Raw genomic sequence first — 57671 nt, 5'->3', positions numbered from 1 at the left:
GATCTCGCGCAAGACCACTGCGGAACTGGGTCTCACCAGCTCGCAGGCTTCGGCCTGGGATGCGATCTATGCGACCGCGCAGAACGACGACAACATGACGAGCAGCCTGCTCGACGTGGAGGATCAGGCGACGCTGCGCAAGCAGGTGGCCTCGATGCTGCCGGATCATGCAGGCGGTATCTTCGATGCTGTGACTCAGGGCACGCGCCTCGTCTCGCGCCCTGTGGGCGAAGACACCAACCGCTTCAGCATCAGCGATGTCGGCGGCTGGCTGCAGCCGGTCTACTGGCGTGACAGCAAGAGCGCGACGGGCACGGCCAGCTACAAGGACAGCGGCTGGGGTATCACTCTCGGGCTCGAGAAGAAGACCAAGCTGGGCTACTTCGGCGTGTCCTATGCTTACCTGAGCAGCACGGTGAAGGACAACGGTGGGTCGCAGAAGCTCGATCTCGGCCAGAACGACTTCGGTGCCTTCTGGCGCTACGACAAGGGCCCGCTGCTGGCTTACGCGCGGATCGGCGCCTCGAAGGTCTCGGTCGATTCGACACGTACCTACACCGGCACGATCGACGGCACGGACTTCACGGAAAGCGCGGACGGCAAGTGGGGCGGCTGGCTCTACTCCGGCCTGCTTGGCGCAACCTATCGCGCCAAGGTTTCGACCCGCTTCAGCCTGAAGCCCAAGGTCGAACTGGAGCAGTTCTACCTCAAGGAGCGTGGTTACACCGAAACCGGCGATTACGACGCGCTCAACCTGACCGTCGATGGCCGCACCAGCAAGTCGACCACCGCGACCACCACGGTCACGGCGTCCTACTCGCTGGGCAAGATCTCCGAAGACTGGCGTCCGTTGACATTCGAATTCGAAGGTGGTCGCCGTTCGGTGCTCTCGGGCTCGCTGGGTGACACCACGGCGAACTTCGAGGATGGCGATCCGTTCACGATCCAGGCCGACAGCCTGAAGGGCGCCTGGATCGGCGAGGCGCGCATGCTGGCCGGTGGCTACGACTTCACCTGGCAGCTGGCGCTCCGTACCGAACAGGGTTCGGACTATTCGGACTACTCGCTGCGCGCGGGTCTTTCGATCGCCTTCTGATCATAACGGTCCGCCCTCCGAGGGCAGATCTGCGGAACGGAAAAAAGAAGGGGCTCTCCGGCACAGCGGAGGGCCCCTTTTTGGCGTCTGCAGCCTTCAGATGTCAGGCCTTCTCGGCAATCGGCTGAAGCATGGTCAGTTTGCGTTCCCATGTCAGCGCGTGGCCGATCATCGTGTCGAGATCGGCATGACGGGGTACCCATGTCAAAGTCTTCAGAATACGGGAGTTGTCGGAAATCAGGCATCCCGGATCGCCTGCCCGGCGGCCTTCCAGGCGGCGATCGATCTTCGTATTGGTCGCGCGATCGACCGCATCGAGGACTTCGAGCACGGAGAAGCCTCGTCCGTAGCCGCAGTTCAGGGTCAGCGAGCGCGTCGGCTGCGCGATCAGGGCTTCGAGAGCCAGGACATGCGCGGCGGCGAGGTCTGAGACATGGATATAGTCGCGCACTCCGGTGCCGTCTGGCGTATCGAAATCGGTCCCGAACACGCCGACGTGCTCTCGCTTGCCGAGGGCGGCTTCGACGGCGACCTTGATCAGGTGGGTGGCTCCGGCGGTCGACTGGCCTGCGCGTCCCTGCGGGTCCGCTCCGGCGACGTTGAAATAGCGCAGCGCGCCGTAATTGAAGGGAGCAGCACGGGACACATCGCCGAGCATGATCTCGGTCATCAGCTTCGACATGCCATAAGGGTTGATCGGAAGTTGCGGGGTGTCTTCGGTGACGGCGGCGACCGATGGCGTTCCATAAGTGGCGGCCGTCGAACTGAAGATGAAGTGGGGGACCGATGCCGCAACGCATGCAGCGATTAGGGTGCGGCTCCGGGCCGTGTTGTTGTGGTAGTATTTCAGCGGATCGGACACCGATTCCGGGACAACCACGGATCCTGCGAAGTGCATCACCGCACCAACACGCTGTTCGGCAAATATCCGCGCCAGCAACGCAGTGTCCTCGATGTCTCCCTCATAGAACGGGACGTCGTGCGGCACAGCGAAGCGGAAGCCCGTTACCAGATTGTCGATCACGCATACCGGCCAACCGGCATCCTGCAGCGCGAGCACGGTATGGCTGCCGATATAGCCCGCGCCGCCGGTCACGAGTACGGTAGGTTTGCTGGTCATCATATGTCCTCGTCCATCGCCCGAGCCCGATAGTTCAGGGATATGGGCTGGCCTGCCTCGCCTCAAGCCTGTAGCGCGAACAGGTTAGATTTTCGTAAGCCCGCCTTCATGAATGATCGCTAAAGGCAGGCGCAAGCGGCCTCTGTTTCAGGGGGCCACAGGAATAAGGTGCCAAGGTGACGACAGTTTCCGATCTCTCTTTGAAAGGCAGGATTCTGGTGACAGGCGCTGCCGGGTTCATCGGCGCCGCTGTCTCCGAGGCGCTTGTCGCGCGGGGACAGGCTGTCATCGGCATCGACAATCTCAACGAATACTATCCGGTTGCGCTCAAGCATGCGCGTCTGGAGCGGCTGGAAGAGCAGGCGGGGAACGCGTTCTGCTTCCGGCATATCGACTTCTCCGACATGGCAGCCTTGAACGCGGGGCTGGAGGGCGAGGACTTTACGTCGGTCATCCACCTGGGGGCGCAAGCAGGCGTGCGCTATTCGCTCGAAAATCCGCAGGCCTATGTGGCTTCCAATCTGGCGGGCCACGTCAACATGCTCGAACTCGCAAGGGCGCGGCAGGTCGGGCACATGGTCTATGCCAGCTCCAGTTCGGTCTATGGCGGCAATGTGAAGCAGCCCTTCGCGGTGGAGGATCGCACAGATCACCCCGTATCGCTCTATGCCGCGACCAAGCGCGCCGACGAGCTGATGAGCGAGACTTATGCCCATCTGTTCCGCATCCCGTTGACGGGGCTACGTTTCTTCACGGTCTATGGGCCTTGGGGGCGTCCTGACATGGCGCTCTGGAAGTTCACCGAGCGGATGCTCGCCGGGCGCCCGATCGAGGTCTACAATCATGGGCGGATGCACAGGGACTTCACCTATATCGACGATATTGTCGCCGGAGTCCTTGCCTGCCTCGACCGCCCGCCGCTCGATGACGGTGCGGTGAAACCGGGGGGTCTTCGAAACCGCATGCGGTCTACAACATCGGCAACAATCGCCCGGAAGAACTGCTTCGCGTGATTTCCGTGCTGGAAGAGGCCTGCGGGGTTAAGGCGAACATGCAGATGCTGCCGATGCAGCCCGGCGATGTTCCTGCGACCTATGCCGATATCGACGCGCTTGTGCGGGACACCGGCTATTCGCCGCGGACCTCTGTCGAGGTTGGAATTCCGCGCTTCGTCGATTGGTATCGCGCCTATCATGGGCGCGACTGATAGCGGCACTGCACGCATTTTGCCTTCCACGCCCGCCGGGTGTAGGGGGCGCATGAAACCTGAAATCAAGGTGTTTGCATGAAGATTGCCATGGTGGGGTCGGGCTATGTCGGCCTCGTATCCGGAGCCTGTTTCGCCGACTTCGGTCATGATGTCGTCTGTATCGACAAGGACCAGTCTAAGATCGATCGCCTGCACGACGGGGTGATGCCGATCTACGAGCCGGGGCTTGCCGCGCTGGTCGGCAGCAACGTGCAGGCAGGCCGTCTTTCGTTCACCACCGATCTTGCCGAGGGCATTCGCGGCGCCGATGCGATCTTCATCGCGGTCGGCACGCCTTCGCGCCGCGGTGACGGGCATGCCGACCTGTCGTTCGTCTACGCGGTTGCGCGCGAGGTGGGCGAGGCGCTTGAAGGCGATGCGGTCGTGGTCACGAAGTCGACCGTGCCGGTCGGCACCGGCGACGAGGTCGAGCGGATCCTGCGCGACAGCGGCACCCCGCACCGCGTGGCGGTCGTCTCCAATCCCGAATTTCTGCGTGAAGGCGCCGCGATCGGCGATTTCAAGCGTCCCGACCGCATCGTCCTCGGCGTCGAGGACGATTTCGGGCGCGAGGTGATGCACGAAGTCTATCGTCCGCTGTTCCTCAACGAATCGCCGATCCTGTTTGTCTCGCGCCGTTCCGCCGAACTCATCAAGTACGCTGCGAACGCCTTTCTCGCGACCAAGATCACCTTCATCAACGAGATGGCGGACTTGTGCGAGAAGGTCGGCGGCAATGTCCAGGACGTGGCGCGCGGGATCGGCCTCGATGGCCGTATAGGCTCGAAATTCCTGCACGCGGGGCCGGGCTATGGCGGCTCGTGCTTCCCCAAGGACACGCTGGCCCTGCTCAAGACCGCCGAGGACTATGACAGTCCGGTGCGCATCGTTGAGGCGGTGGTGAAGGTCAACGAAAGCCGCAAGCGGGCGATGGGTCGCAAGGTTATCGAGGCGCTCGGCGGGCCAGAGGCGGCGCGCGGCAAGCGCGTGGCGCTGCTGGGGCTGACGTTCAAGCCCAACACCGATGATATGCGCGATTCGCCTGCCATCGCGGTAGCGCAGACGCTTGAGGATGCCGGTGTCGCCGTTGCGGCCTACGACCCCGAGGGTATGGAGCAGGCGCGGCCGCTGATGCCGGGCGTGGAGATGCACAAGGGCACCTACGAGGCGATCGAAGGGGCCGATGCGGTGGTGATCGCCACCGAGTGGGATGCGTTCCGCGCGCTCGACTTCCAGCGCGTGCGTCAACTCGCCAAGGCGCCGGTGCTGGTGGACTTGCGCAACATCTACAAGCCCGACGCGGTTCGTGCGCTGGGCTTCAGCTATTCGTCGGTCGGGCGCGAATAACCGATCTGCGCTGCCGGCAGTGTCCCGTCCGCATAGCGTGACAGCGGGCACTGTACGGCAGGCAGCGCTGCGCGCATCCGGGCGATGCGGTCCTTGACCGACCCATGCGTTGGGTCAGAGAAGATCCAGCCGAACGGACGCTCGCGAAAGCGCACCCAGAACTGCAGCCCGCGCCCCACATCGTAACCGGCGCACTTGGCCAGCGCCATTCCCAGGAGATCGGCTTGCTCTTCCTGCTGGCGGATCGCCGTGACGTTATGCAGGTCGCGATGGTGGTCGATCACGTGTCCGTATTCGTGTCCCAGCAGGAGGGCGAGTTCATCGTCGTTGTGCATCCCGGCAATGGTATCGGTCCCGATGGCGACATTGCGGGCATCGCTCTGCAGGTCGAGGCCTCCCGTTGTTTCGACAATGGCCTTGCCTGCGCAGACCCGCTGTGCCGTGACTTTCAGGTCTCGTGTCCCGGTGCCGCGAATGACGGAGATTGAAATCGTATGCCCTTCAGGAACCTTGGAAAACTGATCAAGTAATGCGTCGGATAACAGAGCTGGATCGGGGGTATTCGCCTTGATCTTGGCGATGGGAACGCCATCAATGGCTGCGATGTTATCGCCGATCTGTATGCCGGCGCGTGCAGCCGGACTATCGGGCGCAACGGATACCACTTGTGGCATCTCGCCCATATGGACAGTTGCGTATAGTTGTTTCCAGAGCTTGCTCTGGTAAGCCTCGCGGTTATCTGTTGATATACCTATATCTGTGGAAGTACGTGTGCATAATCCAGCGGCCTGATTTTTGAGTTTCCAGCTTATAATGTTAACTCTGTTCATGTATTCATGAATTAGTATCGTCCATGGTTGTTGTTCTGTGTTGTTGGCGTGAGCGCCATTTTCGGTTGATGCACTGATTAATATCAGTGTAATGATAAATTTTATGGACGATGATTTCACTTTGGAACCGTCGCATTATTTGTTGCGTTGCGTTGTGCGGTGCAGTATATATATTGCTCCGGAATACGTCCAGCATTGGGTACTAATGGAGGCGCCCCATGAAATTTGGTAAGATTCTCACCTCGGTTGCTGCAGTGGGCCTGGTTGCCGCTCCGGCGATCGCACAGGCCGGCACCAAGGCTTCGTCGGCCATGCCGGTTCGTGCCTCGGCTTCGGTCAAGGGCAGCCACAAGGCAAGCGGCGGCACGTTCGTGCTTGCTGGCCTTGGTGTCGCTGCGGCGGCTGGCGGTATCTATGCCGCCACCAAGAGCCACCACGACAACAAGTCGGACGGCGCACAGTAAGGCTCCTTAGCCTTCTGTTTGCCGGCCGATAACGGTTGGAATAGCCTCGGTTGCTTTGAGTGGCCGAGGCTATTTTTTTGCGCATGGCACGTGCAGTACAGTCGGCCGCATCGCCGCAAAGCGAGTAACGGGCCTTTCGCTCCCCGAAATTGTTGCGGCTGTGGAGTGCAAACTTCTCGCCTAGCTGTTAGGCGTTTTCCATTAAGGCTCGCGCGACGGGCTTTTGCTGATGAGGTGCCTTGTGCCGTCCAATCCCATTCCCGTTCCGGGGCCCGGCACGGTTCCGCTGCAGCCGAGGCACCGCGCCGATATCGGTCCGCGTGGAAGGCCTGGCGGTACGGTGCAGGCAGCGGTCGCGCAGCCACAACTGACCTATCTGGCAATTACGATTGCCGTTTCGCTGCTTCCGCCGCAATTCGCCCTCAATCTGGGGGCGGTCTTGCCGCTGTACCGCTTCTTCCTGCTGGCTGCGATCCCCTGGCTGGCCTTCGATCTCGTAAAGGGGCGTGCCCCGGTGCGAAATATCGACCTGCTGATCCTGGCCCTGTGTGGCTGGATTTTCGTGTCGGTCGCCGTTGTCCAGGGGCTCGATCATGCGGTGAACTCGGGCGGATCCATGGCAGTGGACATCGGCGTCGCCTACTGTCTGGCAGCGTGGAATATCCGCAGCTTCCGAGATGTGCGGCGTTTGCTGGTGATGATCGCCATTCCGTATTTTCTCGCGACGGTGTTCATGCCGCTGGAATCGGTTACGCGGCATTACATTGTGCAGCCGTTGGCGGTTAAGGTCGCCGGCAATGCGCAAATGAATATCGATACGTATGACTCCCCAGACAGGCTCATGCGCTTCGGACTTCTGCGTGCAATGGGGCCGTGGGCTCACCCGATTCTGGCCGGTCTGATCCTCAGCAGCCTGCTGCCTTTCGCCTGGCGCGGGTCCGTGCGCGGATGGCCTCGTACGATGCTGATGGTGAGTGGCCTGTTCTCGCTCTTTTCGATCAGTTCTTCGGCATTCTTCGCGTTGTTCGTTCAGACTGTTCTGCTGATATACGACCGGCTTGTCCGCAAGGTGCCGCAGTTGAGCTGGTCCAAGTTTTTCTGGGCCGCGATCATTTTTGCGATCGCCGCCGAAGTGGGGACCAAGCGCGGGCTCTGGGGTATGCTGCAGATGGCGGCGCTCAACGGCGGAAGCGCCTACTATCGCACCCTCATCTGGCGGTACGGCTCTGCCAGCGTCGTCGACCACCCCTGGTTCGGCGTTGCCTGGGGGCCTTGGCAGCACGAGTCGTGGATGACCGATTCCATCGACAACTATTGGTTGAACGTTGCGGTGCAGTTCGGTTTTCCTGCCGTCGTTTTCGCTCTGGCCGTGCCGGTGGTCACGATCGTCTCGCTGATCCGGTCTGCCCGCAGCGAGCGGGGGCAGGATCGCGATCTGGTCGTGGCTGCGGCAATCAGCCTGGCGGTGCTGGTGTTCGGGCTCGTCAGCGTGTCCGTCTGGCTGAACGCACAGGTCTGGCTCTCCGTGCTTATGGGGGTGTGCGCTGCAATTGCCCGTATTGCCAAGGGACGCCGCCCCGTACGTCGGCCTGTACTTGGCAATCGATAGATCGTCCGCGCCGCGTGCGCAGGACATTCCAGTATCAGCCGTTCAAAGAGGGGAATCACATTGAAAATTGTCATTTTCGGGATCGGGTATGTCGGGCTGACGTCAGCGGCCTGTCTGATCAACGATGGGCACGATGTGACCGGTATCGATATCAGCGCCAGCAAGGTCGCTCAGGTCAATGCGGGTAAAAGCCCGATCTTCGAACCCGGCCTTGAAGAGCTGCTGGCAAAGGGGGTCGCCGAAGGTCGTCTGCGGGCGAGCCAGGAGGTTGGCGATCACTTGCGCGATGCGGATATTGCCATCGTATGCGTCGGTACGCCCAGCGCGGTCGATGGCTCCCACAACATGGGTTTCATCGCCGAAGTCTCCCGGCAGATCGCGGTCGCAGTCGCGCCGCTGGACCGGGCAGGAAATCCGCTTACGGTCATGTATCGTTCGACGATGCGCCCCGGTTCTATCGACCGGCTGATCGCGCCGATCTTCCGCAACTTCCTCGGCGGCGATGAAGGTGTTGTGGAACTGGTCTACAATCCCGAGTTTCTTCGGGAATCGACCGCTATCAAGGATTACTACGCACCCCCAAGATCGTGGTGGGAACCCGCGACGGGACGCTGAGCGCGAATGTAGCGCGCCTCTATGCCGGTATCGATGCGCCAACGTTCGTCGTGGGGTATCGGGAAGCCGAAATCACCAAGTTCGTCGACAACACCTTCCATGCGTTGAAAGTGGCCTTCGCCAACGAACTGGGCCGCATCTGCGATGCCGAAGGCGTAAGTGCAGCGCAGGTCCATGAAATCTTCGTGGCGGATACGAAGCTCAACATTTCGCCGTACTATCTGCGTCCGGGCGGCGCTTTTGGTGGCTCCTGCCTGCCCAAGGATGTGCGCGCGCTCACGTACCTTTCGAACGAGGCCGGGGCGCAGACCTTCGTGGTCGATGCGATCATGCGGTCCAACGAAGCGCACAAGCTGTTCATTTTCGAACGGTCGATCAATGGGCTGGCACCGGGCGCGAAGGTGCTGCTCAACGGTCTGGCCTTCAAGAAGAACAGCGATGACCTGCGGGAAAGCCCGAATGTCGATCTGGCTCGACGCCTTCTGAACGCGGGTTACGATCTGAAGATCTGGGACCCCCAGATCAAGCCGGACGCGTTGACCGGGCAAAATCTGGGTTACAGCTTCGCGCATCTGCCGGAGATGGACAGCGTTATGGTGTGGGACAAGGCGGAACTGGCGTCTGCCGGGTTCGCAAGAGTCATCGATGCCCGCGGCAATGCCGCAGATCTGGGTCTGGACGATGTCGATACCCTCAAGGTTCACGACTTCCATTGAGCAGGCAGCACCGGTGCGCGCGGAATATTCGTCCGAGGCGTGCCGGTGCTGGAACGGCACGATCGTGACCGTGCAGGCACGGTAATGGCCGTCAGCGGATGATGACGGCAGGCTGGGGAGTTTCTGCGAGGATGCAGGGCATTTCATGAAAAAGCATCTGCAGAACTTCTCTTACATGTTCTTCGTGCAGGTTGCGAATTATGCGTTTCCGCTTGTCACGATCCCGCTTGTTTCGCGCATATTCGGGCCGTCCAACATTGGCCTGATCAACTACGTTGCAGCGATAGTCAACTATTTTGCTTTGGCGGTGAACTATAGCTTCAATTATACCGGTGTGCGCCGCCTGGCGCGGGGAGACACCGATGCCGAGAAGGTTTTCTCGGCCATCTTCATGTCGCAGGTTTACATCTTTTCGCTGTGCCTCGTGATCTTCGCGGCGATGACCTGGATGTTCGACGATCTCCGGAACAACATGGGGCTGGCCTGGGCAACCTTCCTGACCTGTCTGGCCATGCTGTTCAATCAGGTCTGGTTCCTGCAGGCAAAAGGCGATTTCAGGACGATTGCCCTGATTTCCTTTGCGGCCAAGGCTGCCACCTTCGCGCTGATCCTGATGGTCATCAGGTCGCCGAAAGATGTCGTTACCTATGTCCTGATCCTCAATGGGGCAGCCGTCGTCTCCGGGCTGTTCGGCCTGATCGTCGTCTTGCGCAAATACCGGATAAGATTGGCGATCCCTCCCGTTTCCGAGTGTCTGAAGATGATCGGTGAGGACAAGATCCTGTTTTTCTCCGCTGTCTCGACAAGCCTGTACACTTCGGGAGGGATCGTGCTTCTGGGCGCTTTTGCCGGTGTTCAGGAGATCGGCTATTACTCCTCGGCGCAAAAACTGATCGACGTCATCCGCACTGTGGCGCTCAATCCGTTCTTCCAGATCCTGTTTCCAATCCTCTCGGCCAGCGTGAGTCGGGATCGCGAGGGCGCTTTGAAGGTCATCAGGCTGTATATGCCGGTTTTCGTTCTTTTCAGCATCGGTCTGCTGATCGGCATGCTGCTATTTGGAAAACTGATGATTTCGGTCATTTTCGGTCAGGCGTTTCTCCCTGCGTTGCCGATCTTCCTGGTCCTGTCTTTCGGCTTGATCGCGGTCTTCTACGGCTTGCTGGTCGGCGGGCAGGTCATGCTCAATCTGGGGTACGACAGGGCCTTCCTGAATATCCAGATCGTGGTGTCGGTCGCGAGCCTGATCGTGAATTATTTCGTGCTGCCACGCGGCGGCGGCATGACCACGGCTATCGTGTGGTCCACTGCGGAAATCGTGATGTCGCTCTCGCAGGTTATCTTCCTTAAACGGGCAGGTGTCACGCTGTTCGAGCGGGATGCATTCCGCCTTGCGTCCCTGCGCAGGTTGCCCGGTCTGCTGCTGCGCAAAGGGGAGAGCCATGCTTAGGCGGTTTGCCAAACTGGCCGATGCGCTGGCGATCTTTGCCGAAAAGGAGGGGACGCTACCCGTCCCGCAATGGCTGGAGATCAATCCGGGCTGCGCGATGCCGGAAGAAGGTTATGTCGTCCCCAAGACCATCTGGATGTACTGGGACAGCCCGGAAATTCCCGAACTTGTCGACGTGTGCCGACGGCGGGTTCAGGAACTCTGCCCCGATTATCGTCTGCATTTTCTGAACGCGCAGACTCTGGGAGACTATATCACGCTGCCAGAGGTGCGCGCGGATCTTCCCAAGGCGAACTACGCCGACCTCGTCAGGTTCGCGCTGCTGGCACAATATGGAGGATTCTGGCTCGATGCCAGCGTACTGCTGCTCACGGATCTGGACTGGATCGTCTCGCGGATGCGGGGGCAGGAGGCGTTTCTGTTCTATTCCGATGAATGTACGCAGGATCTGTCGCGTCCGATCTCCGAAAACTGGATGATTGCGGCACCTCGACACAGCCCGTTCATGCAGGAGTGGCTGGAGGAGTATTCCCGCTGCCTAGCATCGGAGGATCCCAAGCGCTACTACAGCACTCTTGATAACTACGAATACCACGTACAGAATCTGACAAAGCCGGAATATTTGCTGCCGTATGTGTCGGCCATCGTTGTGCTGAACAGGCGTAGATGCAATATTCTGTACGTGTCGTCGGCGTCGTCCGGTCACTACTTCAATTACAAGTACCGCTGGAACGACCTCAAGATCGCGCTGCGCCTTCTGGTCAGGCGCCGGCTCGATACCGATTCCCTGCGGCTCATAAAATTCAATTCCACTGTCAGAAAGGCCAGCGAGTGGCTGATCGCCAAGCGCCTGTTTCGTCGGAACAGTGAGGTCGGACAGCACCTGCGCCGCTGAACCTGCCCGGTGCAGCAGGCAGGTCCGACAGGCCGCCCGGATATGCGCACCGGGGCTATCGGTCTGATTGGGCCTGTTTGCGAATGGACCGATAGCCTCCTGCGGATGCAGGAGGCGTATTCAACAAAGCTCAGTCCAGGTTCGGACGGAGCCAGCGTTCGGCGGTCTTCAGGTCCATCCCGCGCCGCGCGGCGTAGTCTTCCAGCTGGTCGCGGCCGATGCGGGCGACGCCGAAGTACTGGCTGTCCGGGTGGCCGAAGTAGAAGCCCGAGACCGCCGAGGTCGGCAGCATCGCCTGGCTTTCGGTCAGGGTGATCCCGGCGTTGTCCTGCGCCTTCAGCAGATCGAACAGGATCGGCTTGAGCGAGTGGTCCGGGCAGGCCGGATAGCCGGGGGCAGGGCGAATGCCGCGATATTCCTCGCGGATCAGCGCCTCGTTGGTGAACTGCTCGTCAGGCGCATAGCCCCACAGCCTGGTGCGGACGTGCTGGTGCAGCTTTTCGGCGAAGGCTTCGGCGAAGCGGTCGGCCAGTGCTTTCAGCAGAATGTCCGAATAGTCGTCGTGCGCGGCCTTGAAGCGTTCGATATGCGCATCGATGCCGTGGATGCCCACCGCGAAACCGCCGAGCCAGTCGTTGCCTGCCGGATCGACGAAGTCGGTAAGGCAGAAGTTGGCGCGGCCGCGTGATTTCTTGAACTGCTGGCGCAGGAACGGCAGGCGGGTTCCGTCGCCCAGCACCACGTCGTCGCCCTCGGCATGTGCGGGCCAGAAGGCGCAGACGCCCTTGGCGGTCAGCCACTTTTCGGCAACGATCTTGTCCAGCATCGCCAGCGCATCGGCATGGAGGCTGCGCGCGCTTTCGCCCACCACCTCGTCATCGAGGATCGCGGGGTAAGTGCCCGCCAGTTCCCACGAGCGGAAGAACGGCGTCCAGTCGAAGGTCTCGATCAGGTCGGTGAGGCTCCAGTCCTCGAAGACGTGGAGACCGGGCTGGAGCGGGGCCGCAGGCTTGAGCGCGAAGTCCGCCGGAAAGCGGTTGGCGCGGGCATCGGCGATGGGGAGCAACTCGCTCTGGCCCTTGCCCTCGCGCGCGATGCGAACCTTCTCGTATTCGTCGGCCACGCCTGCCTTGAAGCCTTCGGCCTGCGTGTCGGACAGCAGCTGCGAGGCGACGCCCACCGCGCGGCTGGCGTCGAGAACGTGGACCACCGGGCCTTCATAGGTCGGATCGATGCGCAGTGCGGTGTGGACCTTCGAAGTCGTGGCGCCGCCGATCAGCAGGGGAATGCTCATCCCGGCGCGCTGCATTTCCTCGCCCACCGTCACCATTTCGTCGAGCGAAGGGGTGATGAGGCCCGACAGGCCGATGATGTCAGCATCGTGCTCGACCGCCGATTCGAGGATTTTGCTCCACGGCACCATGACGCCAAGGTCGATCACCTCGTAGCCGTTGCACTGGAGCACGACGCCGACGATGTTCTTCCCGATATCGTGCACGTCGCCCTTCACGGTCGCCATGATGATCCGGCCCTTGGCTTTGGTGCCTGCGTCCTTTTCCGCCTCGATGAAGGGAATCAGGTGGGCGACGGCCTTCTTCATGACGCGGGCGGACTTCACCACCTGCGGCAGGAACATCTTGCCCGAGCCGAACAGGTCACCCACCACGTTCATGCCGCCCATCAGCGGGCCTTCGATCACCTCGATTGGGCGACCGCCGGCAGCAGCGATGGCGGCGCGGGCCTCCTCGGTATCCTCGACCACATAGGCGTCGATGCCCTTGACCAGCGCGTGCTCGATGCGCTTGGTCACGTCCCAGCCGCGCCATTCCTCGGCGGCCTTCTCGGCGACGGTATCCTTGCCCTTGTAGCTTTCGGCCAGCTCGATCAGGCGCTCGGTGGAGGTCTTGCCGTCCTCGCCCACGCCGGGGCGGCGCATCATGATGACGTCTTCGCACGCCTCGCGCAGGGCCGGGTCGATCTGGTCGTAGACGTCGAGCTGGCCCGCGTTGACGATCGACATGTCGAGCCCGGCAGGGATCGCGTGGTACAGGAACACCGAGTGCATCGCCCGGCGCACCGTCTCGTTGCCGCGGAAGCTGAACGAGAGGTTGGAAAGCCCGCCCGAGAAGTGGACGTGCGGGCAACGCGCCTTGATCTCCACCACGGCCTCGATGAAGTCCAGCCCGTAGCGGTCATGCTCCTCGATGCCGGTGGCGACCGCGAAGACGTTGGGATCGAAGATGATGTCCTCGGGCGGGAAGCCGATGCCGACGAGCAGCTTGTAGGCGCGCTCGCAGATCTCGATCTTGCGCTCCTTGGTGTCGGCCTGCCCGGTCTCGTCGAAGGCCATGACGACCACGGCGGCGCCGTAGTCCATGCAAAGGCGCGCATGGTGCAGGAAGGCTTCCTCGCCTTCCTTCATCGAGATCGAGTTGACGATCGGCTTGCCCGACACGCACTTGAGGCCCGCCTCGATGACCTCCCACTTCGAGCTGTCGACCATCACCGGCACCCGCGCGATGTCGGGCTCGGCGGCGAGCAGCTTGAGGTAGGTGGTCATCGCCACAACGGCGTCGAGCAGGCCTTCGTCCATGTTGACGTCGATCACCTGCGCGCCGTTCTCGACCTGCTGGCGGGCGACCTCGATGGCGGCGGGATAGTCGCCTGCCATGACCAGCTTCTTGAACTTGGCCGAGCCGGTGACGTTGGTGCGCTCGCCGATATTGACGAAACGGGCGCCGGAAGAGGAAGGAGTGGTCATGGTCGGTCCAGAATAAGAAGGTTCAGACTGTGGGAGCAGTCAGAAGGTCGCGGGCAGTGAGGTCGCAGGCGAGCACATAGTCGTCATGTTCGACGCTGCCCACAAGGAAACGGCGCGAGCCGATCGTTTCGAAGCCCTGACGGGCATAGAATGCCAGCGCCCGGACGTTCTTCGCGTTCACGCCCAGCAGCAGGCGGCGATGGCCTTGCGCGCCTGCGAGCGCGGCAGCCATCAGCGCCTTGCCAAGGCCGGAGCCCTGCATGCGCGTGAGCGTGTAGATGCGCTTGAGCTCGATGTCGCCGTCCTGCGCATGGTCGATTTCGGGCGGGCAGAGCAGCGCATAGCCGAGCGGGCACCCGGTCTCGGTATCCTCGCCCAGCCAGATGCGACCGCCCTTGGCCAGATAGCCGCGATAGGCCGCCGCGCTGTGCCCGTCGCGGCAGAACGCCAGCATGTCGGCGCGCTGGAGCAGCCCGGCGTAAGTCTCCAGAATGGCCGCGCTGCCCACCAGCGCGACCGCTTCCAGATCCTCTTCACCAGCCTCTCGCACCTGCCAGCCGTTGATATCGAACATCGCGAAAGGCTCGATCAGGCGGGCATGATGAAGGGTTCGAGCCCCGCCAGACGCGTCACCGGTTCAAGGCGCGGCAGCTGGCGCGAGGGAAGCCCCGCCACCTTCTGCGCGATCGCGCCGATGTGCGCAGGCGTCGAGCCGCAGCAGCCGCCCAGCACGTTGACCTGGCCTGCGACCGCCCATTCGCCGACGAAGCCTGCCGTCGTCTCGGGCATCTCATCATAGGCGCCCAGTTCGTTGGGGAGCCCGGCGTTGGGGTAGATCATGATCGCGCAGTCGGCGATTTCGGACAGCGTCTTCACATGCGGGCGCAGCTGGGTGGCGCCGAACGAGCAGTTTAGTCCGATCGTCAGCGGGCGGGCATGGCGCACGGCGTGCCAGAACGCCTCGACCGTGTGGCCCGAGAGGTTGCGGCCCGAAAGGTCGGTCAGCGTCATCGACAGCATGATCGGCACTTCGCGGCCCAGTTCCTGCTCCAGATGGCGCACCGCCATGATCCCGGCCTTGGCGTTGAGCGTGTCGAACACCGTCTCGATCAGGATGAAGTCGGCGCCGCCCTCAACGAGGGCTGCGGCCTGTTCCTTGTAGACATCGACCAGGAAGTCCCAGTCGATTTCGCGATAGCCCGGATCGTTGACGTCGGGGCTGAGCGAGAGCGTCTTGTTGGTCGGCCCGATGGCGCCGGCCACGAAGCGGGGGCGGCCATCTTTCGCCTGGAACTCGTCCGCCAGCTTGCGCGCGAGCTTCGCCGATTCGACGTTGATCTCGCGCACCAGATGCTCGGCGCCATAGTCGGCCTGGCTGATGCGGTTGGCCGAGAAGGTGTTGGTCTCGGCAATGTCCGCGCCTGCCTCGAAGTAGGCGCGGTGGATCGCTTCGGGCACTTCGGGCTTGGTCAGCGCGAGGATGTCGTTGTTGCCCTTCTGCTCGTGGCTGAGGCCAAGGTTGCCCGCATAGTCGGCTTCCAAGAGCTTCCAGTTCTGGATCTCGGTGCCGAAGGCGCCATCGGTGATGAGGATGCGCTTGGCAGCCTCGGCGAGGAAGGTTTCACGCGCGCTCATGCCGCATTCTCCGTCAGGGTCTCTTGGGGGCGCACGCCCAGCAGCTGGCAGATCGCATAGGCCTGCTCGGCGCGGTTGAGCGTATAGAAGTGATAGTCGCGCACGCCGCCTTCGTAGAGGCGCTTGCACAGGTCGGCGGCGGCGACGGCGGCGACCAGCGCGCGCGGGCCGGGGCGTTCGTCGAGCCCGTGGAACATCGTCTCCAGCCAGGCCGGAATCTCGGTGTTGCCCGACATGCGGCGGATCGCGGCGAAGTTCGTTACCGGCATGATGCCCGGCAGGATCGGCGCGTCGATGCCTGCCGCCAGCACCTTGTCGAGGAAGCGGAAGTAGGCGTCGGTCGAATAGAAGAACTGCGTGATCGCCCGGCTCGCCCCGGCATCGAGCTTGCGCTTCAGATTGTCGAGATCGCTCTGGGCGCTCACCGCCTCGGGGTGAACTTCGGGATAGGCGGCGACCGAAATGTCGAAGTCATGGCGACGGCGCAGCCCCGCCACGAGGTCGGCAGCGCCGGTGTAGCCTTCCGGGTGCGGCACGAAGCGGCCACCGTCCGACGGCGGCGGATCGCCGCGCAGGGCAACGATATGGCGCACGCCCGCGTCCCAGTACTGGTCGGCGATCTCGTCGATCTCGGCCTTGCTGGCGCCCACGCAGGTGAGGTGCGCGGCGGCGGGGATGCCGGTCTCGCTGGCGATGCGGGCTACCGTCGCATGCGTGCGCTCACGCGTGGTGCCGCCTGCGCCGTATGTTACCGAGACGAAGCTGGGCGCCAGCGGGGCAAGCTGGCCGATGGCGTCCCACAGCTGTTCTTCCATCTTCGCCGTCTTGGGCGGGAAGAATTCGAACGAGACGGAAACGTCACCGGGCAGATCCGCAAACAGCGGTCCTGCGGGCAGCGGCGCGGTGGCATTCATCGGGGTATGACCTTCCTGTTGTCGTCGGCGTCGGCACTGTGTTCAGGTGCAGGCGCATCGGGGAGCCGCGTGGCGGTCCAGATCTTCACGGTAAGCGGATCGCCGGGCAGGGCGACCGGGAGTTCGGGCGCAAACCCGGCGGTTTCGAGCAGATCGCGCATCTGATCGTCGGTAAAGCCGAGGCGTGCGTGGGCATGGGTTTCGCGCAGATCCTCGCGCTCGTGCGCGGCCAGATCGACCACGGCGATGCGCCCGTCTGCGCGCAGCACGCGCGCGGCCTCGCCCAGCACGGTGGCGGGCTGCTGCGCGAAGTGAAGCACCTGATGGAACGTGACCGTATCGAACGAGGCGGCGGCAAACGGCAGGTCGGTGAAATCGCCCTGCACCAGTTCTAGCTTGTCGGAGGGCAGTTCCTGCAAGCGCGCGCGGGCGAGGCGCAGCATGTCCGGGCTCTTGTCGAGCCCGGTCACGCGGCGTGCGCGTGGCGCCAGCAATTGCGCGATGCGACCCGTGCCGGTGCCGACATCGAGCAGGGCGCCGAGTGCGCCTTCTTCATTCTTTACGCTGTTCTTGGCCGAGCCTGCGGGAGTGAGCGCGGCGCACAAGGCCTGCTCGACCGGCTCATCCGCACCATGAAGTGCGCGCAAAGTGTCCCATTCCGAAGCGTGCCTTGCAAAATACGCTTCTGCGCTTGCTTCTCTTGCACTTCGAATCGCCGCGAGTTGACGGCGATCTTCGGCGCAGCGGGTTGAAAAGCCGCTGTCCTCAACCTCTGCCGCCGCCAGTAGCCGGGCGGTTGCCGGGCCGAGACTGCCGGTGTCGCGATTATGCTCGCGGCTCTCGTGAATCGCGCTGCGCAGGAACACCCAGCTGCCCTCGCGGCGGCGCTCGGCAAGGCCCGCATCGCAGAGAATCCGGATGTGGCGCGATACGCGCGGCTGGCTCTGATCGAGCACCAGCGCCAGCTCTCCAACCGCCAGCTCCATATGCGCCAGCAGGCGCATGATGCGCAGGCGGGTGGGTTCCGCCAGAGCGCGAAGAAGGGGGTCGATGTGCATGGCTTGCATATAAAGATATCTTTATATGTGCGCAAGTCCTAGGCGGCAGGCGGTTTTGCCCCCCCATCATTCCCATTTGCGTTGCACCATCGTCTCGTCTAAAGACTTGCACCGCAGGCTTGCCTGTAAGCGTTGGCCTATGCGCCAAACAATGCAAGGGGATTCGCATGAAGAAGATTGCTCTGGCCGCGTTCGCGTCGGCTGCCGTTCTTTCGCTCGCTGCTTGCGGTTCGGAAGCTCCGACCGACGCATCGACCGAGTCGGTTGAGACCGCACCGGAAGAAATGATGACCGGTGACGCCACCGACGCACCGACCGAGGCTGCGACCGAGGCGATGTAATCCGCAAAGGGGGCCGTCCCTCGCTCACAAGGCGAAGCGGCCCCCATTGCTACACCGGAAATTATCGAACCTTTTCGATCGCTTCCGGCCTGTTTCGGCAGGAAAAAGCCCTCCCCTGACGGGAGGGTTTTTTATTTGCATGGGGCATTTTCGGCGGGCATCACTTGCGCCATGGCCGATACCCTCAAGATCACTCTTGCACAGTTGAACCAGTCGGTCGGCGATATCGCCGGTAACGCTGAGTCGGTGCTGGAGGCGAGGGCGAAATCGCCCGATTCGGACCTTGTGGTCTTTCCCGAACTTCACCTGATCGGCTATCCGCCTGAGGATCTGATCCTCAAGCCATCGCTGATCGAACGCGCGGCGGCTCAGCTCCAGACGCTGGCCGAAGCCACAGCGCAGCCCGGCCCGGCCTTGCTGGTGGGCTCCGCCTTCGTGCTCGATGGTGCGTTGCACAACGGCGTGGCCTTGCTGGACCAGGGGCGCGTTTCCGCTGTCCGGCTGAAGCACGAACTGCCCAATTACGGCACCTTCGACGAGATGCGGCTGTTCCAGCCCGGCCCTCTGCCCGAGCCGGTGATCTTGCGCGGCACGATGCTGGGCGTGCCGATCTGTGAGGATATCTGGCGCCCCGAAGTGTGCCGCCATCTGGCCGACTTCGGCGCCGAGATGCTCGTGTGCATCAATGGCAGCCCTTACGAGATCAACAAGGACGCGCTGCGAATCGAAGGCGTGGCCAAGCGCCGCGCGGTCGATACCAACCTGCCGCTGGCCTATCTCAACCGGGTGGGCGGGCAGGACGAACTGGTGTTCGATGGGGCCAGCTTCGTGGTGAACGGCGATGGCGCGCTGGCGGTGCAGATGGCCGATTGGCGCGAACAGGTGGTGCAGACCAACTGGACCCGCACCGCGCAAGGCTGGCGTTGCGATCGCGGCACGATCGAGACCCTGGCCACGCACCCTGAGGATATCTACTGCGCGATGGTCGTCTCGCTGCGCGATTATGTGGAGCGCAATGGCTTCCCCGGCGTCGTCCTTGGCCTGTCCGGCGGGATCGATTCGGCAACCTGCGCGGCAATTGCCGTCGATGCACTGGGGCCGGACCGGGTCTGGGGCGTGATGATGCCTTCGCGCTTCACCAGCACCGAAAGCCTTGAGGATGCCGCCGAATGCGCCCGGCGCCTCGGCATCCGCTATACCGTGCTGCCGATTGGCGACGGAGTGGACGGGTTCGACGCGATGCTTGGCACCGTGTTCGACGGTCTTGCCCGCAACGAGGCCGAGGAAAACCTGCAATCGCGTATTCGCGGCACGGCGCTGATGGCGCTGTCCAACAAGTTCGGACCGATGGTGTTGACCACCGGCAACAAGAGCGAGATGAGCGTCGGTTTCGCAACGATCTATGGCGACATGGCGGGCGGCTATAACCCGCTGAAAGATGCCTACAAGATGACCGTCCGCTCGATCGCGCAGTGGCGCTGCGGGCAGGTGCCGCGCGTTCAGGCCGAGGGCGTGCGGCAAGTGGGTGAGGGTGGCCCGATCCCCGAGCGGATCTTCACCAAGCCACCCAGCGCCGAACTGCGTGCCGACCAGCGCGATTCGGATACGCTGCCACCCTACGAAGTGCTCGACCCGATCCTCCTCGGCCTTGTCGAGCACGACAAGAGCGTCGAGCAGCTGGTGGGCGAGGGTTTCGAGCGCGATCTCGTCCAGCAGGTCGAGCGCCTGCTGCACCGCGCCGAATTCAAGCGCCGACAGGCCGCGCCGGGCGTGAAGCTGACCGCCCGCAATTTCGGCCGCGACCGGCGCTACCCGATCACGCACGCCTTTCGCAGCGGCTAGGGGGCACATCACGGAGTGCCTCGACAGCGACACGCTTCGCGATCATGCTGGCGCCATCGAGGCAGGAGGCGGGCGTATGGGGGATATGGTGATCGTGGCCTATCGGCCAAAACCCGGATGCGACGAGGCATTGCTCGCGCTGACCCGCGATCATGTGCCCGAATTGCAGCGCCTTGGTCTTGCCACCGGGCGGAGGGCTCTGGCGATGCGCTCGAAGGAGGGCGTGATCGTCGAGGTGTTCGAATGGAAGCACGGTGCGATCGAGGTGGCGCACACCCATCCCGATGTTCTGGCGATGTGGGAGCGCTATGCGGCCGTCTGCGACTATGTGCCGCTTGGAGAGCTGCCCGAAGCGCAGGACCTGTTCGCGCAGTTCGAACCCATCGACCTGACCTGATCCGACGTTCCCGATCCCGACGCTGGCCGGACGGCTGCCCGGCAATCCTTTGTTACAAACCTGCATTTCGTCGCACGTCCTGCACTGCACGCACGCGTTTCGCGCCGCAGCAAAACTTTGTAACGCAATACACATGGCACAGACAGATCGTTGCACCAGATAGTGTGAGAAGGGCGTCGTTGTGCGGCGCACCATGAAACACCGTTCGGAGATTCTGACATGCGACAGTTTGACGAACTCAAGCAACGCAACGCCACCGAAAGCCTGCGCTCGACGCTGCTGCTGCTGCTGTTCGGGCTTGGCACGCTGGGCTTCCTGGTTGCCGCCGACCACCCGCAGTGGTTCTCGATCCGCCCCGCCAGCGGCAGCTCGTTCGCGATGTCGCAGGCGGTTGCCAGCGAGGCCCGCGAAGCGCCATGATGCCTGCCATATTATCTAAAATCCCCGGAGGCGCCCCCTCGTGATCGTGACTGCCCATCCCCGCGTGGGAACATTCCTGAAGCAGATCGCCGCGCCGCTTGGTCTGCTGTTCGTCTGGGACGTGCTGGTCACGGTGACGTACTTTACCGTGCCGTTCACCGCGCCGGACCTGCCGCTGACCCTGTTCGGTACGGCGGTGGCGCTGGTGCTCGGTTTCCGCAGCAACTCCGCCTACAACCGCTGGTGGGAAGGGCGCGGGCTGTGGGGGCTGATGATCAACGCCAGCCGCAACCTGTTGCGCGGCGTCATCAACTTCATGCCCGATCCCGAAGCTGCCGAGATGAAGCGCCGCATCGCCAAGACGCAGGTGGCCTACGTCAATGCGCTGCGCTGCCAGTTGCGGCGCCTCAAGCCCGATGACGAAGTGCGCGCGCGCCTGCCCGAGGCCGACGCCGATGCCGCGCTCGCCAAGACCAACGTCGCCAACGCCCTGCTCAACGAGATCGGCCGCGAGATCGACGAGGCGCGGCGCATGGGCTGGATCGACACCATCCAGCAGAACCGCCTCGAATCGGTGCTGATCGACATCGCCAACTCGCAGGGCGGGATGGAGCGGCTCAAGAACACGCCGCTGCCCAACCAGTATCGCTTCTTCCCGACCTTCTTCACCCACCTGTTCTGCGTGCTGCTGCCGTTCGGTCTGGTCGAGACGCTGGGCTACGCCACGCCGCTCGGCTCGACGGTGGCGGGGGTGATGTTCCTCGCCGTGCTCAAGATCGGCGACGATCTGGTCGATCCCTTCGCCAACACGATCCACGACCTGCCGCTCAATTCGATGTGCCGCACGATCGAGATCGACGCGCTCCAGTCCGTGGGGCTCGAAGCGCCCAAGCCGATCACGCCCGACAAGGAAGGCGTGCTCTGGTGAAGAGGCGGCATCTGGAAATTCGCTGAGGCGAATTTCTACGGCACCGGCCCCTTTTTGCTTTTGGCGCCGGTGCCGCTCCGCAAATGCCCGAAAGGGCATTTGCACCAATGCAACTCTCCCCGTTTGACGCATGACCCGGCGCGCCGTAATCGCGCCGGGTATGACCGTCACCCGTTTCGCTCCCTCACCCACAGGCCGCCTCCATGTCGGCAATATCCGCACGGCGCTGCACAACTGGCTGCTGGCGAAGCGTGAGGGGGGCAAGTTCCTCCTGCGTATCGACGATACCGATGCCGAGCGCAGCCGCGAGGAGCACGTCGAGGCGATCCGCGCCGACCTCACATGGCTGGGCCTGCACTGGGACGGCGAGGCGCGCCAGTCGGAACGCTTCGCGCTCTACGAGGCGGCGTTCGAGCGCCTGAAGGCGGCGGGGCGCGTATATCCCTGCTGGGAAACGCCGCAGGAGCTGGACTTGCGCCGCAAGGTGCTGCTGGGGCGCGGGCTGCCGCCGATCTACGACCGCGCCGCGCTCAAACTCTCCGAGGACGACAGGGCCGCGCGTATCGCGGCAGGGGATATGCCGCACTGGCGTTTCCTGCTCGATCATGGCGCGCCCATCGGCTGGACCGACGGCATTCGCGGCGAGCAGCACTTCGATTCCGCGCAGATGAGCGACCCGGTGGTGCGCCGCGCGGATGGCTCGTGGCTCTACATGCTGCCCTCGGTGATCGACGACATCGACATGGGCGTCACCGCGATCCTGCGCGGCGAGGACCACGTTTCGAACACCGCCGTGCAGGCGCAGATGTTCACCGCGCTCGGCGCGCCGCTTCCGGCCTTCGCGCACGAGGCGCTGCTGGTGGGGAGCGAGGGCAAGCTGTCCAAGCGCCTCGGTTCGCTGGGCGTTGCGGAACTGCGCGAGGCGGGCACCGAGCCGCAGGCGCTGATCGCGCTGTTGGCAAGGCTGGGGACTTCCGATCCGGTCGAGGCCGGGCTGTCGGTGGAGGAACTGGCCGCCGCCTTCGACCTGTCGCACTTCGGCCGCGCGCCTGCGCGCTTCGACGAGGCGGAACTCGCGCGCGTCAACGCAGCCGTTGTTCACGCGCTGCCCTTCGCCGCCGTGGCAGGCCGCCTGCCCGAGGAGATGGACGAGGGCGCCTGGGAAGTGGTGCGCCCGAACCTTGCGACCGTCGCCGAAGCGCACGACTGGTGGCGCGTGGTGATCGGCCCGGTCGAGGCGCCCGTGCTCGCGGAAGAGGACCGCGCCTTCGTGGCACAGGCCGCAGAGGTGCTCGATGGCCTCGCATGGTCCGACGCGATCTGGAAAAGCCTGACCGAGGCGCTGAAAGCCGCGAGTGGCCGCAAGGGCAAGGCGCTGTTCCTCCCCTTGCGTCAGGTGCTCACCGGCATGGACCACGGCCCCGACATGAACGCCCTCCTCCCCCTGATCGGCCGCGACGCCGCACTGGACCGCCTGCGCGGGTGAGGGGGGGCTGGTTCCGAATCCCGCTCAGCCTGAGTCTGAGCCTGTCGAAGGCCACGCGCTGGGGTGTGTTCGGGGTAGTGAAAGGTGCCGTTAGCGTGTGACCCGTCCCAGCCGCTCGTTTTTGACCCTGACGAGCCTTCGATAGATTTTGGGGCAGTCCATATCGTTTTTTATCGTGGCTTGGCCATACTCGTTCGCGGTAAAAATTAACTACAAGGTCGGGGATAGCTTGCCGGCAAGCTGTTGATTAGTTTCCTTCTCATGCTCATATTTAGGGAGGGTTTTGTTTTCCTGTCGGGGGCTTGGCTAATGAGTGTGTATAATTTCATCAGTCAGGACGAGATTGATGATCTCGATGAAGATCCCCGGAATGCATTTATGCAGTTTTGCTCAAAAGTGTTGCAAACGCTAGATGGTAAAAGCGAGAAAATCGACACGAATAGTGAGGACGAATGGCGGGTTCTGAACGAGCTTCGCTTTTCCTGCATGAATATTATTTTGGCTGCAGCGACCCGCTTCGATATCGTTCAGTTCCAAGCTCTTGAGTTGCCCGCTCGGCATAATTTCAATGACGCAGATTGGTTTAATTTCCGCCATGAAGTTGATCATTATGTAACGCAGATCGTTCTCGATAATGCGCCCCGCAATCGATCTGGCAGTGTTGCCATGCTTCCACGTACCAAAGAACAAATCAGGACGTACATCGCGGGTCTCCGTCGCTGCATCGAAGAAGCTACTATGGATGAAGGCAAGCGCGAGGCATTGCTGAAGAAGCTGGATGCTTTGGAAAAAGAACTTGAAAAGCGGCGCGTCAATATGATGACTGTCGCGCTCATCGCATATGCAGTCTGGCAGGTGCCCAACGACGTATGGGGTTCATACGATGTGATGAACAAACTCCTCTCGAATGTCATGCATACGGTCGCTGAGGCGAAAGCAGAGGAAGATCAAATCAAGCAGATCGCTCCCATGGACGCACCGAAAGCTTTGACTCCACCGAAGAAAGCTACGCCAAGGGATGATTGGGCACGTCCACGTGCGACTGGTTCGACGGAGACTGATTGGGCTAGCGCCGGAGATGAAGACCCGGCGTTTTGATTAGATCGTTGCGTGGTTTCAAGGGGCAGATTGACGGCGCTATTGCTGAATGTCTGCTGCAAAGCGTCCTAAACCGCTGTCTAACGGCACGGTTGGGCGCCTAACCGCCTCCCCCTAAACCCGCACTTCCCGCCATTCGCCGGGGGCGAGATCACCCAAAGTCCATTCGCCGATGGCCTTGCGGACGAGGCGCAGGGTGGGGTGGCCGACGGCGGCGGTCATGCGGCGGACCTGGCGGTTGCGGCCTTCGTGGATCGTCAGCTGGAGCCAGGAATCGGGCACCGTCTTGCGGAAACGCACCGGGGGATCGCGCGGCCACAGCGCAGGATCGTCGATGGCGATGGCCTTGGCGGGGCGTGTCGGGCCGTCGTTCAGCACGACGCCGCGGCTGAGCGCGGTGAGCGCCTCGTCGCCGATCGTGCCTTCCACTTGCGCGAGGTAGGTCTTGCCCAGCTTGTAGCGTGGGTCGGCGATACGGGCTTGCAACCGGCCATCGTCGGTGAGCAGCATCAGCCCCTCGCTGTCGCGGTCCAGACGCCCCGCCGGATAGACGCCGGGCACGTCGATGAAGTCCGACAGCGTGCGCCGCGTCGTCTGCGTGCCCCGGTCCGTGAACTGGCTGAGGACGTCGAAGGGTTTGTTGAAAAGGATCAGCCGGGCCATGACAGCCCGGCTGGATCATCGCAGGCTTCGGGTCAAGAAGAACCCGACCGGGGGTTGCGTCAGTTCATATACCAGCCGTGGCTGGCGACGAGTGACTGGCCGGTCAGAGCGTTGGTCTGGAAGGCGGCGAAGAACAGCGCGACTTCGGCGATATCGTCCACCGTGGTGAACTCGGTATCGACGGTATCGCCCAGCATGACCTTCGAGATCACCTCGTCCTCGGAGATGCCGAGTTCCTTCGCCTGCTCGGGGATCTGCTTGTCTACCAGGGGCGTGCGCACGAAGCCGGGGCAGATCACGTTGGTGCGAACGCCCTTCCTGCCGCCCTCCTTGGCGATAACGCGGGCGAGGCCCAGCAACCCGTGCTTGGCGGTGACATAGGCGCTCTTGAGCGGGCTGGCCTCCTTGGAATGGACCGAGCCCATGAACAGGATCGCGCCCGAGCCCTTGGCATACATGTGCGGCAGGCAGGCCTTGGAGGTGAGGAAGGCGCCGTCGAGGTGGATCGCCAGCATCTTCTTCCAGTCGGAAAACGCGTATTTCTCCACCGGGTTGACGATCTGGACGCCCGCGTTGGAGACCAGCACGTCCACCCCGCCGAAGGTATCGACCACTTTCTGCACGCCAGCGTTCACCTGCTCCTCGCTGGTGACGTCCATGGCGATGGCAAGCGCCTCGGTGCCGAACTTGGCCTTGATATCGTCCGCCGCCTTCTGCGCGGCTTCGAGTGCGATATCGGCGATGACCACTTTGGCGCCTTCGCCCGCATATTTGTGCGCGATGGCATTGCCGATACCGCTGGCGGCGCCGGTGACGATGCAGACCTTGTCCTGAAGTTTCATGGCAGGCTCTCTCCTCTTACTGTAAGAAGCGAAAAGGTAAGGGTCAGTGGCCGCCGAGCGGTTGCTCTCCGGCCAGATCGAACGTGACGATTTCGTCGGGGTGCAGCACGCGTCCGGTCCAGTCGGGATGGTGCAGCGAGTGGAGCGCGTCGGCCTTGCCCGAGGCCCAGTGCTCCTTCACCGTCATGCGCGAGAATTCGTAGTCCTTGGAATGCGTCTCGTAGCCGCGGGGGCGGTTGATGAGGTGCATGATCGAGACCGGGCCGACCGCGTGATTGGCCAGCAGGGTCTTGAGATCGGGATCGTCGGCCAGTTCGTTAGGCAGCTTCTTTTCGAGGCGCCGCGCCGCCGCGCGCAGCTTCTGCAGCTGGCGGGAAAGGTCGGTGTTCATGCGGGTGCGGCTGGAGAAGCGGATGTCCTTCTCGCGCTGCGCGGCCTCGGCCATGGTCGTCGGCACGATCCCGCGTGAGGAGAACAGATCGACCTGATAGATCGTCATGTCGCAGCTGGGCCGGTTGTCGAGCACGTATTGCAGCGGGGTGTTGGAGACGAGGCCGCCGTCCCAGTACCACTGCCCGTCCACCTGGATCGGCGGAAATCCCGGCGGCAACGCGCCGCTCGCCATGATATGTTCGGGCACGATGGTGCGCTGGCGATTGTCGAAATAGGCGAAGTTGCCGGTCAGCACGTTGACCGCGCCGACGGAGAACCGGGTCTCGCCGCTGTTCAGCCGGTCGAAATCGACGACTTTGAGCAGCGTGTCGCGTAAGGGGGTGGTGTCGTAGTAGCTCAGGCGCGAGAAATCCTCGGGCCAGTCGGGCAGGGGCATCGGCACGCGGGGTTGAAGAAGCCGGGCACGCCGAAGCTGGCGACCATGTTGGCCGAGGCCTGGTTGAACAGGCGGCGGGCGAAACCGGCGGGTTCGTCGAGTTCGTATTGCAGTTCGCTGGAGACGAGGCCCCAGAACTTGCGCAAGTGCTTGACGCGCTCGCCCACCGCGTTGCCCGCGATGATCGCGGCGTTGACCGCGCCGATGGAAATGCCCGCGATCCAATCAGGCCGAAGATCCGCTGCTGCCAGCGCCTCGTAGACGCCCGCCTGATAGGCACCCAGCGCGCCGCCGCCCTGCAGAACGAGCGTGGTGTGGCTCGATTTCCCGGCGTCCGATTTTTGGGCTTCTGGCTTTTTGGCGTCCGGCATAGTCCGACTCCCGCGAACAGGCGCCGATGTTGCGACGCAGCACACGGGTAACACATGGGCCGGGAACGGGTTGCTTGCAAGTCTTCGCACAGCGCTTGCGAAAGTTTGCATCCGCATGTGTTGGGGGAGGTGTGGCGCTGGTCCACCCCGCTGCGACTAGCGCCCTTGCGGGCGACAAGTCTCGCGGCCCTCCCGCAGGCGGGAGGGCAAAGGAATGCCCGACAATTTCCCCTCCCGCCTGCGGGAGGGGAAGCGAGACTTGGAGAGCGCAGCGAACCTAGTCGCAGCGGGGTGGGCCGTGTGGGGCTCAGGAAACCTCGACCGCCGCCTCCGCCAGACGGCGCTCCAGCGCCTTGATGCGGCTGCCCGAGGTCAGCTTTCCGCCCAGCAGGTCGGTGACGTAGAAGGTATCCACCGCCTGTTCGCCATAGGTGGCGATATGGGCGGAGTGGACCATCAGGCGCTGCTCGAACAGGCCGTGGGCCAGGCGGTTGAGCAGGGCAGGGCGGTCTCGCGCGCTCACTTCCACCACGCTGAAGCGGTTGGAGGCCTTGTTGTCCACCAGCACGCTGGGGCGCACCTCGAAAGCGTCGGCGCGCGGGCGCACTTCGGGCTTGGCGACCAACTGGGGCAGGATCTTGACCCGGTTGGCGAGCGCGTTCTCGATCGAGATGCGCAGGCGTTCGAGCTGGCCTTCCTCGCGGAACGGGCGCCCGAGCGGGTCCTGCACGAGGAAATTGTCGACCGCGCGGCCCGTGCGCATCGTGTGGATGCGCGCGTCGATCACGTTGCCGCCCGCAAGGTGAATGCCGCCGGCAATGCGGTAGAACAGTCCCGGATGGTCCGAGGCGATCACGGTGACGAGCGTGGCACCGCGCGCCGGATAGTATTCGGTCCAGATCGAGAGCGGTTCGCTGCCGGTCGCCTCGATCTGGGCGAGGTTCTTGACGATCACGTCCTCGCTCTCGGCCACCCAGTAGCTGTCGAGCAGGTCCGGGCCGATGGTCTCGACCAGCGAGGCCTGCTCCGGCGCCAGCGCCATCACCGAGGCTTTCTTGGCCAGTACGCGGTGCTCGCGCCCGAACTCGGCATGGCCGAGGCGCAACTGCTGGTCGGCGGCGTTGTAGAGATCGCCGATCAGCTGGCGCTTCCACGAGTTCCAGATGCCGGGGCCGACCGCGCGGATATCGACGATGGTCAGCAGCGTCAGCTGGCGCAGGCGGTCGATCGTCTGCACCACGGTGACAAGATCGGTGATCGTCTTGGGATCGGACAGGTCGCGCTTGAAGGCCATGGCCGAAAGCAGCAGGTGATGGAGCACCAGCCAGCTGACCAGCTTGGTCTCGTCCTCGTCGAGGCCGAGGCGCGGGCACAGCTCCAGCGCGATCTCGGCGCCCAGCTCGGAATGATCGCCGCCACGGCCCTTGGCGATGTCGTGGAGCAGTACCGCGACGTAGAGCACCCGGCGCGAGCGGATCTTGTGGACGATGGTGCTGGCCAGCGGGTGGTCCTGCATCAGGTCGCCGCGCTCGATCCGCGAGACGAGGCCGATGGCGCGGATGGTATGCTCGTCGACCGTGTAGTGGTGGTACATGTCGAACTGCATCTGCGCGTTGACGCGGCCGAACTCGGTGATGAAGCGCCCGAACACGCCGCCCTCGTTGAAGGCTCGCAGGGCCTTTTCGGGTCGTTGCGGCTGGTGAGCAATTCCATGAACAGGGCGTTGGCCTTGGGGTCGGCGCGCAGCTCGTCCTTCACCAGCGCGGCGTCACGGGCGATCAGGCGCACCGTTTCGGGGTGGATTTCCATCCCTTCGCGATCGGCGATCACGTAGATCTCGATCAGGCGCAGCGGCTTTTCGCGGAACCAGTCGTCCGAAGGCGCGCGGATGCGTCCGCCGAACACCTTGTAGCCCTTGATCGTGCGTTCCTTGGCGCGGAACCCTGCCAGTAGCCCGCGCGGCTGGCGGCGGGCGAACTGCTCGTCCAGTTGCGCCAGGAACACGCCGGTCAGCACGCCGACGACCTTCGCCTGCAGGAAGAACATGTGCATGAACCGCTCGACCGCGCTCTTGCCGGGGCGGTCTGTGTATTTCATGCGTGCGGCGACCTCGCGCTGGAGGTCGAAGGTCAGCCGGTCCTCGGCGCGGCGGGTGATCGTGTGCAGGTGGCAGCGCACCGCCCAGAAGAAGTTCTCGGCGCGGCGGAAGGCGTGGTATTCCTTGCGCGTGAGCAGGCCTGCATCGACCAGTTCGCTGGGATCGCGCACCTTGTGGATGTACTTGCCGATCCAGTAGAGCGTGTGCAGATCGCGCAGGCCGCCCTTGCCCTCCTTCACGTTGGGCTCGACGACATAGCGCGTGTCGCCCATGCGCTTGTGCCGTTCCTCGCGCTCGGCCAGCTTTTCGGAGACGAACTGCCGCTCGGTCCCGGCCACCACGTCGCGCCAGAAGCGCGCGCGCATCTCCTCGTAAAGGTCCTGATCGCCCCAGACATAGCGGCCTTCGAGCATGGCCGTACGGATGGTGAGGTCCGACTTCGACATGCGCACCATGTCGTCCAGCGAGCGGCTGGAATGGCCGACCTTCAGCCCCAGATCCCACAGGAAATAGAGCATCGCCTCGATCACCTGCTCGCACCAGTGGGTCTGCTTGATCGGGGTGACGAAGGCGAGATCGACATCCGAATGCGGCGCCATCTCGCCGCGCCCGTAGCCGCCCACGGCCACGATCGTCAGGCGCTCGCCCTTGGTGCGGTTGGCCGCCGGGTAGACGTTCACGGTGACGTGATCGTGGATGATGCGCAGCAGCTGGTCGACCAGATAGGCCTGCGCCTCGGCGATCTCGTGCCCGGCCGAGGGCTTCTCCACCAGCCGCCGGGCGATCTCGGCGCGGCCGTTCTCCAGCCCCTCGCGCAGCAGGTCGACGATCAGGCGCCGCGCCTCGCGGGCGCCGCCGCCGGTCGTGCCATGCGTCTCGACGATCGCGGCGATGCGCTCGACCAGATCGCGACGGTCGATCACGGCGCGGGGAGAGGGGATGCGGATGACGCTCATGCAGCGGCTATCTAGTGATCCTTGGCGGGCGAGGGAAGCGGGGAAGCCTGTGCGAACGCCTTAGCGCGCAAAGGTGAATTCCCCGCTACCATCGCGCCTGCGCCTATGCCAGAAGGCGCGGCAAGATGTGTCGCCACAGGGGCCTGTCGCTCCGTGGTGTCCCAGCCAAGCCAATAAGCCAAGCCAAGAAGAGGCCGCGTCCTTGTCCCTGCTCCCCATCCTTGCCTCCGCAGCTGCCGAGGTCCACCAGCCGATCTACTGGGCCGACCTTGGCCTCAAAAAGGGGATCGATCTGGGGGTCTTCACCCTGCGGTTCTACTCGCTCGCCTATCTGGCGGGCATCCTGCTGGGCTACTGGCACCTCTCGCGCATGATCAAGGCGCCCGGTGCCCCGCTGGCGCAGCGCCATGCCGACGACCTGTTCTTCTACTGCACGCTGGGTATCATCCTGGGCGGACGGCTGGGTTATGCGACCTTCTACACCGGCGGCAATACCGGCATTCCCAGCCTCTGGGCGCACCCCAAGGACCTTGTTTCGCTGTGGCACGGCGGCATGAGCTTCCACGGCGGCGTGATCGGCGTGCTGCTGGCGATCAGCTGGGTGTCGTGGAAGAACAAGCTGAACTTCATCCGCGTGGCCGATTACATCGCCGTCTGCGTGCCGTTCGGTATGATGTTCGGCCGCCTTGCCAACTTCGTGAATGGTGAGCTGTGGGGCCGCGTCGTCACCAGCTATGTGCCGTGGGAAATGGTCTTCCCTGACGGCGGCCCGCTGCCGCGTCACCCGAGCCAGCTTTACGAGGCCGGGCTTGAGGGTCTGACGATGATCATCATCATGCTCACCGTGTTCTGGAAGACCCGCGCGCGCTATCGTCCGGCGCTGCTGGTCGGCGTGTTCACCGCCGGCATCTCGGTCGCGCGCTTCACCGTCGAGTTCTTCCGCGAGCCCGACGCGCAGCTGCTCACCTTTGCCGAGCGCACCGGCCTGTCGATGGGCCAGTGGCTGACGATCCCGCTGTTCCTGGTGGGCGTGGGCATGATCGTCTGGTCGCTCTCGCGTCCCGCAATCGGCTTGGGCCAGACCCTGGAGCCCAGGGCCGAGCCGCACACCGCATGAGCGAGCCGGGGGGCATCGGGAACGGCGGCGATGGAGCACCGGAGGGCGAATCGCTCTCCGTCATATTCCGCCGCCTGATCGCCAATTACGGCCCGATCACGATCCAGCACTATTTCGGCGAATCGAACGCCCGCTATTACACCGCGAAAGACCCGCTCGGAAGCGAGGGCGATTTCGTCACCGCGCCCGAAATCAGCCAGATGTTCGGCGAACTGATCGGGCTGTGGCTGGCCGACATGTGGATTCGCGCAGGCAAGCCGGAGCCGGTCCACTACGTCGAGCTTGGCCCCGGTCGCGGCACGCTGGCGCGCGATGCGCTGCGGGTGATGGCGCGCTATGGCCTGACCCCGCAGGTCCACTTCGTCGAGGGTTCCGCCGCGCTCAAGGCGGTGCAGCTCGAAGCGGTGCCGCACGCGCGCTGGCATGGCGATCTCGACAGCATTCCCCATCACGGCGCGCTGCTGGTCGTCGGCAACGAATTCCTCGATGCCCTGCCGATCCGCCAGTTCGCGCGCATGGCCGAGGGCTGGCGTGAGCGCATGGTCGGGCTTGCCGACAATGGGGCCGAGGATGGCCAGGGCTTCCTGCCCATCGCGGGCGAAAAGCCGATGGACCTTGCCGTGCCTGTCGAACTGCGCGAGGCGCCCGAAGGCACCATCGTCGAGACCTGCCCGCCCGCCACCGGCATCGTCTACGAGCTGGCCGGGCGGCTCAACGCGCAGGGCGGCTGCGCGCTGCTGATCGACTACGGCCACGCCCATACCCGCACCGGCTCGACCCTGCAGGCGGTGCGCGCGCATCGCAAGGTCGATCCCTTCGTCAATCCCGGCGAGGCGGACCTCACCGCCCATGTCGACTTCGAGGCGCTGTCCCGCGCCGTCCTCTCGCGCGAGGGCAAGTGGCTGGGCACGGTCACGCAGGGACACTTCCTGCGCGCGCTCGGCATTGAGGCGCGCACGGCAGCCCTTGCGGCGAAAGCCCCGGCGCATATAGTCTCGCTGGAGACAGCCCGCGACAGGCTGATCGAGGAGGGACAAATGGGGGCATTGTTCAAGGTCATGGGGATAGCCGCGCCGCAGTGGCCGGATGGAGCCGGTTTCTAGGGGATGGGGCCGCAGGCCGGGGCTTTTGACGCCTCTCCCGCCGCCTCCCTACCGGTAGACGTCCTGACGTCGCAGAATCCCACCCCGCACAGCGGCGGGGCGGGATTCGCGCTGGAACGGGTGGTGTTCTTTTCCGATGCGGTCTTCGCCATCGCCATCACCCTGCTGGTGCTGGAGATCGAGGTGCCGCACCTGCCCGAAGGGGCGGGCGCCAGCGCCTACTGGCATGACCTTGCCGGACTGGTGCCCAGCCTGCTGGCGTTCCTGCTGAGCTTTCTGGTCATCGGGCGGTTCTGGATCGGCCATCACCAGATATTCAGCCGGGTCAGCCACTTCGCGCAAGGGCTGCTCTGGCCCAACCTCGCTTGTCTGTTCACTATCGCGACGATGCCCTTCACCACCGCCTTCGTCGCGGCGGGGCACAACAGCTTCGTGCCCGCGCTATGCTACAACCTGAACCTGCTGGCGGCAGGCATCGCGACATGGTTCCTGATGCTGCGCGTGAAGCAGCTTGGCCTTGCCGTGCTCGAGGCGAGTGGGGATCAAGGCGGGGCCGGATCGCCTGCCGTTATCGTTGCCGCCGTCCTGAGCGTCGCACTCGCTTTCGTGGTGCCCACGATCAGCCAGGCCGGGATGCTGACCCTGCCGCTCTGGCGGCTCGCCTTCCGGCGTCTGACAGCGAACGGGGAGGCATCGGCATGAGCACGCTTCCCGTCGATACCGTTTCGCCAACCCCGCTCCGCAGCACCGTGCCAGACCGGCTGGAGCGCGCGCTGGGCGTGCTGTCGCTGGCGATGCTCGTGGTGGTCGCCGTGGCCGTCGCCAAGGGCGCGCCGCAGTGGAGCCTGATCCCCCGCCTCGTCTGGGCGCATCTGGGCACGATCTGCCTCGCGCTGGGGCTTACCCCGGTGCTGATGTGGCAGCGGCGTGGCACCCGGCTGCACCGCCGGCTGGGCTATGTCTGGTGCGCGGCGATGTTCGGTACCGCGCTGGTCAGCCTGTTCGTCCACGGCGCGAACAGCCGGTTCAGCCTGATCCATATCCTGTCGGTGCTGGTGATCGTGCTGGTCCCCTCGCTGATCCTCGCCGCCCGCAGTCACAACGTCGCCCGCCACCGTCGCACCGTGCGTGGCCTGATCATCGGCGCGCTGCTGGTCGCCGGGTTCTTCACCTTCCCGTTCCACCGCCTGCTGGGCATGTGGCTGTTCGGGTAGGTGAGGCGGCATGTCCGGATTGGAGTTTGTCGCGTAAAGTTGCTCGCAGTATCAAATGCTTCGTCATTCCCGCGAAGGCGGGAATCCAGTCAGCGCAGCGGAAATCGCTGGGGTGCTGCACCATGTGGGGTTTCACGTCCGGATCAGGGGGACGAGTTCGATGCCGAACGAGCCTTTGCGTGCCGATGTGAGGCTATAGACGGCGGGCGCCAAAGTGTCCTTTATCATGAGGTTGCCACTGGATTCCCGCCTTCGCGGGAATGACGAAACGGAGAGAATGCCGGTCGACCGATCGGAACGGCCAATTCGGGCGCCTGACCGCCACCTTCCCTCACGCCACCCCCAGCAGTTCCTCCGCGCCCACAAGGTCCACGCTGACGAGGCGGGAGACGCCTTGTTCCACCATCGTCACGCCGAACAGGCGGTGCATGCGGCTCATCGTCACGGCGTTGTGGGTGACGACCAGATAGCGCGTTTCGGTCTCGCGCGTCATCGCTTCGAGCAGGTCGCAGAAGCGTTCGATATTGGCATCGTCGAGTGGGGCGTCGACCTCGTCGAGAACGCAGATCGGCGCGGGGTTGGTCAGGAACAGGCCGAAGATCAGCGCCACCGCCGTCAGCGCCTGCTCCCCGCCCGACAGCAGCGTCAGCGATTGCAGGCGCTTGCCCGGCGGCTGGGCGAAGATTTCGAGGCCCGCCTCCAGCGGATCGTCCGAATCGACGAGGGCAAGGTGCGCCTGTCCGCCCTGGAATAACTGCGTGAACAGGCGGCGGAAGTGGCCGTCCACCGCCTCGAAGGCCGCGCGCAGACGCTCGCGCCCCTCGCGGTTGAGCTTGCCGATCGAGCCGCGCAGGCGATTGACGGCCTCGACCAGTTCGGCCTTCTCGGTGACGCTGGTTCCGAGCCGCGCCTCGGCTTCGACCAGTTCGTCGGCGGCGACGAGGTTGACCGGGCCGATCTTCTCGCGCTCTCCCGTCAGCCGCTCCATCGCGGCGCTCTCGGCAGATACTGTGCCGACATCGCCCCAGGCGAAGCCGTGGCGTTCGGGCAGGACCGGGGGCGGGCACTGGAAGCGCTCGGCGCAGGTGCGGTTGATGTCGAGCCGCCGCGCGTCTTCCGCCTCGGCACGGGCGGTGGCCCCGGCGCGTGCTTCGCGGGCAGAGGCCAGCGCTTCGGTGGTGGTGGCAAGCGCGGTATCGGCCTGCCTGGCGGCCTGTGTCGCGGCCTCCAGCGCAGCGTCGGCTTGCGCAAGCTCGGCGGCAAGGCGCTGGCGGATGGTCTCGGCCTGCTCGATCTGCGCCAGCAGCGCATCGGGGCGCCCGGCATTGACCGCGTGCTCGGCCTCGATCTCCTCCAGACGGCCCGCCATCTTGGCAAGCCGCTGCGCTGCATCGCCCGCGCGCGCCTGCCAGCCCTTGATATCGCCGCGCTGCGAGGCGATCCGCTCGCGCGAGACGGCAAGGCCCTGATCGTGGGCGGCAAGCGCGGCAGTGGCGGTGATCATGCCCTGCCGCATGGCCTCGTTGCGCTGACGGGCCTCGGCAAGGCTTGCCCGACCGACTTCGGGATCGGGCAGGCCGGTGCGTTTGGTTTCGGCGACCGCGAGTTCGTCCTGCGCGGCTTCAAGGCGTTGTGACAGGTCGGCACGGGCCGCCTCGATCTCGACGCGGCGAGCTTCGTGACGGCGTGCGGCGTCCTCGGCGTGATCGACGGCGCGCAAGGCGGCGCGCTCGTCGGCCGCCGCTTCGCCCAGCGTGCGTTCGAGCGCGATAATCTCGGCCTGAAGTGCGCTCAACCGGGTTTGTGTCGCGTTCTGTGCCGTCTCTGCCTGTTTCAACGCATCCTTGAGCGGGGGCATCTGCGCGTCGAGCTGGGCAAAGCGATTGTCCGCCTCAAGCCGCGCAGCTTCGGCCCCGCCTTCGCCACGCGCGACGAAACCGTCCCACCGCCGCAGCACGCCCTCGCGCGTCACCAGCCATTCGCCGGGGGCCAGAAGGCGGCCATCATCGGCCTCGACAACATGGACCAGCGCCAGTCGTGCGCGCAGTTCGGGCGGGCATTCGGGGACGTGAAGCGACAGGTTTTCAGGGACTTGCGCCGGGGCTTCCGCGCCGGTCCAGTAGCGTCCGTCGCTGCCCGGATCGCGCCCCAGCGGCGCGCGCGCATCGCGCCCGAGCACGGCGGCGAGTGCGCGTTCGTAGCCGGGTTCCGCACGCATCGCCTCGATGGCGGGGGTCATCCCGTGCGCGGCTTTGGCGCCGCGCGCACGCGCCTCGCGGTCGCGCAGCAGGCCGGCATGTTCGCGCTCGACACCGGTCAGATCGGCGCGCGCCGTCGCCAGCGCGGAAGCTGCACCATCGCGCTCGACCTGCAAGGAGGCCTTGGATTCGTTGGCCTTTTCAAGGTTTCCCCGCGCCGCCTTCAGGATCGCCGCAGCGTTCTCTACGTGGGCCTGCGCCTGCTTCACGGCAGCCGCGAGGTCGCCCGCAGCCGCATGGGCGGACGTCTGCGCCTCAATCCGGGAAACCTCGGCATTCAGCCGATCGCGTGCGGTCTGGGCTTGCCGGATCTCGGCCTCGACGATGCGCCATTCCGCCTCGATACCCGCCTGCGCGGCGGTCGCCTGCGCGAGGTCCAACTCGGCGGTTCGTGCCGACCGTTCGGCCCCTTCCAGCGCGTTGGCAAGGCGCGGACGTTGCGTTTCTTCGGTCTGGAGGCGCACTTCGCCCTCGGCCACGTCCTTCTCCAGCCGGGCGAGGGCCTCTGCGGCATCGCGGGTCAGCCGGTCGGCGTCGCCCCGGTCGGATTCGAGGCGCATGCGCTGGCGCTCGAGGTCTTTCAGGCGCTGTTCCGCCGCGTCGAGCTGCCCGGTCAGCGTGGCGAGGCGGTGCCCTTGTGCATTGGCATCGTCGCGCCGGTCGGTGAGGATATCGCGTGCCTTGGCCAGCGCCGCCGCAGTTTCGGCCTGTTCGGTCTGCGCCTGCGCGGTGGCGGTCTGCGCCGCTGCGACCGAGGTTTCACAGGCGAGCGCCTGCTTTTTCGCCGCTTCGGCGGCCTCTGCCGCGTCGCGCCAGCGGGCGAACAGCACGCGCGCTTCGGCCACCCGGATCTGGTCGGAAAGGGCACGATAGCGCTCCGCCGCGCGGGCCTGCCGTCGCAAGGCGCCGACCTGCCTGTCGAGCCCGGCCATGATGTCGTCGAGCCGGGCGAGGTTGGTTTCGGTGGCCTTGAGCTTGCTCTCGGCATCCTTGCGACGGACGTGAAGCCCGGCGATGCCGGCGGCCTCTTCCAGCATGGCGCGGCGTTCGGCAGGCTTGGCGGCGATCACGGCGGCGATGCGGCCCTGGCTGACGAGCGCGGGCGAATGTGCGCCGGTTGCGGCATCGGCAAAGGTGAGCGCGACGTCCTTGGCGCGCACGTCGCGCCCGTTGATGCGATAGGCGCTGCCCGCGCCGCGCTCGATCCGGCGGATGACTTCGAGTTCGTCGCGGGTGCCGTCTTCGCGAAGGGCCGTATCGCCCACCAGCACGACTTCGGCGAAAGCGCGGGGCGGGCGGCTGGCCGTCCCTGCGAAGATCACGTCCTCCATGCCGCCGCCGCGCATCGACTTGGCCGAGCTTTCGCCCATGACCCAGCGGATCGCTTCGAGGAGGTTGGACTTGCCGCAGCCGTTGGGGCCGACGACGCCGGTCAGCCCCGGCTCGATGCGCAGTTCGGCAGGCTCGACGAAGCTCTTGAAGCCACTGAGCCGAAGACGCCGGATGCGCATCGAGAGGGTATCAGCTGATCAGAGGATTAGCTTGCGCGGATCAGCGCGCACCGGCCTCTTGCAGCTTGGTTTCCAGCTCGCCCCACTCCATCGACCCGATCGACGAGCCGTTGAGAATGAAGGTGGGCGTGCCTTCTACGTTGTACTGCTTGGTCGCCTGCTCGGTCATGTCGCTGAGCGCCTTGGCCTTGGCCGTATCGGCAAGGCAGGTCTGGGCCTGCGCCTTCGAGATGCCGCGTGCAGCGAAGAAGTCGGTCATGCCAGAAAGCTGGGCGACAGCCGGGATCTGCTGTGGCGGCGGCATGTTCTGCAGTTCCTTCAGCTTGGCGTCGCCAGCGGCCTGGATGTTCTGGAACATGTTGGGCTGCCAGGCCCAGAACTGCTCGGACAGCGGGATCACCGTCTCGGTCGAGCCGCAGGTGGCAAGCAGGGCTGCCGGAATGTCGAAGGCGTTCAGCATGAAATAGCGCAGTTCGTAGCTGACGCGGCCGCTGTCGATATAGGTGTTGCGCAGCGTGGCGAAGCCGTCGTCCGCCAGCTTGGCGCAGTGCGAGCAGCTGAGCGCGCCGTATTCGATCAGCTTGATCGGGGCGTTCGGGTTGCCCATGCGATAGCCGCCCTCGGGCGTCTTCGAGATCACGTCGGACCACTGTTCACCGGTCGGCGGGGCGACCTTGGCGACTGCGGTGGCGCTGGCGGTCGGGCCATCGCTGGAGGAGCCGGAGCCGCAGGCGGCGAGACCGAGGGCGAGCGGGGCGGCCAGAAGGCCAAGCGCAAGAGCGCGGATGCGGGTCATCGACAGGAGATCCTTTGCTGGAAAGGGCAGGCTAGCGGAGGAAGCAGGGCGCAGGCAAGCACGGTCGTCGCGACGATAGCTGCGCCAGAATGGGGTGCGGGATCAGGACATGCTGCTGCGGTGGGCGGCGATACGGCCAAGCAGGTCCTTCTGGAGCGTGGGCCAGTCGTGCTCTTCCGCCAGCTTGCCATCAATGACGAAGCTGGGGGTGCCGGGAACGCCGACCTGTTCGGCGACCTTCTGCAGGCCCATCAGCTTGTCGATCGCCGCTTTGCTGGACAGGCACTGGTCGGCCTGCGCCTGGCTGATGCCCCAGGGCTTGACCGTCGCATAGAAGCCGAAGTCGGTGGTGATCGCTTTCATGCGGTCAGGCACAGCGCCGGTGAACCAGCGCTGCTGCTGATCGCGCGTGAACATCTCGGCCTTGGCGATCCACACATCCTGCGTGGCCATGAAGGCATTGTGGCGGGTCCACATCTGGCGCGGATCGCCGCAGGCCACCAGCAGCGAGACGGCAAGGTCGATGGGGTTGCGCAGCAAGGAGCTGACCGTCACCTGGATCTGGCCCTTGGGGATGGCCGACTGCTGGAGCGCGGCGGTCGAGTCCTTGTGGAATTCGGCGCAATGCGGGCAGGTATAGCTGACGTATTCGGTCATCTTCACCGGCGCATTGGGATTGCCGACGGTGATCGTGCCGTCGGGATTGGCGCTTTCGACCAGCGACCAGTTGCGGCCTGCCGAGACTGCGGCCTTTTTGGGGGCGGCGGCGGAAAGGGCGGTGCTGCCTGCCGTGCCGATCAGCAGCGCGGCGGACAGGCCGACAAGCGCGGCGGTATGCTTGAACATTACTTGGTCTCCTGTCCGTCCCTGGCACTCATGCTGCGGGCAAGCGATTCGAGGACCGCGCGCAGTTCGGGATCGCCGATGTCGCGCAGCGACTCGCCAAGTTCGAACGGCACGGGCTTGAGTGATGGCGGCGCCCCCTTGGGCGGTGAAGCAGGCGGTGCCTTAACCGCGCCTTGCCGGATCTTCACTTTCGCCACGGCATTGTACCCGAAGAACCGGTTTACCCTCTCGACGATCTCGGGAATCACGTGCTGGATGATCGTGGCATGGGCCGGCACGACCACCAGCTGGAGGATGCCCTCGCTCTTTTCGCCGGGCGGGAAGCGGATCGATTCGGGCGAGCAGATGCGCGCATGACGGGCACCGACGATCTCGGGCCAGCGCGAGACCACGCTGGACTGCACGAAGCCGAAACGGCGAAATGCCGTGCGACCGACTTCGGGCATAAGGTCGGAGATCGCCCGTGCAGGGCCGCCGCGCGCCCGCTCGAAGCGCTTGGGCGCGACGGCAGCTTTCTCGCCCTTGGCCTTTTCAGCCTTGGACCCTTGCGCCTTTTCGGGGGCGGATTTTCCCGGAGATGTCGAGCCTTGGCGTTCCATTGTCCGCGTTCCAATGCCATAGCGGCGCGATGGACTCCAGTTCCGAAACGGCCCTGCTTGCAAACGATCCACCACACGTTGCAGTCGCACGCGATCTGCTGGCCTGGTACGACGTTCATGCGCGGCAGTTGCCCTGGCGGGCACCGCCCGGAACGCCGCCGAGCGAGCCCTATCGCGTGTGGTTGTCCGAAGTCATGCTCCAGCAGACGACGGTGGCGGCGGTAAAGGCCTATTTCGCCGCCTTCATCGAACGCTGGCCGAGCGTGATGGACCTCGCAGCTGCGCCGGACGCCGATGTCATGGCGGCCTGGGCGGGCCTTGGCTACTATGCCCGTGCGCGCAACCTGCTGGCCTGTGCGCGCGAAGTCTCTGCACGAGGCGGCGTGTTCCCTTCGACCGAAGAGGAACTGCGCGCGCTGCCGGGATTGGGGGCCTATACGGCGGCGGCTGTCGCGGCGATTGCCTTCGGGCAGCGCGCAGTAGTGGTCGACGCCAATGTCGAGCGGGTGGTCGCCCGGCTGTTCGCGCTGGAGGACGCCTTGCCGGGGGCGAGGCCGCGCATCCGCGAACTGGCGGACCGGATCACGCCCGATGCGCGCGCGGGCGATTTTGCGCAGGCGATGATGGATCTTGGCGCGACGGTCTGCACCTCGCGCAACCCGCGCTGTTTGCTCTGTCCGATCTCTGCCGACTGCGCGGGGCGGATGTCCGGGGAGCCGGAGCGGTTTCCTGTCAAGGCGCCGAAGAAAGCCAAGCCGCGCCGACAGGGCCGGGCGTTTTGGATCGAGCGCGAGATCGGGGGCGAGCCGCATGTCCTCACCGTGCGACGCGAAGGCAAGGGCATGCTCGGCGGGATGCGCGCGCTGCCCGACGATGGCTGGAGCGCGAAAGGCGATGGGCACGCAGAGCCGCCGTTAGCCGGGGCTTGGGAGCCGCTGGGCCGGGTTGAGCACGTCTTTACCCACTTCACGCTGGAGCTGGGCGTTTCGGGTTGGCTTGGTGCCGATGCGCCGCTGGAACAGATGGCGCGTGACATTGATGGCGAGTGGTGGCCGCTTGCCCGGATCGACGAGGCGGGACTGCCCACACTGTTCGCCCGTGCGGCAAGGCTGGGTCTTACGTGAACGCTGAACGCCTCGGCGCGGCGATGGACCGGCGGCTGTTCCTGCGCATGGCGGCGAGCGCAGGGATCGGCGCTGCGCTGCTGCCGCGCCTTGCGCTGGCCGCTGCGCAGCCTGACCGTATGGCGCATGTCGAGGCCGTGGTTGCGCGCTGGGTCGGGACGGGGCATTTTCCCGGCCTTGTCGCCTCGCTCGGCCTGCCGGGGCAGCCCACACAGTTCGTCGCGCGCGGCATGCAGGCCTTCACCGATGGCACGCCGATGAGTGCCGACAGCCTGTTCCGCATCTATTCGATGACCAAGCCGATCACCGGCATCATGGCGATGCAGTTGATCGCGGAAGGCAGGCTCGGCCTCGACCAGCCTCTGGCGGAAATCCTGCCCGAATATGCGCAGATGCAGGTGCAGAACCAGTACGACGGCTCGATCACCGCGCTGCATCCGGCGCCGCGCGCGATCACCATCCGGCAATTGCTGACGCATACCTCGGGCCTTGGTTATTCGATCGTTCAGAAGGGGCCGATCGCGGCGCTGATGCGGCGGCAAGGACTGGTGCCGGGGCAGGTGACGCGGATCAGCCTGCCGGGGCTCGACTGGGGCACGCCGGTTCCGGGACTGGAGGCTTTCGCGCAAAGGCTGGCGAAAGTGCCGCTGGTCGCCGATCCGGGCACGGCATGGCACTATTCGATGGGGCTCGACCTGATGGGCCGGGTGATCGAGGTGGTGACGGGCCAGCGCTTCGATGCTTTCCTGCGCGAGCGCCTGTTCGCGCCCGCAGGGATGGCGAGCACGTCGTTTCAGGTGTCGCCGCGCGATGCACATCGGCTGACGACGAACTATGGCGTCGTCGCGGGGCATCTGGTGCCGATCGATCCGGGCGAGACTTCGGTGTTCCTGAGCGCGCCCGCGTTCCCGTTCGGTGGATCGGGCCTCGTTTCCTCCCCGCGCGATTACGACCGGTTCCTGCGTCTGCTGGCACAGGGCGGCATGCTCGACGGGCGCCGTATTCTGTCCGAGCAGGCGGTTCGGGTCGGCACGTCGAACCTGCTTCCGCCCGGTGTTCCGTTACCGGTGATCGATGGCGCGCCCCGCAGCGGCTTCGGCGCCGGTGGCCGCGTCGGCCTCGGGGCTGAGGCCGGGATCTTCGGCTGGTCGGGCGCTGCCGGGACGGTGGCCATGGTCGACATGGTTCACGGCTATCGCTCGCAGCTGTTCGCCCAGTTCATGCCCCCCAACGCGCTTGGCCTGCTGCCCGAGTTCCAGCGCGCCCTCAAGGCCGATATCATGGCTATTCTGGAGACTTCCTGATCGTGTCGCTTCCCCCGCTTCCCTGCTGACCCGCACGCTCGGGCCGATTGCCTTTTCCGGTTCGCACGTCGACCGTGCCGATCCTATCCGCGCTGACCCTGAGGCGCTGGCACGTCTGAAGACGGACGATGCGCGCCTGCTGCTGCTCGACAATCTGGAGCCGCGCCTGACCGATACCGGCGCGCTCGTCTGGGCTACGCTGGCCGATGCGCGCGAGGATGCCGAACTGGTGTTTCTGGGCCTCGACGGCGAGCGTGGCTGCTTCGTGGCCGTGCCCGAGGCCGCGCCCAAGGGCGGCTATCGTCCGGGCCGCGCGAACTGGAGCGTGATGGCCGGGCTCGGCAGTGGCGAACTGGCGGCCTATGGCACCGCGCGCGCATTGGCGGCGTGGCATGCCAACCATCGCTTCTGCCCGGTTTGCGGCCATGCCTCGCGCATCGCCAAGGGCGGCTGGCAGCGCCATTGCGGCAGCGAGGATTGCGGCGCCGATCACTTCCCGCGTGTCGATCCGGTGGCGATTATGCTGATCGAGCACGAAGGTCGGGCGCTGCTGGGTCGTGGCCTGAACTTCCCCGAGCGTCGCTATTCCACGCTCGCCGGGTTCATCGAGCCGGGCGAGAACATCGAAGAAGCCGTGGCGCGCGAAGTCTACGAGGAAGCGGGCGTGCCGGTGCGCGACGTGGCGTATATCGCCAGCCAGCCATGGCCGTTCCCGGCCTCGCTGATGATCGGTTGCCATGGCCTTGCCGACAGCGCCGAGATCGTGATCGACGAAAGCGAGATGGCCGATGTGCGCTGGTTCACCCGCGAAGACGTGATCGAGGCACTGACTGCGCGCGAAGCCGGGCGCGACGGCGAGGCGTTCGATGCCCCGCCGCTCACCGCTGTCGCCAACTGGCTGATGCGCTGGTGGGTGGAGAAAGGCTGAGGCGGAGGGTCGCGCCCTTTATGCCGCCTTGCGACTGAGCAGGTCGTCGCCTGCGCCGCGCGGCAGCAGTAGCCCATCGACCAACCCGGTAAGCGTCAGCAGTCCCATGCCAAGAAAGGCAAGGCGATAGGCGATCCCCGGCTGGTCCAGCCCGAGGGCATGGGCCAGCGGTTCGCTGCCGCGCACGAACAGCGCCGAAATCGCGATGCCCGCTGCCATCGCCAATTGTGAGGTGGTGTTGAACAGGCTGTTGGCGTCGCTCATGTCCGACTTGGGGACGTCGGCGAAGGCAAGCGTGCCCATCGTGGTGAACTGCATCGAGCGCGCCATACCGCTGGCGAAAAGGATTATGCAGATCACGGGGGTCGGTGTTGCCGGGGTGAACAGGGCGCAGGCGGCGACAGTCACCACGCAGGCGAGGCCGTTGACCAGCAGCACCCGTCGATAGCCGAACGCGCGCAGCGTGCGCGTGGTGATCAGCTTCATCGTGATGTTTCCGGCGAACAGCGCCAGCAGCAGCAGTCCGGCATGGAACGGGGTGTAGCCGAAGCCCACCTGGAACATGAGGGGCAGGAGGAACGGCACGGCGGAGATGCCCATGCGCGAAAACGAACCGCCGCGGATCGAGGCGCGAAAGGTGTCGATGCTCCAAGACTTCAGGCGGATCATCGGCGCACTCGCGCGGTTCATGTGGATTACCGCAATGGCGAGCAGCACTAGTCCTGCGACGATGGCGCCTACGCCGGTCATGCTGCCGCCTTCGCCCGCCAGTTCAAGGCCGAGCAGCAGCGCGAACGTGCCAAGGCCGCTCAGGAAGAAGCCCGGCCAGTCAAACCGGCGCTGGTCTTCGCCATAGGCCTGCGGGATCAGCATCCAAGCGGCGATCAGCGCGGCGATGCCGAGCGGTACGTTGATATAGAAGATCCAGCGCCAGCCGAAATGCTGGGTGATGAAGCCGCCCAGTGGAGGCCCCAGGACCGGCGCGACGAGAGCGGGCCAGACAAGGTTGTTGAGCGCCACCACAAGCTGGTCACGCGGGGTGAAGCGCATGACGACGAGGCGCCCGACCGGCACCATCATCGCGCCCGCCACGCCTTGCAAGACGCGCAGGGCAACGAAGACCCACAGATCGCTCGCTTGCGCACAGAGCGCCGAGGCGATCGTGAACAGGGCGACCGATGCGGCGAACACCCGCCGGGCACCGAAGCGGTCAGCCACCCATCCGCTGGCGGGGATGAATACTCCCAGCGTCAGCAGATAGGCACTGACACCGATGTTGAGCGCCACCGCCGTGGTCCCGAAGGCCTTGGCCATCGAGGGCAGCGCGGTGGCGATGATCGTCCCGTCGAGAATTTCCATGAACATAGATCCCGTCACCAGGATCATCACCAGCCGCAGTCGCGCATCGGAAATGCGGGGCTGCTGTTCGGACTGGGGGCCCGGCTGACTGTCGCGGGGACTGGCAGCCGGGTTCATGGGCTCGCGGGACGTTTCACTCATTCGATCGGATCACCGTTCTGGGGGCCGGGATAGCGCGACAGCCAATAGGCATAGGGCTCGGGCAGCAGCGTCGCCGACTTGGGCACGCCAAGGTTGCGGGCAAGGCGGAAGGGATAGTGCGGATCGGCAAGATGCGCGCGGGCGACGAACACCACGTCCATCTGCTCGCCGTCGATCGCGGCCGTGACGACCTCGGGCTTGTCCATGCCCCAGGCGGTGCCGACCGGCAGGCCGGTTTCCTCGCGCACGCGCTTGGCGATGGGGCCTATGAAACCGTCGCTCCACGGCACATTCGCCTCGATCGTCGAGAAGCCCATCGAGACCGACAGGAAATCGAGCCCTTCGGTCTTGAAGGTCTTCACCAGGCCGATCGCCTCGGCCAGCGTTTCCTCGTCGCGGCCGTCGAACTCGATCACGCCGAAGCGGGCGGTCAGCGGCAGGTTCTCCGGCCAGACCTTGCGCACTTCGCGCAGGGTCTCGATCAGGAAGCGTCCGCGCTTCTGCGCATCGCCGCCGTACTCGTCGGTGCGGGTGTTGGCGTGGACCGAGAAGAAGCTCTGCGCCAGATAGCCGTGCGCGAAGTGCAGTTCGAGCCACTGGAAGCCCGCATCGAGCGCGCGCTTGGCAGCGCTGACGAAATCGGCGGTGACGCGGGCGATATCGTCCTTCGACATCTCGGCCGGCAGCTTGGGCAGACCGCCACCGAAAGCGATGGCCGAGGGTGAGATCGTCTGCCAGCCGCCGGGAGCGTCGTTGGCGATGTGATCATCGCCTTCCCACGGCTTGTTGGCACTGGCCTTGCGACCGGCATGGCCGATCTGGATGCCGGGCACCGAGCCCGCCGCCTTGATGGCGTGGGCGATGCGCGCCATGCCTTCGGTCTGGCCGTCTTCCCACAGGCCGGTGCAGCCGGGCGTGATGCGGCCTTCGGGCGAGACGCCGGTGGCCTCGACGATGACGAGGCCTGCGCCGCCGCGGGCCATGGCGGTGTAGTGGGCGAGATGCCATTCGGTGACGTAGCCGTCGCGTGCCGAATACTGGCACATCGGCGGCACCGCGATGCGGTTGCGGAGAGTGATGTCCTTCAGGGTGAAGGGAGAGAAGACTCGAGTGGTCATGTCGTTGCCTCGTAGACGCAAGTGACGAAAAAGGAAAAGTGTGCGTGCGGGAGTTTCAGGGGGGGAGGGAGAACGCCGCGCACGCACACCTGTTCGGTCGCCTTCGGGGGTGAAGATGCGACCGGGGGAGGAAATCAGGCCGAAGGAGTAATCGCTTCCAGCACCAGCTGCGCGACGCCGAGCGAGGATGCCGGGTTCTGCCCGGTCACAAGCTGCCCGTCGCGCACGGCGTGGGCCTCGAAATCGGGGCCCTTGTCGATCTGCGCGCCAAGTTCGGCGAGGCGCGTTTCGAGCAGGAAGGGGACGGCCTTGTCGAGGCCGGCGGCGCGTTCCTCGCTGTCGGTGAAGGCGCTGACCTTGCGACCGGCGACCAGCGGCTTGCCGTCTTCGTCGGTGGCGCTGACCAGCCCTGCCGGGCCGTGGCATACGGCGGCGACGACCTTGCCTTGCGCCCATGCCTTGCCAAGCAGCGCGGCGAGGACGGCGTTGCCGGGCATGTCCCACATGGTGCCGTGGCCACCGGGCAGGAACACCGCGTCGTAGTCGGCAGCGTCGATCTCGGCGATCGAGGGGGTGCCGGCGATCATCTGTTGAAAGACTTCGTCGCTAGCGGCGCGCTCGACGCTGGCGGGAGTTTCGCTGCCCTCTTCGGCACCGGCCTGCGAATTGGGATCGACCGGCACCGCGCCACCGGCAACAGAGGCGACGGTCACTTCGCAGCCTGCATCGGCAAAGGCGTAGAACGGGGTGGTCAGTTCCTCCAGCCAGACGCCGGTGGTGTGGCCGGTATCGCCCAGCGACGTGTGCGAGGTGACGACGATCAGGACACGGGACTTGGTAGTGTCGGTCATTGTGATGCCTTTCCGTCCAGAAGGACGATCGGTTTACCGGTGAAGTTGCGGTCGCGCAGCCCTGCAAGGGCCTGCGGCAGATCTGCGAAGGAGGCGGAGACGAGCGGTTCGGCGACGATCCGGCCCGCAGCGATGTCGCTGAGCAGCACTTCGCCGTGGGTAACGACGCGGGCCCAGTCCTCACTGTCGCCGTGCTGGTGCAGCGCGCCGAGCGCGATTTCGTGCAGCGACAATGCGCGCCCGAAGGCCGGGCTCGGCCATTGGGCGACACGGCCCTGGATGCACACGAGATGCCCCTTGGCGCGGACTGCCGGGTGGAGACGCATGGCATGGTCGGGGCCGATCGAATCGATCACGGCGGAGAAGCGGCGCGGATCGCTCCACATCGTATCGTCCGGCAGAGGGCCTGCGATCCAGTCGACCGCGCCCAGACCCGCGAGCCTTTCGCGATGGCGCGCGTTGCACATCGCCGTAACGCGCCACCCGGCGCGGGTGGCCAGCTGAACGATATACCCGCCGACAGCGCCGCCCGCGCCGCTCACCAGCATGGCCTCGCCGGGGCGCGAGGGCAACTGGTCCAGCGCGGTCCAGGCGGTCAGCAGAGGGCAGGGCAGTCCGGCCGCCGTGGCGAAGTCCATCGCTTCGGGCAGGCGCAGCAGCACCTCGGCGCGGACCGGCGTGAACTCGGCATAGCTGCCGTGTACCAAGAGGTTCTGGTGATAGGCGACGCGCTGGCCGAGCCACCCGGTCGTGACGCCTTCGCCCAGCGCAACGACCACGCCTGCACCGTCGACGCCCGCCACATGGCCCGGCGCCCAGCTGTCCATTGCGCCCAGCACTTTCCAGTCGACCGGGTTCAGTCCGATCGCGTGGTTCTGCACGAGCACCTCGCCCGCTGCCGGAGAAGGCAGGGGGCGGGTGTCACGCGTCAGGGTCAGCGGGTCGGAGCCTTCCTGCCAGCCCCAGGCTTCGTATTCGCCGGGAAGCGCGATCATCTCAGGCGTAGGCCCCGGCCGAATAGGTCAGTTCGTAGCTGTGGCTGTAGACTTCCAGGATATTGCCGAACGGGTCCTCGCAGTAGACCATGCGATAGGGCTTTTCGCCGGGGTAGTAATAGCGCACGGGCATGCGCTGCTTGCCACCGGCGGCAACGATCTTCTCGGCGAGGCCTTCCACGTCAGGGTCCTGCACGCAGAAGTGGAAGACGCTGGTCTTCCAGTATTCGAAGTTGTTGTCCGGCTTCTCGGCATTGAGGAACTGGAAGATTTCCACGCCCACGCGGTCACCGGTGGAAAGATGGGCGATGCGGAAGGACTTCCAGTCCTTGCCGAACACGTCGGTACACATCACGCCGATGGCGCTGTCGTCCTCGGTGATCGTGGTGGGCGGCATGATGAGATACCAACCCATGACTTCGGTGTAGAACTTCACGGCGGCATCGAGGTCCGGCACCGAAAGGCCGATATGTGAGAACGCGCGCGGGTAGGTGGTGGTCATCAAGATCGCTCCTTGAAAGGGTCGATCTTGGAATAGGTATGGATATGGATTAGAAGAAGGCATGATGCCTTATCCATTTCATAAAACATCCTAATGATAAATCCGCTGTGGAGCCGCTCGCTGCTGGCGCTGGAAAAGGCCGGCAGCTTCACCCGCGCCGCGCAGGCGCTCGATCTGACGCAGGCCGCTGTCAGCCAGCATATCCGCCAGCTGGAAGACCGGTTCGGGGCAGTGGTGCTTCGCCGCTCCCGCGCGCTGGAATGGACGCCTGTGGGACTGGCCTTGCTGGATCATGCGCGGGAGCTTGAAGCGGCGGAACTGCGGCTGGCGGCGCGGCTGGTCGGGCAGGATGTGCTGGCCGGTGACGTCGAAGTGGTGACGCCGGGCAGTGTCGGCCTGCTGCTGAACCCGCTGCTGCTCGATCTTCAGGAGCGGGAGCCGGGCCTCGTTATCCGTCATCGTTTCGCGCCGGATGCCGGAGTGGTCGAGGATGTCGCCGCCAACCGGGCGGACTTCGGCATAGCCTCGATCCGCCCGGACGATCCGCGTCTGGCCGCGACGCCCTTTCTCGAAGAACCGCTCGAACTGATCGTCCCCGTGAACGAGGTCGCGGAAAGCTGGGAGGATCTGCGGCGCATCGGTATGATCGATCACCCGGATGGCAAGGCAATGGCGACGCGGCTTCTCTCGCGGCGTTTCGGGGGCAATCCCGGCGTGCGCCACCTGCCGGTGCGCGGCTTTTCCAATCAGGTCGGCTTGATTCTGGAGCCGGTGGCGCGTGGTCTCGGCTTTACCGTGTTGCCGCGTTACGCCCGGCAGGCTTTCGCGAAGCAGGACCGGATCTGCGTTGTCGAGTGCGGAACGCCGGTGGTCGATACGCTCTGGCTTCTGCACCGCGCCGAATGGCCGTTGCCTGCCCGTGCCCGCCATGTGGTGGAACACCTGCGACGGTCGCTGGGGCTACCCACCGATATGGCTCTCTAGGTTCAGGGGCGCCTGAGGTCAGGGCGGGGTACTGGAAGGCAGGGTAGGCCAGATAAACGGCGCGTCGTCTTCGTGATGGACTTTTGGCGGTGTGGCGTGGCTGGAAACCGCCAGCGCATCGAGCGGTGCGATCAGCGGCCGGAGGGGAAGTCCTGCCAGATTATCCGTTACCGGCGATAGCGAGAGAGAGGGGGCGGGGAGGTGTGCGTCCGGCGGCGTGACATTGTCGATGGCCGGTGCGAACAGGGCGGTCTCGTCGTCAAGCAACCCGGCAGCGCGCAGGGCGCTGGCCTGCGTGATCAGGGCATCGGCTTCCGCCTGCGCCAGCGTGGTGCGGGCCGTCAACAGGTCGGTGGTGGCATCAAGCACTTCGCGCAGTGTGCGAATGCCGGCGCGCTCCTGTTCCTGAATGCCGGCCACGGCGCTTTCGGCATTGCGGACCGCTTCCCGGTAAAGCGGCAGCCGCTCGCGTGCGGCGGCAGCGCTCGCCTGATTGGCGGCGATGGCTTCGCGCATGTCGCGCCAGGCCTGTTCGATCTGGAGGATCGCGGCCTGATCGCGCGCCTCTGCCTCGCGCACGGCAGCCGAGAGCTGGCCGCTGCTGTAAAGCGGCATCGACAGCGTGACGCCTGCCACCAGCGCCTCGCTGCGGCTGGTATTCGCATAAGGCGTAAAGGGCGTTCGTTCTGCCGAGGCGTGGGCGGAAAGCGTCGGCCCTGTCTCGGCGCGGGCGGCGGCGAGCGCGGCGGCGGCGATCCGCTCCTGCAGGCGGGCGATGGCCAGATCGGGGCTGGCATCGATGCCTTGCGCCTCAAGCTCCGTACGCGCCGGGAGTGCCGGGGGCGAGGGGATTGTCTGAAGGTCTGCCGGGTAATGGCCGACCAGATTGCGATAGCGGGCAGCGCTTTGCTCGGCAGCGGATCGGGCATCCAGCACGCGCCCCTCTGCCAGAGCCAGCTGGGCGGCGGTCTGTTCCAGATCGGGGGCAGTCGCATCGCGCAGATCGTAGCGGGCCTGAATGATCGCGCGCTGGCGCGTCAACAGATCGCGGTTCTCCCGTGCCACGGACTCCAGCGCAAGGTCGCGTCGAAGCGCGGCATAGGCGGCGACGACATTGAGGATCAGCGTCTGGCGCACGGCCCGCAACTGTTCGCGTGCGAGCCCTTGCTGTGCCTTTGCCGACAGGGTGGCCGCCGCGAGGCGCCCGAAGGTGAACAGCGGCTGGGTCAGAGTCACGGCACCCGAGGTCGCGAACCCGTCTTGCGTCGAGGCATAAGGCGGGTCGCGATCGGTTTCGAGCGTATAGTCATGGCTGACCGTTACCGACAGGCTTGGACCATAGGCGCCTTGCGTCCGGTTGCGAACTTCGTCTGCTGCACGCACCTGCGCCTTTCCGGCTGCCAGAACGGGGTTCTGTTCGAGCGCGGCGGCAATCGCCTCGGGCAGCGTTTCCGCATGGGCAGTGCCGGGATACAGAAACAGGATTGCGACCGGCAGCAGGCTTTCGGCGGTCCACAGGCGAGGGCGATCCGTGGCGGCTGTGCGAAGGGGCATGGTGGTGTCATCCGGCAGGGCGGCATGGGCAAGCGCCAGCTACGGCCAGTGTAGAGCGTCGATGGGGCATCCAGCACGCGGGGATTGCTCGAAAATGCACCGATCTCGCCTTGCGCGGTCGCGTCTTGCAGCGGACGATCCGACCTTGCTGCGGAGGTAGAGGATCGATGTTCGGCTTCGGCGTTCTGACGCAGGATCTTCGCGATGCCACGGCTCCGGTGCGCCGGGTGCTTTTGCCGATTGCGGCGATCAGCAGCGTCTACAACGTCCTGCTGCTGTCGGGCTCGTTCTTCATGCTGCTCGTCTATGACGATGTGCTGCCTTCGCGCAGCGTGCCCTCGCTGGTCGGCCTGTTCGTGCTGGTGGCTTTCGCCTACCTGTTCCAGGCGGGTTTCGACATTCTGCGCGGTGCGATCCTTGTACAGGCGGGCACCATGTTCACCCGGCGCCTGTCTGACCGGGTCATGGATGTGGTTTCCGGCTTCGAGCTGACTCACGGCGTCCTGCCCAATGGCATCCAGATCGTGCGCGATGCCGATGCCGTGCGCAGCTTCCTCTCCGGGCCGGGGCCTCTGGCACTGCTGGACCTGCCCTGGGTGCTGCTCTACCTGCTGGTGCTGGCCGTTTTCCATTGGAGCCTTGCGCTGCTGGTGACGGCGGGCGCGCTGGTGCTGATCGGGCTGATGATCTTCAACGATCGCGCCACGCGGGCCACCGCCATGCTGAACGTGCAGGCATCGAGCGCGCGTTTCGGCATGGCCGAGACCACGCGCCGAAATGCCGAGACGATCCGGGCGATGGGCATGTCGCGCTGGCATCGCCGGGCCTGGCACGATGCGGAAACCGCGCATCTCGCCGCAAACGATCGTCTCGCCTGGCTGTCCAGCTCGATCGGCGGGGCGAGCAAGGCTTTTCGCCTGCTTCTGCAGTCAGCGGTGCTGGCGCTCGGCGCATGGCTGGTGATCGAGGGCAGGGCGAGCGGCGGGGTGATCATTGCCAGCTCGATCCTGTCCGCCCGCGCGCTGGCGCCGGCCGAACAGGTGATCGCCAACTGGAAGCAGTTGCTCGCCGCCCGGCAGGCCATGGTCCGGCTGCGCGATCATCTGCAGGCCGTGCCGGTGGAACAGGAGCCGATGGGGCTCGATCTGCCCTCGCACGATCTGGTGCTGGAGGCAGTGGCCTGTGCGCCGCCGGGTCTTCGCGAGCTGACCGTGTCGGGAGCGAGCTTTCGTTTGCAGGCAGGCGATGCCGTGGCGGTGATCGGGCGCAGCGGATCGGGAAAATCCACGCTGGCACGGGCGATCTGCGGGATCTGGCCGGTACGCCATGGTTCGGTGCGACTGGACGGGGCCACGCTCGATCAGTGGTCGGGGCCGCAGCGCGGGCGGATCGTGGGGTATGTGCCGCAGGGGATCGAGTTGTTGCCCGGCACGCTGGCGCAGAACATTGCGCGCTTTGAGCCGGACGCAGACCGCGATGCGATTCTGGCCGCGGCGCGTGCAGCCGATGTGCATGATCTTATCGTCGGGCTGGAGGGTGGATACGACTATGTGATCGGTGCCAACGGCGCCAGCCTTTCGGGTGGGCAGCAGCAGCGTATTGCGCTGGCGCGGGCGCTCTATGGCGATCCTTTCCTGCTGGTGCTGGACGAGGCCAACAGCAATCTCGATTTCGAGGGGGAGCGTGCGCTGGCGCGAGCTATCGCCTCGGCACGGGCACGTGGCGGCATCGTCGTGGTGATCGCGCATCGGGCCAGCATCGTCCAACATGTCAGCCATGTGCTGGTGATGGGCAATGGCCGCATAGAACAGTTCGGGCCGCGCGACAGCTTCATGCGCCGCGATGTGGGCGAGCGGGGCTCGCAGCCGTCACCGGTGGAGGAAGATCTGGCGATGGCCGAGGCCGATGCCGAAGGGCATGGATGATGGGGCTGGCGCTTGCCATACCCGCTGCTGCGGTTTCTTCGGACCCGGCTGGCTCGACTGCCGCTGCGGACGAGGTGCGTTTGCGACGGCTGGCGGTCGCGGGCGTTCTGGGCGTCGTCGCCTTGGTGTTTGGCCTGGGCGGACTGGCGGCCTTCCTGCCGCTGGCGGGAGCCGTCGTGGCCGAAGGGACGGTCGATGTCGCAGGTCAGGTCAAGCGCGTCTCGCAGCCTTATGGTGGTGTGGTCTCAGAGATTGCCGTGCAGAACGGCGATCACGTGCAGGCCGGGCAAGTGCTTGTGCGGCTGGACGAGTCTGTCACAGAAGCCAGTGCGGCATACGCCGGGCTGGGGCGGGATCGGCTGATCGCGCGGATCGACCGGCTGCGTGCGCAGAGTGAGGGGCGCAGTGACGTCGCCGCATCAAAGGCGCTGTCCGGGCAGGCTACCACAGGCATCCTGCGCGACGAGCGGCAGGCGCTGCGCCTGAACGAGGCCGCTCTTGCCGATCAGGCCCGCGCGTTGCGGGCGCGGATCGCGGCGGCACGGGCTGATGTCCGGCGCGGTGAGGCGGACACCGTCGCCTACGCCAGCCAGCAGGCGCTTATCGGGCGCGAACTGGATCAGACCCGCAAGCTCTACGAACGCCGTCTGACCACGCTCGATCGGTTGAGTGCGCTGGAGCGGGCCGCCGTGGGCGTGGAGGCCAGTCGCAAGACCGCAGAGGAAAGCGTCGCCGGGGCACGGGCACAGATCGCGGAACTTGAGGCGCAACTTGCCGCGCTTGCCAGCACTTCGCGGGCGCAGGCGGCTGCCGATCTCGGGCAGGCGCAGGCGGCGCTGGCCGATGCAGGGCCGCGCGCTGCCAGCGCGGAAGATGAAGATCGGCATACCGCGATCCGCTCGCCGGTCGCGGGCACGGTCGAGAAGCTGGCGGTCTCGACGATTGGCGGGATCGTGCGGGCCGGCGACACAGTGGCCGAGGTCGTGCCGGATGGCGGGAGGCTGGAAGTCAGTGCCCGGATTTCGGTGAGTGCGGTTGACCGGGTAGAGGCGGGGCGCCGGGCAGTGCTGCGTTTCACTGCGTTCGACATGCGCACCACACCCGAACTGAACGGGCGTGTCCTGCGCGTTGCGACGGACCGCACGCAGGACGCTGCCACGGGCGCCGTGTGGTACGAGGCGCGGATCGCCATTCCGCGCAAGGAACTGGCCCGGCTTCACGGCAAGCGTCTGGCAGTGGGCATGCCGGTGGAGGTGTTCATCCAGACCCAGCAGCATTCGCTGCTCAGCTATATCCTGCGCCCGCTGTCGGACCAGTTCAAACGCGCATTGCGGGAGTAGGCAGGAGAAGGGGCGTCGGTTTTTTGCGCGGTCGATCAGACGTTAGTCGGCGGGCTTGATGGGGGAGCGAAAATGGACGTATCCCTGCTCGTCATCCTCAACTCGCTTCAGGATCCATGGCTGAGTGGGCGTGCGCGGTGAGAATCCGCAACCCACGTCAGTCTTTCATGATCGGAGTTGGCTTGATGGACCTGAAACACGTTCACTTTGACGTCTGGTATGGGTGGATTGCGGTCATACGACCGATTCACTTCAACTTTCGTCATTCCCGCGAAGGCGGGAATCCAGTCGGCGCAACGCGTCGAAACCGAGATCGCTGGCGAGATTGCACCACGGCGGATTTCCCTTTTCGATCAGGTGCGGTGCTTGCGCAGGAGGTAATGTTTTGTGCCAGGGCGAGAATGGAGGGATCAGGTCGGCAGGCATCCCTTATCGCAAGGTCGCTACTGGATTCCCGCCTTCGCGGGAATGACGAGGAAAGGGGCGATTGCCGAACGGCAGAAAACCTCGCTCCTGGGAGCATTGTATATCGTGACCGGATAACCCTCCTTCAGACATTACCCCCACACGCCCGGCAGGCGGGGTCTTTCGCGATTCGCATGGCGCGCATGCCGGGCTTTAGGCCGTCGATCAGGTGGAGGGTGCCGAACTGCGGATCGTCGCCCAGCGCGGCGTGGCCGTGGAGCAGCACGCGCATCGCGTGCATGGCCGCGAAGGTGCCGACCATGCCGACCATCGCGCCCAGCACGCCGTCGGCGGCGCAAGTGTCGCAGTCGGCCGCGTCGAAGGCGTCGCCCACGAAGCAGCGGTAGCAGGGCTGGTCGGGCAGGTGTCCGGCGAAGTTGGCGACCTGTCCCTGAAAGCGGCCGACCGCCGCACTTGTCAGCGATATGTCTGCCGCGACACAGGCATCTGACACCGCGAGACGAGTCGCGAAGTTGTCACACCCGTCCAGTACCAGATCGGCGCCGGAGACCAGTGCGCTCGCGTTATCGCTCCCCACGTTCTCGACGCAAGCGGTGACATCGATGGCAGGATCGAAACGCCGCACCCATCCGGCCGCCGCTTCCGCCTTGGGCGTGCCGACATCCGACGGCGTGAAAACAGTCTGGCGCTGGAGATTGCTGGTGTCGACGACATCACGGTCTACCAGCGTCACTTTCCCGACCCCTGCGCCCGCCAGATACTGGAGCGCGGGGGCACCAATGCCGCCGCAGCCGATCAGCACCACATGCGCGCGGGCAAGGGCGACCTGTCCGGCGCCGCCGATCTCGGGCAGCACGATATGCCGGGCGAAGCGCTGGGCGCGCTCTGGCGTGATGATGGGGGCAGGGGAGGTCGTCATGACCCTGTCCTAGCGCATGGGCAGGGCAGGGTGAAGGCTCGGCCTGATGCCGCAGGCAACGCCCAAGGGGTGTTCGACATTCAGATGATGACGAGCCGAAAATGGTGATTTTTCGGGACCGGGAGCGCAGCGTACTTCCGGTACGTGAGCACAGGAAGCTCGGAAAATCGCCATTTGCAGGCCGTCAGGGCTGAATGTCTGCCCTATGCTGCCAGCGTCACCCGGTTGCGCCCTCCGGCCTTGGCGCGATAGAGCGCGGTGTCCGCCGCGCGCGTGGCCTCTCCCAGCGAGGAGAAGCCTGAAAGCGGGGCAAGGCCGCACGAGAACGTCACGCGGCGGCTGCCGACGCCGAGCGCGGTGCTCTCGGCAATCGCGGCGCGCAGGCGGTCCATCACCCGGTGTGCTTCGTTCATGTCGGTATCGGGGAAGACCACCGCGAATTCCTCGCCGCCCCAGCGCGCGACCAGATCGGTGCGGCGCACACCTTCGGACAGGCGCGCGGCAAAGGCGGTGAGCAGGTCGTCGCCGCGATCGTGGCCGAGTTGGTCGTTGATCAGCTTGAAGTGGTCGATATCGACGAGCGCGAAGACACCCGAGCGCTCGCCGTCGAGCAGGCGCTCGGCCGTGCCGAGAAAGCCGCGACGGTTGCGGATGCGGGTCAGCGGGTCGCGCTCTGCCGCGTCGGTCAGCTTTTCGATCCGCGCCGCCGATTCGTTGGCGGCGGTGGTGACGCCGTGGAGCAGCTGGCCGACCAGATCGCGACCCCCGATGGGAATGTCGGTGACGCGCTTGCCCGCCTGGATCGATTCGAGCATCCGCGTCGCCTTGGTGACGGGGGAGAGCAGGCCGTGCACGGCAGCAAGTCCGCAGGCGGTGCCTGCCAGCGTCGCGAGCAGCAGGACCAGCAGGGTAATCGGATGCCACTGGCCCGACAGCGCGGCAAAGGCGACGCAGGCGATCAGGGGAACATGCACGGCGCCGAAGCAGACGGTCAGAATGCGCCACTCGTAATGGCGCGGAAACAGGAACGTGGTGGCCTGATAGAAGCGCATAGGGGGGCTTGCCTCTTCCTCTGGTTGTAGACGTTGGTGTGGTCGAACCCGAAGATCATCAGGCTTGAAAGGGACGCTAGAGACGCGCGGGTTAGCCAAAAGTTAAAAAGTGTGAACGCGCGTCGATACGGGCTTTGAAGGCGGTAAAATGCAAACAGGCCGGCGCGCATTGGATGCGGCCGGCCTGTGGGTAACGTTGTGAATAGGCTGTTGTTCCGCGCCGGATATCCGGCGGAAAACCTCAGCTTTCGAGCTGGCGGAGCAGCGAGCGCACGTCGCCGTCCATGTCGGCATCGCGGCTGCGCAGATCCTCGATTAGGCGCACGGCGTGGATCACCGTCGAGTGATCGCGGCCACCGAACTTGCGGCCGATCTCGGGGTACGAGCGCGGCGTCAGCACCTTGGCGAGGTACATCGCCACCTGACGCGGGCGCACGACCGCGCGGGCGCGGCGCTTGCTGCTCATCTCGGTGCGGTCGATGCGGTAGAACTGGCAGACCGTGCGCTGGATCTCGTCGATGGTGATCCGGCGGCGGTTGGCCGAGAGGATGTCGGTCAGCTGCTCTTCGGCAAGCTGGAGCGACACGGCCTGCCCGGTCAGCTGGGCATAGGCGATCAGCTTGTTGAGGCCGCCGACCAGCTCGCGCACGTTGCGATTGATGGTGCGGGCCAGGAACTCGATCACGTCCGCAGGCACGTCCACCGAGGCGAAGCGCGTCAGGCGGCCTTCGAGGATCGCGCGGCGCAGTTCGATGTCGGCAGGCTGGATGTCGGCGACGAGGCCCATCGACAGGCGCGAGAGCAGGCGCGGTTCGACGCCATCGAGCGCCTGGGGCGCGCGGTCGGCGGCGAAGACCAGTCGCTTGCCTTCCTGCAGCAGCGCATCGATCGTGTAGAGCAGCTCTTCCTGTGCCGAAGCCTTGCCGATGATGAACTGGATATCGTCCACCAGCAGCAGGTCGAAGCCGCGCAGGCGGGCCTTGAACTCGATCATCTGGTTCTGGCGCAGCGCCTGGACGAACTCGACCATGAAGCGCTCTGCCGAGCAGTAGAAGATTCGCGCCTGCGGGTGGCTGGCAAGGTAGGCGTGGCCGATCGCGTGGAGTAGGTGCGTCTTGCCCTGACCGGTAGCGGCCTTGAGGTAGAGCGGCGAGAACTGCGGCGTTTCCGTGGCCGACATGCGCTGTGCGGCGTTGAACGCCAGCACGTTCGAGGTGCCGGTCACGAACGAGGCGAACGTCTGCGAGGCGTCGATCCCGGCCGGGCCCTGACCCAGCGAGGCGAACGATTCGCCGACGAGCGCAGCGGCCAGCGTGTCACCGGCGCCCTGTGCCGAATCATTGGCAGGGGCGCTGGCGGGACGGCCACCGCCGCCCAGACGCAGCTCGGGCAGCTGGCGACGGCCCGGATGCACCAGCACGCGCACGTGGCGCACGTCGGGACGGGCGATCTTCCAGGCCAGCGAAAGCCGGTCGGCGAAACGGTCGGCAACCCAGTTGGCCGAGAATTCGGTGGGGAGATAGAGATCGAGCGTGCCCGTCTCCGCGCAGTAGTTGCCCGGCTGGATCGGACGGATCCACTGGCTGTGCGCCTGATGGCCCAGGTCCTTGCGAAGGCCCTGGCTGATGTCTGCCCAGTCTGCCGCCAGATTTACGGCTTCCTGATCCTCTTCCAT

General features: G+C 65.1%; 48 protein-coding genes and 3 pseudogenes (1 of these 51 running past the window's edge). 26 read left to right on the top strand and 25 right to left on the bottom strand.

Annotated features, from left to right (window positions below):
• On the top strand, positions 1-1096 hold the end of the coding sequence (locus CI805_RS00255; RefSeq protein WP_260924902.1) for an autotransporter domain-containing protein. The gene continues 1985 nt to the left of window position 1, outside the view; only the last 1096 of its 3081 coding nucleotides appear in the window; its start codon lies off the left edge, out of view; the stop codon is at positions 1094-1096.
• A 103-nt stretch (positions 1097-1199) separates the two neighbouring features.
• On the opposite strand, the gene galE is transcribed toward CI805_RS00255, so the two are convergent.
• Positions 1200-2216 (bottom strand): UDP-glucose 4-epimerase GalE, encoded by a 1017-nt coding sequence (galE, locus tag CI805_RS00250; RefSeq protein ID WP_260928003.1) that lies wholly within the window; start codon positions 2214-2216, stop codon positions 1200-1202.
• Between the two features lie 200 nt (positions 2217-2416).
• Here galE and CI805_RS00245 point away from each other — a divergent pair.
• Positions 2417-3423: pseudogene (locus CI805_RS00245) on the top strand (NAD-dependent epimerase/dehydratase family protein).
• Between the two features lie 78 nt (positions 3424-3501).
• Entirely contained in the window at positions 3502-4812 is a 1311-nt protein-coding gene (locus tag CI805_RS00240; RefSeq protein WP_260924900.1) for a UDP-glucose dehydrogenase family protein, read from the top strand.
• On the opposite strand, the gene CI805_RS00235 is transcribed toward CI805_RS00240, so the two are convergent.
• Positions 4788-5762 (bottom strand): PDZ domain-containing protein, encoded by a 975-nt coding sequence (locus CI805_RS00235; RefSeq protein ID WP_260924899.1) that lies wholly within the window; start codon positions 5760-5762, stop codon positions 4788-4790. The genes CI805_RS00240 and CI805_RS00235 overlap by 25 nt on opposite strands.
• 98 nt (positions 5763-5860) lie before the next feature.
• Between CI805_RS00235 and CI805_RS00230 the strand changes: the two genes are divergently transcribed.
• The 6 genes from CI805_RS00230 (at position 5861) to CI805_RS00205 (ending at position 11391) form a co-directional block, all read left to right on the top strand.
• Positions 5861-6106, top strand: coding sequence for a hypothetical protein (locus CI805_RS00230; protein WP_260924897.1), 246 nt, complete (start codon positions 5861-5863; stop codon positions 6104-6106).
• A gap of 241 nt (positions 6107-6347) precedes the next feature.
• A complete protein-coding gene (locus tag CI805_RS00225; RefSeq protein ID WP_260924895.1) occupies positions 6348-7715 on the top strand; it encodes an O-antigen ligase family protein in 1368 nt (455 codons plus the stop codon).
• A gap of 60 nt (positions 7716-7775) precedes the next feature.
• Positions 7776-8330, top strand: a complete 555-nt coding sequence (locus CI805_RS00220; RefSeq protein ID WP_260924893.1) for a hypothetical protein — start codon at positions 7776-7778, stop codon at positions 8328-8330.
• Positions 8303-9046: a UDP binding domain-containing protein gene (locus CI805_RS00215; protein WP_260924891.1), complete on the top strand. Its 744-nt coding sequence runs from the start codon at positions 8303-8305 to the stop codon at positions 9044-9046. The genes CI805_RS00220 and CI805_RS00215 overlap by 28 nt, the downstream gene beginning before the upstream one ends.
• 145 nt (positions 9047-9191) lie before the next feature.
• Positions 9192-10496, top strand: a complete 1305-nt coding sequence (locus CI805_RS00210; RefSeq protein WP_260924889.1) for an oligosaccharide flippase family protein — start codon at positions 9192-9194, stop codon at positions 10494-10496.
• Positions 10489-11391 carry a glycosyltransferase family 32 protein gene (locus CI805_RS00205; protein ID WP_260924887.1) on the top strand — a complete coding sequence of 301 codons (903 nt, stop codon included), beginning with the start codon at positions 10489-10491 and terminating at the stop codon, positions 11389-11391. Before CI805_RS00210 ends, CI805_RS00205 begins: the two co-directional genes overlap by 8 nt.
• Positions 11392-11521: 130 nt before the next feature.
• Here CI805_RS00205 and metH read toward each other — a convergent pair whose 3' ends face one another.
• The 5 genes from metH to CI805_RS00180 are packed head-to-tail and all read right to left on the bottom strand — an operon-like array spanning position 11522 to position 17759.
• A complete protein-coding gene (gene metH, locus CI805_RS00200; protein WP_260924885.1) occupies positions 11522-14152 on the bottom strand; it encodes a methionine synthase in 2631 nt (876 codons plus the stop codon).
• Between the two features lie 22 nt (positions 14153-14174).
• Positions 14175-14726: a GNAT family N-acetyltransferase gene (locus CI805_RS00195; RefSeq protein ID WP_260924883.1), complete on the bottom strand. Its 552-nt coding sequence runs from the start codon at positions 14724-14726 to the stop codon at positions 14175-14177.
• A gap of 14 nt (positions 14727-14740) precedes the next feature.
• Positions 14741-15787: a homocysteine S-methyltransferase family protein gene (locus CI805_RS00190; RefSeq protein WP_260924880.1), complete on the bottom strand. Its 1047-nt coding sequence runs from the start codon at positions 15785-15787 to the stop codon at positions 14741-14743.
• On the bottom strand, positions 15784-16701 hold the full coding sequence (gene metF, locus CI805_RS00185; protein ID WP_260924878.1) for a methylenetetrahydrofolate reductase [NAD(P)H]: 918 nt from the start codon (positions 16699-16701) through the stop codon (positions 15784-15786). The genes CI805_RS00190 and metF overlap by 4 nt, the downstream gene beginning before the upstream one ends.
• Positions 16698-17759 carry an ArsR/SmtB family transcription factor gene (locus CI805_RS00180; protein ID WP_260924876.1) on the bottom strand — a complete coding sequence of 354 codons (1062 nt, stop codon included), beginning with the start codon at positions 17757-17759 and terminating at the stop codon, positions 16698-16700. Before CI805_RS00180 ends, metF begins: the two co-directional genes overlap by 4 nt.
• 167 nt (positions 17760-17926) lie before the next feature.
• Here CI805_RS00180 and CI805_RS00175 point away from each other — a divergent pair, with 167 nt between their 5' ends.
• From CI805_RS00175 to CI805_RS00145, 7 genes are all read left to right on the top strand, one after another.
• Entirely contained in the window at positions 17927-18100 is a 174-nt protein-coding gene (locus CI805_RS00175; RefSeq protein WP_260924874.1) for a hypothetical protein, read from the top strand.
• A 171-nt stretch (positions 18101-18271) separates the two neighbouring features.
• Entirely contained in the window at positions 18272-19942 is a 1671-nt protein-coding gene (locus CI805_RS00170; RefSeq protein WP_260924872.1) for an NAD+ synthase, read from the top strand.
• Positions 19943-20018: 76 nt separating this feature from the next.
• Complete coding sequence (locus CI805_RS00165) at positions 20019-20339, top strand: hypothetical protein (protein ID WP_260924870.1); 321 nt, start codon at positions 20019-20021, stop codon at positions 20337-20339.
• A 219-nt stretch (positions 20340-20558) separates the two neighbouring features.
• The gene (locus CI805_RS00160) at positions 20559-20759 is read left to right on the top strand and encodes a hypothetical protein (protein WP_260924868.1); all 201 of its coding nucleotides are present in this window, start codon (positions 20559-20561) and stop codon (positions 20757-20759) included.
• Between the two features lie 40 nt (positions 20760-20799).
• Positions 20800-21687, top strand: coding sequence for a bestrophin family protein (locus tag CI805_RS00155; RefSeq protein ID WP_260924866.1), 888 nt, complete (start codon positions 20800-20802; stop codon positions 21685-21687).
• A 160-nt stretch (positions 21688-21847) separates the two neighbouring features.
• Positions 21848-23173, top strand: a complete 1326-nt coding sequence (gene gltX, locus CI805_RS00150; protein ID WP_260928002.1) for a glutamate--tRNA ligase — start codon at positions 21848-21850, stop codon at positions 23171-23173.
• A 309-nt stretch (positions 23174-23482) separates the two neighbouring features.
• Positions 23483-24271: a hypothetical protein gene (locus tag CI805_RS00145; protein WP_260924858.1), complete on the top strand. Its 789-nt coding sequence runs from the start codon at positions 23483-23485 to the stop codon at positions 24269-24271.
• A gap of 114 nt (positions 24272-24385) precedes the next feature.
• On the opposite strand, the gene CI805_RS00140 is transcribed toward CI805_RS00145, so the two are convergent.
• The 5 genes and pseudogenes from CI805_RS00140 to CI805_RS00120 all read right to left on the bottom strand — a co-directional run bounded on the left by CI805_RS00140 (position 24386) and on the right by CI805_RS00120 (position 30030).
• On the bottom strand, positions 24386-24934 hold the full coding sequence (locus CI805_RS00140; RefSeq protein ID WP_260924856.1) for a pseudouridine synthase: 549 nt from the start codon (positions 24932-24934) through the stop codon (positions 24386-24388).
• A gap of 59 nt (positions 24935-24993) precedes the next feature.
• Complete coding sequence (locus CI805_RS00135) at positions 24994-25776, bottom strand: 3-hydroxybutyrate dehydrogenase (protein WP_260924854.1); 783 nt, start codon at positions 25774-25776, stop codon at positions 24994-24996.
• A 43-nt stretch (positions 25777-25819) separates the two neighbouring features.
• A complete protein-coding gene (locus CI805_RS00130) occupies positions 25820-26605 on the bottom strand; it encodes a DUF3734 domain-containing protein (protein WP_260924852.1) in 786 nt (261 codons plus the stop codon).
• A complete protein-coding gene (locus CI805_RS00125) occupies positions 26566-26976 on the bottom strand; it encodes a patatin-like phospholipase family protein (protein ID WP_260924850.1) in 411 nt (136 codons plus the stop codon). Before CI805_RS00125 ends, CI805_RS00130 begins: the two co-directional genes overlap by 40 nt.
• A 307-nt stretch (positions 26977-27283) precedes the next feature.
• A pseudogene (locus tag CI805_RS00120) lies at positions 27284-30030 on the bottom strand ([protein-PII] uridylyltransferase).
• Positions 30031-30232: 202 nt separating this feature from the next.
• Here CI805_RS00120 and lgt point away from each other — a divergent pair.
• From lgt to CI805_RS00100, 4 genes are read left to right on the top strand one after another with little or no spacing between them, the layout of a single operon-like run.
• Positions 30233-31147 carry a prolipoprotein diacylglyceryl transferase gene (gene lgt / locus CI805_RS00115; protein WP_260924848.1) on the top strand — a complete coding sequence of 305 codons (915 nt, stop codon included), beginning with the start codon at positions 30233-30235 and terminating at the stop codon, positions 31145-31147.
• Positions 31144-32250 (top strand): class I SAM-dependent methyltransferase, encoded by a 1107-nt coding sequence (locus CI805_RS00110; protein WP_260924847.1) that lies wholly within the window; start codon positions 31144-31146, stop codon positions 32248-32250. Before lgt ends, CI805_RS00110 begins: the two co-directional genes overlap by 4 nt.
• A gap of 3 nt (positions 32251-32253) precedes the next feature.
• Positions 32254-32952 carry a TMEM175 family protein gene (locus CI805_RS00105; RefSeq protein ID WP_260924845.1) on the top strand — a complete coding sequence of 233 codons (699 nt, stop codon included), beginning with the start codon at positions 32254-32256 and terminating at the stop codon, positions 32950-32952.
• Positions 32949-33464 (top strand): DUF2306 domain-containing protein, encoded by a 516-nt coding sequence (locus tag CI805_RS00100; protein WP_260924843.1) that lies wholly within the window; start codon positions 32949-32951, stop codon positions 33462-33464. Before CI805_RS00105 ends, CI805_RS00100 begins: the two co-directional genes overlap by 4 nt.
• 331 nt (positions 33465-33795) lie before the next feature.
• Here the strand turns inward: CI805_RS00100 and smc are convergent, their stop codons facing one another.
• From smc to CI805_RS00080, 4 genes are all read right to left on the bottom strand, one after another.
• Entirely contained in the window at positions 33796-37233 is a 3438-nt protein-coding gene (gene smc, locus CI805_RS00095; RefSeq protein WP_260924842.1) for a chromosome segregation protein SMC, read from the bottom strand.
• A 40-nt stretch (positions 37234-37273) separates the two neighbouring features.
• The gene (locus tag CI805_RS00090) at positions 37274-38029 is read right to left on the bottom strand and encodes a DsbA family protein (RefSeq protein ID WP_260924832.1); all 756 of its coding nucleotides are present in this window, start codon (positions 38027-38029) and stop codon (positions 37274-37276) included.
• A 102-nt stretch (positions 38030-38131) separates the two neighbouring features.
• On the bottom strand, positions 38132-38875 hold the full coding sequence (locus CI805_RS00085) for a DsbA family protein (protein WP_260924830.1): 744 nt from the start codon (positions 38873-38875) through the stop codon (positions 38132-38134).
• Positions 38875-39474: a DUF721 domain-containing protein gene (locus tag CI805_RS00080; protein WP_260924828.1), complete on the bottom strand. Its 600-nt coding sequence runs from the start codon at positions 39472-39474 to the stop codon at positions 38875-38877. Before CI805_RS00080 ends, CI805_RS00085 begins: the two co-directional genes overlap by 1 nt.
• 29 nt (positions 39475-39503) lie before the next feature.
• On the opposite strand from CI805_RS00080, the gene CI805_RS00075 reads away from it, so the two are divergent.
• Genes CI805_RS00075 through nudC form a run of 3 tightly spaced genes read left to right on the top strand, consistent with a single transcriptional unit; the run spans position 39504 to position 42830 of the window.
• Positions 39504-40598, top strand: coding sequence for an A/G-specific adenine glycosylase (locus CI805_RS00075; protein ID WP_260924826.1), 1095 nt, complete (start codon positions 39504-39506; stop codon positions 40596-40598).
• Positions 40599-40621: 23 nt separating this feature from the next.
• The gene (locus tag CI805_RS00070; protein WP_260928001.1) at positions 40622-41902 is read left to right on the top strand and encodes a serine hydrolase domain-containing protein; all 1281 of its coding nucleotides are present in this window, start codon (positions 40622-40624) and stop codon (positions 41900-41902) included.
• A 22-nt stretch (positions 41903-41924) separates the two neighbouring features.
• Positions 41925-42830: an NAD(+) diphosphatase gene (gene nudC / locus CI805_RS00065; protein ID WP_260928000.1), complete on the top strand. Its 906-nt coding sequence runs from the start codon at positions 41925-41927 to the stop codon at positions 42828-42830.
• A gap of 18 nt (positions 42831-42848) precedes the next feature.
• On the opposite strand, the gene CI805_RS00060 is transcribed toward nudC, so the two are convergent.
• The 5 genes from CI805_RS00060 to CI805_RS00040 all read right to left on the bottom strand — a co-directional run bounded on the left by CI805_RS00060 (position 42849) and on the right by CI805_RS00040 (position 47796).
• The gene (locus tag CI805_RS00060; RefSeq protein WP_260924824.1) at positions 42849-44330 is read right to left on the bottom strand and encodes an MFS transporter; all 1482 of its coding nucleotides are present in this window, start codon (positions 44328-44330) and stop codon (positions 42849-42851) included.
• On the bottom strand, positions 44327-45448 hold the full coding sequence (locus tag CI805_RS00055) for an NADH:flavin oxidoreductase/NADH oxidase (protein ID WP_260924822.1): 1122 nt from the start codon (positions 45446-45448) through the stop codon (positions 44327-44329). Before CI805_RS00055 ends, CI805_RS00060 begins: the two co-directional genes overlap by 4 nt.
• 134 nt (positions 45449-45582) lie before the next feature.
• Positions 45583-46299: a type 1 glutamine amidotransferase domain-containing protein gene (locus CI805_RS00050; protein ID WP_260924820.1), complete on the bottom strand. Its 717-nt coding sequence runs from the start codon at positions 46297-46299 to the stop codon at positions 45583-45585.
• A complete protein-coding gene (locus CI805_RS00045; RefSeq protein WP_260924817.1) occupies positions 46296-47294 on the bottom strand; it encodes an alcohol dehydrogenase catalytic domain-containing protein in 999 nt (332 codons plus the stop codon). Before CI805_RS00045 ends, CI805_RS00050 begins: the two co-directional genes overlap by 4 nt.
• A 1-nt stretch (position 47295) precedes the next feature.
• Positions 47296-47796 carry a lactoylglutathione lyase family protein gene (locus tag CI805_RS00040; protein ID WP_260924815.1) on the bottom strand — a complete coding sequence of 167 codons (501 nt, stop codon included), beginning with the start codon at positions 47794-47796 and terminating at the stop codon, positions 47296-47298.
• 93 nt (positions 47797-47889) lie between these two features.
• Here CI805_RS00040 and CI805_RS00035 point away from each other — a divergent pair, with 93 nt between their 5' ends.
• Positions 47890-48780 (top strand): LysR family transcriptional regulator, encoded by an 891-nt coding sequence (locus tag CI805_RS00035; RefSeq protein WP_260924813.1) that lies wholly within the window; start codon positions 47890-47892, stop codon positions 48778-48780.
• A gap of 18 nt (positions 48781-48798) precedes the next feature.
• Here the strand turns inward: CI805_RS00035 and CI805_RS00030 are convergent, their stop codons facing one another.
• Positions 48799-50334 carry a TolC family protein gene (locus CI805_RS00030; protein ID WP_260924811.1) on the bottom strand — a complete coding sequence of 512 codons (1536 nt, stop codon included), beginning with the start codon at positions 50332-50334 and terminating at the stop codon, positions 48799-48801.
• A 167-nt stretch (positions 50335-50501) separates the two neighbouring features.
• On the opposite strand from CI805_RS00030, the gene CI805_RS00025 reads away from it, so the two are divergent.
• Positions 50502-52259 carry a type I secretion system permease/ATPase gene (locus CI805_RS00025; protein ID WP_260924809.1) on the top strand — a complete coding sequence of 586 codons (1758 nt, stop codon included), beginning with the start codon at positions 50502-50504 and terminating at the stop codon, positions 52257-52259.
• Positions 52256-53599: an HlyD family type I secretion periplasmic adaptor subunit gene (locus tag CI805_RS00020; RefSeq protein ID WP_260924807.1), complete on the top strand. Its 1344-nt coding sequence runs from the start codon at positions 52256-52258 to the stop codon at positions 53597-53599. The genes CI805_RS00025 and CI805_RS00020 overlap by 4 nt, the downstream gene beginning before the upstream one ends.
• Positions 53600-54149: 550 nt before the next feature.
• Here CI805_RS00020 and CI805_RS00015 read toward each other — a convergent pair.
• The 3 genes and pseudogenes from CI805_RS00015 to dnaA form a co-directional block, all read right to left on the bottom strand.
• The gene (locus CI805_RS00015) at positions 54150-54944 is read right to left on the bottom strand and encodes a HesA/MoeB/ThiF family protein (RefSeq protein WP_260924805.1); all 795 of its coding nucleotides are present in this window, start codon (positions 54942-54944) and stop codon (positions 54150-54152) included.
• Between the two features lie 203 nt (positions 54945-55147).
• Complete coding sequence (locus CI805_RS00010) at positions 55148-55996, bottom strand: GGDEF domain-containing protein (RefSeq protein ID WP_260924803.1); 849 nt, start codon at positions 55994-55996, stop codon at positions 55148-55150.
• 244 nt (positions 55997-56240) lie between these two features.
• Positions 56241-57646 (bottom strand): annotated as a pseudogene (dnaA, locus tag CI805_RS00005) (chromosomal replication initiator protein DnaA); the annotation flags it as partial.
• Between the last annotated feature and the right edge of the window lie 25 nt (positions 57647-57671).

The organism is Novosphingobium sp. 9 (assembly GCF_025340265.1).
In the GTDB taxonomy this organism is placed as follows: Bacteria; Pseudomonadota; Alphaproteobacteria; order Sphingomonadales; family Sphingomonadaceae; genus Novosphingobium.
This window is presented reverse-complemented; position numbering and strand designations above follow the sequence as displayed.

Coding starts and splice junctions, on each gene's coding strand:
- CI805_RS00080 (WP_260924828.1), bottom strand. CDS start 39,474: ATGGAACGCCAAGGCTCGACATCTCCGGGAAAATCCGCCCCCGAAAAG.
- CI805_RS00020 (WP_260924807.1), top strand. CDS start 52,256: ATGATGGGGCTGGCGCTTGCCATACCCGCTGCTGCGGTTTCTTCGGAC.
- CI805_RS00045 (WP_260924817.1), bottom strand. CDS start 47,294: ATGATCGCGCTTCCCGGCGAATACGAAGCCTGGGGCTGGCAGGAAGGC.
- CI805_RS00160 (WP_260924868.1), top strand. CDS start 20,559: ATGCGACAGTTTGACGAACTCAAGCAACGCAACGCCACCGAAAGCCTG.
- CI805_RS00070 (WP_260928001.1), top strand. CDS start 40,622: ATGGACCGGCGGCTGTTCCTGCGCATGGCGGCGAGCGCAGGGATCGGC.
- CI805_RS00010 (WP_260924803.1), bottom strand. CDS start 55,996: ATGCGCTTCTATCAGGCCACCACGTTCCTGTTTCCGCGCCATTACGAG.
- CI805_RS00030 (WP_260924811.1), bottom strand. CDS start 50,334: ATGCCCCTTCGCACAGCCGCCACGGATCGCCCTCGCCTGTGGACCGCC.
- CI805_RS00190 (WP_260924880.1), bottom strand. CDS start 15,787: ATGAGCGCGCGTGAAACCTTCCTCGCCGAGGCTGCCAAGCGCATCCTC.
- CI805_RS00040 (WP_260924815.1), bottom strand. CDS start 47,796: ATGACCACCACCTACCCGCGCGCGTTCTCACATATCGGCCTTTCGGTG.
- smc (WP_260924842.1), bottom strand. CDS start 37,233: ATGCGCATCCGGCGTCTTCGGCTCAGTGGCTTCAAGAGCTTCGTCGAG.
- CI805_RS00125 (WP_260924850.1), bottom strand. CDS start 26,976: ATGCCGGACGCCAAAAAGCCAGAAGCCCAAAAATCGGACGCCGGGAAA.
- CI805_RS00110 (WP_260924847.1), top strand. CDS start 31,144: ATGAGCGAGCCGGGGGGCATCGGGAACGGCGGCGATGGAGCACCGGAG.
- CI805_RS00145 (WP_260924858.1), top strand. CDS start 23,483: ATGAGTGTGTATAATTTCATCAGTCAGGACGAGATTGATGATCTCGAT.
- CI805_RS00135 (WP_260924854.1), bottom strand. CDS start 25,776: ATGAAACTTCAGGACAAGGTCTGCATCGTCACCGGCGCCGCCAGCGGT.
- CI805_RS00130 (WP_260924852.1), bottom strand. CDS start 26,605: ATGCCCCTGCCCGACTGGCCCGAGGATTTCTCGCGCCTGAGCTACTAC.
- CI805_RS00100 (WP_260924843.1), top strand. CDS start 32,949: ATGAGCACGCTTCCCGTCGATACCGTTTCGCCAACCCCGCTCCGCAGC.
- CI805_RS00105 (WP_260924845.1), top strand. CDS start 32,254: ATGGGGCCGCAGGCCGGGGCTTTTGACGCCTCTCCCGCCGCCTCCCTA.
- CI805_RS00035 (WP_260924813.1), top strand. CDS start 47,890: ATGATAAATCCGCTGTGGAGCCGCTCGCTGCTGGCGCTGGAAAAGGCC.
- CI805_RS00180 (WP_260924876.1), bottom strand. CDS start 17,759: ATGCACATCGACCCCCTTCTTCGCGCTCTGGCGGAACCCACCCGCCTG.
- CI805_RS00085 (WP_260924830.1), bottom strand. CDS start 38,875: ATGTTCAAGCATACCGCCGCGCTTGTCGGCCTGTCCGCCGCGCTGCTG.
- CI805_RS00205 (WP_260924887.1), top strand. CDS start 10,489: ATGCTTAGGCGGTTTGCCAAACTGGCCGATGCGCTGGCGATCTTTGCC.
- metH (WP_260924885.1), bottom strand. CDS start 14,152: ATGACCACTCCTTCCTCTTCCGGCGCCCGTTTCGTCAATATCGGCGAG.
- CI805_RS00195 (WP_260924883.1), bottom strand. CDS start 14,726: ATGTTCGATATCAACGGCTGGCAGGTGCGAGAGGCTGGTGAAGAGGAT.
- CI805_RS00060 (WP_260924824.1), bottom strand. CDS start 44,330: ATGAGTGAAACGTCCCGCGAGCCCATGAACCCGGCTGCCAGTCCCCGC.
- CI805_RS00165 (WP_260924870.1), top strand. CDS start 20,019: ATGGGGGATATGGTGATCGTGGCCTATCGGCCAAAACCCGGATGCGAC.
- CI805_RS00230 (WP_260924897.1), top strand. CDS start 5,861: ATGAAATTTGGTAAGATTCTCACCTCGGTTGCTGCAGTGGGCCTGGTT.
- metF (WP_260924878.1), bottom strand. CDS start 16,701: ATGAATGCCACCGCGCCGCTGCCCGCAGGACCGCTGTTTGCGGATCTG.
- CI805_RS00140 (WP_260924856.1), bottom strand. CDS start 24,934: ATGGCCCGGCTGATCCTTTTCAACAAACCCTTCGACGTCCTCAGCCAG.
- CI805_RS00240 (WP_260924900.1), top strand. CDS start 3,502: ATGAAGATTGCCATGGTGGGGTCGGGCTATGTCGGCCTCGTATCCGGA.
- CI805_RS00090 (WP_260924832.1), bottom strand. CDS start 38,029: ATGACCCGCATCCGCGCTCTTGCGCTTGGCCTTCTGGCCGCCCCGCTC.
- CI805_RS00075 (WP_260924826.1), top strand. CDS start 39,504: ATGGACTCCAGTTCCGAAACGGCCCTGCTTGCAAACGATCCACCACAC.
- CI805_RS00210 (WP_260924889.1), top strand. CDS start 9,192: ATGAAAAAGCATCTGCAGAACTTCTCTTACATGTTCTTCGTGCAGGTT.
- CI805_RS00055 (WP_260924822.1), bottom strand. CDS start 45,448: ATGACCACTCGAGTCTTCTCTCCCTTCACCCTGAAGGACATCACTCTC.
- galE (WP_260928003.1), bottom strand. CDS start 2,216: ATGACCAGCAAACCTACCGTACTCGTGACCGGCGGCGCGGGCTATATC.
- CI805_RS00175 (WP_260924874.1), top strand. CDS start 17,927: ATGAAGAAGATTGCTCTGGCCGCGTTCGCGTCGGCTGCCGTTCTTTCG.
- CI805_RS00170 (WP_260924872.1), top strand. CDS start 18,272: ATGGCCGATACCCTCAAGATCACTCTTGCACAGTTGAACCAGTCGGTC.
- gltX (WP_260928002.1), top strand. CDS start 21,848: ATGACCGTCACCCGTTTCGCTCCCTCACCCACAGGCCGCCTCCATGTC.
- CI805_RS00050 (WP_260924820.1), bottom strand. CDS start 46,299: ATGACCGACACTACCAAGTCCCGTGTCCTGATCGTCGTCACCTCGCAC.
- CI805_RS00025 (WP_260924809.1), top strand. CDS start 50,502: ATGTTCGGCTTCGGCGTTCTGACGCAGGATCTTCGCGATGCCACGGCT.
- CI805_RS00015 (WP_260924805.1), bottom strand. CDS start 54,944: ATGACGACCTCCCCTGCCCCCATCATCACGCCAGAGCGCGCCCAGCGC.